Raw genomic sequence first — 57,461 nt, 5'->3', positions numbered from 1 at the left:
TCTTTACCGGATTAAATAAAGCATCTATAGCTATTTCACCAATAGGTAAATTATCCTCATAACTATTTGTGCTAAGTACATATCCTTTACCAACCTTGCAAGTTAATTCCATTTCAAGCTGCTTGTCCTTAGCTAGATCACAAATTACATGATCCGGATTCAGTATTTCTACATCATGACCTGTTTCAATCATACCGGCCGTTACAACACAAGGTCCTGTTGCTTTTAATTTCATGATACGTTTTTCTGCAACATGCATTTTTACTTCAATACCTTTAATGTTTAAAATCACTTCCGATACATCTTCTTTTACACCGGGTATAGAAGAAAATTCATGTTCTATAGCAGGGATCTTTATAGAAGTGATAGCTGCTCCTTGTAAAGAAGAAAGTAATACTCTTCTCATAGCATTACCGAGTGTTAAACCAAAACCTCTTTCTAAAGGTTCAACTACAATTTTAGCTTTATTATTGGTTTCTGGAAAATTTTCATACGCGACTTTATTCGGCTTTATTAAAGTATTCCAATTTTTACTTAACGATAACATTTAATACCTATGATTCTCTTATACTCTTCTTCTTTTTGGCGGTCTTACTCCATTATGAGCAATTGACGATACATCTAAAATTGATGTAACCACAAAATTTTGTCCGAATAAAGCTCTCATTGCTGATTCACGCTGAGCCCCCGGTCCTCCAATCCTAATAGAAATAGTTTTTAGACCATATTCTTTTGCTTTTTCCGATGCTCTATCAATTGTTACTTGAGCTGCATAAGGTGTTGCTTTTCTTGCCCCTTTAAACCCATTACCTCCTGCCGATGCAGAAGAAATAGTATTACCTTGGATATCAGTAAATGTTACTATAGTATTATTAAATGATGCGCGGATATGCACAACACCAAGAGTGATAGTTCTTTTCTTTTTCTTAACTTTAACCGTCTGATTCATTATTTATACTCTATACTTAAACTATTATTTTACAGCTTTTTTCTTTCCGGCTATCGCAATAGCTTTACCTTTTCTAGTTCGAGCATTAGAATGCGTATTCTGTCCTCTCACCGGCAACTTACGTATATGTCTAAGTCCTTGATAACATCTTATATCTTTCTTTTTCTTAATATTAAGCGTAACTTCTCGTCTTAAATCACCCTCAACTTTATACTCACTTTCAATAATATTACGTAAGCTTATTAACTCTTGATCTGTCAGTTCTTTCACTTTTTTATCTTTCGATATTTTTGCTTTATTACAAATCTCTGCTGCCATAGTAGGCCCAAGACCGTAAATGTAAGTTAAACTCACAACTAAACGTTTATTATCAGGAATATTAACACTTGCAATTCTTGCCACAAATAATCTCCAAAATTTTACTGGTAACTAAAAAATAATATAAAAATCTTTGATAAAGTCAATTTATTTTTAGTATTTTCTGTATATCAATTTCTATTTCGTGTTCATTTTTACTTCCATTAACTATATAAAAATTACCACTATTTTTATAATAATCTATTAACGGATATGTTTCTGTTTTATATACTTCAATTCTTTTTTTTATTACTTCTTCATTATCGTCTTTTCTATAATCAAATGTACTTGAACCGCAAACATCACATACATTATCAGTTTTAGGCTGCAAGAAGTAACTATTATATATTTTACCGCAATTTTTACAACTATATCTTCCTAAAATTCTTTTAATTAATAATTCATCTGAAACATCAAAATATATTATTTTAATTTTTTCTTTAATAAATGATTCAAAAAATTTTGCTTGCTCTAAATTACGCGGATATCCATCTAATATGTAGCAGTTTTTATATTCAGAGGATAATAAAAAATTTTTGATTACTTGATTCACTATTTCATTAGGGATAAGCTCCCCTTGCTTCACATAATTATTAATTAACTCTGCTGCACTAGTTGATGTTTTAATAATTGTTCTAAATATATCACCGATTGCTATATGTGGTAAATCAATTTTTTTAGCTATCTTTTTTCCTTGTGTGCCCTTTCCCGCTCCTGGAGGACCTAAAAAAATTACTATCACTATTTAAGCTCATTTTGAATTTTTTAATTTTACTTTCTTCATTAAACCTTCATACTTACTACTAAATAAGTAAGTTTGAATCTGAGTCATAGTATCAAGTACCACGTTCACTACAATTAAAAAACTCGTACCTCCTAAAGAAAGAGAGATTACATATTTATTCATTAATAGCTCCGGAATTACACATATTACACTTAAATATATCCCACCTATAACCGTAAGCCTTGTAAGTATATAATCAAAATAATCAGACGTATTTTTTCCTGGTCTTTTACCTGGAATATAAGCGCCGTATTTTCTTAAATTATTAGCAGTTTCTTCAGAATTAAATACTATTGCAGTATAAAAAAAACTAAAAAACATAATTAATGCTACATATAATAAAATATATACAGGTTTTCCATGCCCTAAGTAATAAGTAAGCATGCCCATAGTTTCTGAATTACTATTAGAAAAATTAGCAAGCGTAGCAGGAAATAGTAAAATTGAACTAGCAAATATTGGAGGTATTACACCAGAAGTATTTAACTTGAGAGGCATATGGGTTGCTTCACCTCCATAAATTTTATTTCCTACTTGTCTTTTAGGATACTGCACCAATAATTTTCTTTGGGCTTTTTCAAAAAATATAATTATAGCTATTAATACAACTACTCCAATACAAACAGCTATCGCTATTAAAGGCGATAATGCTCCTTTTCTTGATAATTCAAACATACTAATAATAGCACTAGGTACTCCCGAAATTATACCTATAAATATGATTAAAGACGTACCATTACCTATTCCACGTTGTGTAATTTGTTCTCCTAACCACATTAATAGCATCGTGCCTACAACTAAAGTAATTACGGTTGTAACTCTAAAGAAAAAACCCGCTAAAATTACTACAGGACCGGTATTTGTTACAATCGACTCTAAACTTATAGCAACTCCATAAGCCTGAAAAGAAGCCAACAGAACCGTTAAATATCTCGATAGCTGATTTACTTTTCTTTTGCCGACTTCCCCTTCTTTTTTTAAATTTTCCAAAGGTTTATATGCAACTGACATTAATTGGATAATAATTGAAGCGGTAATATATGGCATAATTGCTAAAGCAAAAATGGACATTCTACCTAGCGATCCTCCGGATAGCATATTAAACATTCCGAGTATTCCGGATTGATTCTTTGCAGCCACACTACTTAAAGCAATTGAATCTATACCAGGTATAGGTATAAAAGCCCCAAATCTACATACTATAAGAATGAGAATAGTAAAAACAATACGACTAACTAAATCATTACCGGATTTTTTAGAAAAATTCTGCCCCATATACTATAATAATTTTCCACCTACTTTTTCGATTAAATCCTTAGCTTTAGAAGAATAAGCATCTAATTTTAATGATAGAGGAGCAGCAAAATCATCACTACAAATAGATAATAATTTCACTAATTTCTTATTATTTTTATTATTCACTACTCTGGCTTCTACCAATTTTTCTTTCGTAATAGTATCATTAGCACTTAAACGCCCATCGGCTAATGCTTCTTCAATATTATAAATATTTATTATATTGTATTTTTTAGTTGAAATACAATTAAACCCTCTTTTAGGTAGTCTTTTGATCATAGGTGTTTGACCACCTTCAAAACCTTTTATTGCAACGCCGGATCTAGATTTTTGACCTTTAATTCCTCTACCGCCGGTTTTTCCTTTACCACTACCAATACCGCGTGCTATTCTTTTCTTATTTTTTTTAGCACCTATATTATTATATAATTCATTTAATTTCATTTAAAAACTCTAATTACATATTTTCTATTTTTAACAAATGCTTTACTTTTTTAACCATCCCTTTGATTGAATTAGTATTTGCAAGAATAACGCTCTTATTAATTTTGTTTAAACCAAGCCCAACTAATATCAATCTTTGATCATACTTACGACCTATAGCACTTTGAACTTGAGTAATTTTTATATTATTGATCTTATTATTCATAACTTCACCTTACTTACGCAACATTATTCATTAACTTGAATGTCAGCAGATTTTACAGATATTTCATTTACTTTTTTATCTCTTCTCATAGCAATAGATTTTGGTGATGCAAGTTTATTTAATGCATCAAATGTTGCAGAAATCATTGCGTAAACATTCGTTGAACCTATTGATTTAGCAACAATATCATGAACGCCTAAAGAGTCAAAGATTGCTCTCATAGATCCTCCAGCTATAACGCCTGTACCTGCTTTAGCTCTTCTTAAAATCACTTTAGCAGCTCCACTTTTACCGACAACGTCATGGTGAATAGTCCTATTTTGATATAACGGCACTTTCATCATTCTCTTTTTAGCGGCTTGTTTTGCCTTGCCTCGAGCTTCATTTACTTCTTTAGCTTTTCCGTGTCCTGCTCCGACTCTGCCGGCTTTATCACCGACCACTACATAAGCAGAAAAAGCAAAGCTTCTACCACCTTTTACTACTTTTGTAACTCTATTTACATCAACTAAAACTTCACTTAAAGTCTCGTCATTTTTTTTAACTTTAGACATTACTACAACCTTATAACCTAAAATTTTATTTTCTCTCTGGCTGCATCAGCTAGAGCTTTTACAACACCGTGATACTTATATCCACCTCTATCAAACACTACGTCTTTTATCCCTGCATAATCAGCTTTTTTTGCTATTTCTTCGCCTACTTTGATAGCATTTTCAATATTACAATGAGATTTTTTTAATTTTTTTATTTTCTCATCTAAAGTTGAAGCAGCAGCAATCGTTATAGACTTAGAATCATCAATAATTTGTGCATATATATGTCTACCTGACTTAAATATTGATAATCTAACTCTATTAGATGTTTTAGATATTTTATGTCTTATTCTACTTCTTCTTTTTTCAAATTTTAGCTTAGCACTATGCATATTTAACTCTTAAATTTAATTTTTCTTACCTTCTTTACGCGGTATAAATTGATTTTCAAATTTAATTCCTTTTCCTTTATAAGGCTCAGGTGGTCTCTGTTTTATAATAATTGAAGCAAATTGTCCTAATTTTTCTTTATCTGTTCCCTCAAGAATAATAATGTTTTGCTTAGACATCTCTATTTTAATATCTGAAGGTATTTCAATTTTTGTATTATGGCTTTTAGCAAGCATTAAATTTAAATATTTACCTTTTACCATCGCCCTGTAACCGACTCCGTTAATTTCGAGTTTAAGCTTAAAACCTTCTTTAACGCCGGTAACCATATTTGATATTATGCTTCTTGCAGTACCCCACATAGCACGTGCATTTTTATTTGCGGCTAAAGGTTTTACTAAAAGCTTATTTTCTGCCAATGAAATTGCTATATTACCTTTAAAAGTTTTTGATAATTCGCCTTTAGGTCCGGATATTTTTACTTCTAAATCATTTAAATCAATTTTTACACCTTCAGGTATAGTAATTGGCAATTTTCCAACACGTGACATTTTTTTACCTTAAAATACTTTACAAATTACTTCGCCGCCGACATTTTTAATATGAGCTTCTCTATCAGACATAACACCATAAGGAGTAGAAAGAATATATATACCCATATTATTATAATATCCTTTCAAATCTTTAATAGCAGAATATACTCTTTTTCCAGGCTTTGATACTCTATGAATTTCGCATATAGAAGCATCGCCATTAACAGAGTATTTTAAAGCTACCTCAGTATAACTAATGTTATTTTTTTGAGTAGTTATATAATCTTTTATATAACCTTCTTTTTGCAAAACATCTAAAATTGAAGTTTTAATTTTAGAACTAGGGAAAGAAACATTTATCAATTTGCTTTTATAAGCATTTCTAATTCTAGTTAACATATCTGCTACATTATCCGTCATTGACATATGATTTACCTATCGACTTTTTACCAACTTGACTTAACTACACCGGGAACTAAGCCTCTGCCTATTAATTCTCTCAGCTTATTCCTCGATATACCAAACTTTCTTGTAACACCTCTTGGTCTACCTGTAAGCTCACATCTATTTCTTATTCTAGTAGATGATGAATTTCTAGGTAATTGTGCAAGTGACATTACCAAAGCAAAACGCTCTTCTAATGAAATATTTTTATCATAAATTTTACTTTTTAGTGCTAAACGTTTATTATGTAAACTTTGTGATTTTTTTTTCCTACTTTCGTTCTTTTTTATAGAACTTACTTTTGCCATTATATATATCCTAAAAATTAATTATAAAAAGGTAAATTAAACCCTGATAACAAAAATTTACTTTCTTGATCTGTTTTAGCAGATGTAACGATTGTAATATCCATACCTCTTATTGTATCGATTTTATCGTAATTAATTTCAGGAAAAACTATCTGCTCTTTTAATCCAAAAGTAAAATTCCCTTTACCATCAAAACTTTTATAAGAAAAACCGCGAAATTCCTTAACACGGGGTAATGCAACAATTACTAACCTCTCTAAAAAATCATACATTCTATCTTTACGTAATGTAACCTTGCAACCTATTTTCATATTTTCACGTAACTTAAAAGTTGCAATAGATTTTCTTGCTAACGTTACAACCGGCTTCTGACCGGAAATCAAAGTAAGATCATTTACTGCATTATTAATTACTTTGGAATCGGCTGTTGCTTCCCCTACTCCCATATTTATAACAATTTTCTTAATTTGCGGTATTTCGTGTTTATTTTTATAAGAAAATTTTTTTTGTAAGTTTTCAATAATTTTTTGCTGATATAATTTTTTAAATCTTAACATTATTTACCTTCCTTACCAATAATTTCCCCTGATTTCTTTGCTACTCTAACCTTAGAACCGTCTTCTAAGAATTTAAAAGCTACCTTGGTAGGGTTACCGGTTTTTGGATCGATGTGTGCAATATTTGAGATATGTATAGGTAATTCTTTAGTTATTATCCCGCCTTCACTCATTTGATTAGATTTAGTATGCTTTTTTACTAAATTGACTCCAGAAACAATTACTTTACTGTCCTCCGGGAAAACTTTTAATATTTTACCTTTTTTTCCTTTGTGCTTTCCGGTAATAACAACAACTTCATCACCTTTTTTTACTTTTAATTTAATCATTTATAACACTTCCTCTGCAAGCGACATTATTCTAACATATTTTTTCGCTCTAAGTTCTCTTGTAACAGGACCAAAAACTCTAGTACCGATAGGTTCATCTTGTTTATTCAAAAGCACTAATGCGTTTTTATCAAATTTTATTGTACTACCGTCAGGTCTTACTACTCCAGTCTTTGTACGAACAATCACGCCTTTATAAACATCACCCTTTTTAACCTTACCACCGGGTATAGCGTCTTTAACAGATACAACTATAACATCACCCAGCTTTGCCACCATATGGTGAGAGCCACCTAAAACTTTAATACACATAACTTTTTTAGCACCGGAATTATCTGCAACTTCCAAGATGCTCTGCATTTGAATCATAAACTACTTCCAATTTTTTATACACGAGAAATAAAATAAACAATCTACCTTATAAAGTCAAAGATTAAAAAACTTTATTCCCCATTTACCACTACCCATGTTTTGGTTTTTGAGATAGGCCGACTTTCAATTATACTAACTTTATCTCCTGCTTGATATTTATTTTCTGAATCATGAGCAGCATATTTTTTAGATACTTTCACAAATTTTTTATAAATAGGATGCTTAAACTTTCTTTCTACTTTTACTGTAACCGTCTTATCAGCTTTTGAACTTATAACCACGCCTTGTAACACTCTTTTCGGCATTTTAATATTCCTCACTATTAGCTCTTTTTGTTAATTCAGTTTTAATACGTGCTATAGACTTTTTGACTAACGAAAACCTACTAGTATTTTTTAAATCACCTAAAGCTTGTTGAAATCTTAAATTAAACAATTCTTTTTTTAAAAGATTAAGGTTTATATAAAGCTCTTCTATTGTTTCAGTAGATAACTTACTTCTTAATAATTTTAAATCATTCATAACGTCTCACTATCCTTGTTCTAACAGGTAATTTTACACTTGCAAGCTCCAAAGCTCTAAGTGCAACATTTTCTTCTACCCCTTCAATTTCAAACATAATTCTTCCAGGCGAAACTCTAACTGCAAAAAATTCAGGAGAACCTTTACCTTTACCCATTCTTACTTCGGCAGGCTTTTTAGAAACGGGAACATCCGGAAAAATGCGAATCCATAATCTTCCTTGCCTTTTCATACATCTAGTAGCAGCTTTTCTTCCTGCTTCTATTTGTCTTGCAGTAACACGCCAACCATCTATAGATTTTAGACCAAATGATCCAAAAGCAAGCGTCGTACCTGCTTTTGCTTTTGAAGCAACCCTACCCTTATGAGCTTTTCTAAATTTTTGTTTTTTCGGAGCTAACATTTTAATACTTTAAATTAATTATATCTTTTATTTTCTGTATATTCACCTTTATAAATCCACACTTTAACCCCTATAACTCCATAAGTAGTTATAGCCTCAGCTGTTGAATAATCAATATCAGCTCTTAAAGTATGTAACGGCATTCTTCCTTCTATATACCATTCGGTTCTAGCAATTTCAGCACCTCCAAGTCGTCCTGAACAACTAACCCTGATACCTTGTCCACCTTGTTTAAATGAAGCCTGAATTGCTGTTTTCATGGCTTTTCTAAAAGAAACTCTTTTTTCAAGCTGTAGTGCTATAGTTTGAGCTACTATAGCAGCATCTATATTAAATTTTCTAACTTCGTGAATATTTATATAAACTTCTTTTAAAGAAGTCATTTTCTCGATAGCTTTTTTTAGCTTATCAATTTCACTACCGTTTCTACCGATAATGATATTTGGTTTTTTGGCATTAATATTAATTATAATACTTTTATTAGAAGGGCGTTCAATTAAAACTCTGCTAATTTGAGCTTGATTAAACCCCTTATTTATTAAATCCCTAATTTTTAAATCTTGTATAAAAAGAGTTTTATAATGTTTTTCTGCATATAATACGGAATCCCAACCTTTAATTAAAGTCGGTCCAACTCTAAAACCATGTGCACAAACTTTCTGCCCCATTTTAATTATCCTCTTTTTCTGTAACAGTTATATAAAGATTACTAAAAAACTTATTTATTCTAGTTGCTCTTCCTTTTGCTCTTGGCATAACTCTTTTCATTACTAAAGCCTTACCTACAGTCGCTTTAGTAATAACCAATCTATCTATATCGAGACCTAAATTATTTTCAGCATTTGCAACAGCAGATTGTAAACAATCTTTTACAACTTTTGCAATTCTTTTAGGAGAAAAAGTTAATTGTACCAATGCTTCAGATACTTTCATATTTCTAATAAAGGCTGCAACTAAATTGAGCTTCCTTGAACTTACTCTAATAGATTTAGCTTGTGCCGTAGCAAAATTTTTATTTTCCTGTACCATATAAATCTTTATTTTCTTTTGACTTTTTTATCTGCTCCATGACCGTGAAATGTTCTAGTAGGAGCAAACTCACCTAATTTTCTTCCAACCATTTCTTCATTTACAGAAACCGGAATAAATTTATTTCCATTATGAACAGAAAAGGTAAACCCTACAAAAATAGGTAAAATTGTTGATCTTCTAGACCAAGTTTTAATCATTTCAGATTTACCTGATTCCATTAATTTTTGAACTTTCTTTATTAAATAACCGTCTACAAAAGGCCCTTTCCATATTGAACGTGCCATACTAATACCTAATTAATTTAAAATCTATTTTCTTTTCTTTACGATAAATTTTGAAGTACGTTTATTTTTACGTGTCTTCTTACCCTTTGTTGGGAATCCCCAAGGAGTAACAGGATGGCGACCTCCTGAAGTTTTACCTTCACCACCGCCATGAGGGTGATCTACAGGATTCATTGCTACACCTCTAACATGCGGTCTCCAACCAAGCCATCTATTTCTACCTGCTTTGCCTAAATTAATATTTTTTTGATCCGGGTTAGATATACTACCTATAGTAGCTTTACAATCTAAAGGTACTAACCTAAATTCACCTGATCTTAATTTAATCTGAGCATATCCTGAATCTTTACCCACTAGATCTACTGAAGTACCTGCAGACCTTGCAATTTGACCGCCCTTACCAACTTTCATTTCAACATTATGTAAAGTAGTACCGATAGGAATGCATTTTAAAGGTAAACAATTGCCTATTTTTATATCAGCATCTTGACTTGATATTACTCTATCACCTACAGATAATTTTTGCGGTGCTAGAATATAAGAATATTCCCCATCTTCATATTTTATTAAAGCAATAAAAGCAGTTCTATTAGGGTCATACTCTATTCTTTCAACAATAGCAGAAATATCGATTTTATTTCTTTTAAAATCAATAATACGATATAATTTTTTGTGTCCTCCACCTCTGTGCCAAGAAGTAATTCTACCTTGATTATTTCGTCCACCGGTTTTAGATATACCTTTGGTCAAAGATTTTAAAGGTCTGCCTTTCCATAAACTAGTTTTATCAACTTGAACTAACTCTCTAAGAGAAGGAGTAATTGGATTAAAGTTTTTTAAAGCCATTTATTTAATTCCTCCGGCAAAATCGATATTATAGTCTTTTTCTAATGTAACAATAGCTTTCTTTCTATTGATTTGAGTCCCTATAATGCCTTTAAATCTTTTCTTCTTACCTTTAACGTTTAAAATATTTACTTTTTTTACTTTTACTTTAAATATTTCTTCTATAGCCTTTTTAAGGGTAAGTTTTTCAGCAAATTTATCTACATAAAAAGCGTATTTATTTTGTTCCGAAAGGATTGTAGTTTTTTCTGTAATAATAGGTTTTCTAATTAAATCGTAGTATTTATAAGAACTCATCTTAACCTCTCTTCTAAAACGCTCACTGCTTCTTGTGATAATAGGACATATTCATGTCGTATTATATCATAAACATTGGCTCCTATTTGTGGAACAATCACAGTATTATAAATATTTTTTGCAGCTAAAGAAAAATTAATATCTACTTCATTTCCGTCTATTACAAAGAAACTTTTCCCTTGAAATTTGTTTAATATATTTACAAGAGCAGAAGTTTTAGGCTTATCTAACTTTAAAGAATCTATTACTAATAATTTTCCTTCAGCACATTTTTCGGATAAAGCATGAATTAAACCAAGTTTTCGTACTTTTTTAGGTAATTTTGTTGCATGACTACGTACTCTAGGTCCATGAGCTACACCACCACCACGCATCTGTACCGATCTAAGGGAGCCTTGTCTTGCATTACCTGTACCTTTTTGCTTAAAAGGTTTTTTTGTGGTTCCTAATACTTCTGATACTGTTTTAGTTTTGTGGTTACCAGACATTGCCTTAGCTCTCTGCCAATCAATAACCTGCTTTATTATATCATCTCTGATAAATTCAACAGCAAATATATCTTCATTTAAGCTAATCTCACCAACTTCTTCATTAGCAAGACTTAATATTTTAGTCTTCATCTTGATTTAACCTTATACAGTCTTATATAAAACTTTTATATAAATAATATTGCATGGCGTTTTGTTAATTTGATAATCTTTAACCTCAACAAACATGTCTAAATATCTATTATACAGTTATTGAAATCTTTTTTATTGCATCTTTTACTGAAAGATACGAATTTTTGTGACCGGGTATACTACCCTGAATCATAATAAGCTTACGCTCTTTATCAACGGCAAATATTTTCAAATTTTGAATAGTAACTTGGTTACATCCCATATGACCGGCCATTTTTTTGCCTTTGAAAACCTTTCCTGGATCTTGTCTTTGTCCTGTAGAACCATGCGAACGATGGGATATCGAAACACCGTGAGAAGCTTCAAGACCTCTAAAATTATGTCTTTTCATACTACCGGCAAATCCTTTACCTATAGTAGTTGCCGTTATATCCACAAATTGTCCTGCCGTAAAATGGTCTACTTCTAGACTTGCTGCTATATCAATAAAATTCTCTTCAGAAATTCTAAATTCTTTTAATTTAGTTTTAGGAGATATTTTAGCATTAGCAAAAACTTGTCTCATAGATTTGGTTACTCTAGATGTTTTTTTATCTTTTATACCTATAACCAAAGCATTATATCCATGTTTTTCTAGAGTTTTATGTCCTACTACTTGACAATCATCAACTTTTACTAATGTTAAAGAAATTCTTTCGCCTTTATCATTAAAAACACTAGTCATCCCAATTTTTTGAGCAATTATACCGGTTCTCATTTATTCCCCACTCTCTAATTCAATCACTACATCAACACCTGCTGCTAAATCAACTTTACTTAAAGCATCGACAACCGCCGGATTCGGATCACCTATAACTAATAATCTTTTATGCTTTCTAATTTCAAATTGCTCTCTTGACTTCTTATGTACATGAGGAGACCTATTTACGGTAAATCTTCCAATTTTTTTAGGTAAAGGAATAGGACCATTAATGTTAGCAAACGTTCTTTTAACAGCACTAACTATCTCTTTTGTAGCTTGATCAAGACTACGGTGATCAAATGATTTTAAACGAATTTTGATTTTATTTTTCATTCAGTAAACCTAATATTTAAACAGCAAAATGTTTTTTTAGACATCTTTCCAAACTGTACTTCTAGAGGTAATTTGTACGTCAATCCGGCACTCGAATCCTCACGTCCGTTATATACGCTGCAGTTCTGCGTTCCGTACCTCCTTCAAATTCTTCTCTATAAGCCAGTTCGGGAAAATGTCTATTACCTCTTAAAATATAAATACCTATTATTAAAAAATAATAGGTATTTATAAAATCAATTAATTATTTATTTTAGTTACTACGCCGGCACCCACTGTTCTACCACCTTCACGTATAGAGAATTTCAACCCTTCCTGCATCGCAATCGGTTTAATTAATTCCACTGTAAAAGTAGCATTATCTCCAGGCATAACCATCTGCTTATCAGCAGGCAATTTTATTGTACCGGTAACATCTGTTGTTCTAAAATAGAACTGCGGACGATAGTCATTAGTAAATGGGGTATGACGTCCACCTTCTTCTTTACTAAGCACATATACTTCAGCTTCAAACTTATCATGCGGTTTTATGCTACCAGGTTTTGCGAGAACTTGTCCTCTTTCAACTTCTTCTCTTTTTGTACCGCGTAGTAATATACCGACATTATCCCCGGCTTGTCCTTCATCAAGTAATTTTCTGAACATTTCTACACCGGTACAGGTAGTTTTTTGCGTATCTTTTAGACCGACTATTTCAATTTCCTCACCTACCTTAATTATTCCTGACTCTACTCTACCAGTTACAACAGTACCTCGTCCTGAAATAGAGAATACATCTTCTATCGGCATTAAGAAAGGTTTATCCGTAGCTCTTACAGGCTGCGGTATATAGCTATCTACTGCATCCATTAGCTCATTAATAGCTTTTTCACCTTCAGGCTTTCCTTCTAAAGCTTGAAGTGCAGAACCTTTAATAATAGGTATTTCATCACCCGGGAAACCATATTTTGATAATAATTCCCTTACTTCCATCTCTACTAGTTCTAATAGATCAGGATCATCCACCATATCTATTTTATTTAAGAATACTACCATAGCAGGCACACCTACCTGTTTTGCTAGTAATATATGCTCTCTAGTTTGCGGCATAGGACCATCAGCAGCAGAAACTACTAATATTGCACCGTCCATCTGAGCGGCACCGGTTATCATGTTCTTTACATAGTCAGCGTGTCCCGGACAATCTACGTGTGCATAGTGTCTATTTTTAGTCTCATATTCTACGTGTGCAGTGGAAATAGTTATACCTCTTTCTTTTTCTTCAGGAGCAGCATCAATTTGATCATACGCTGTAGCTTGTGCTCCACCTGTCTTAGCAAGTACTATAGTTATTGCTGCCGTTAAGGAAGTTTTACCGTGATCTACGTGACCGATCGTACCTATATTAACGTGCGGTTTAGTTCGTTCAAATTTTGCTTTTGCCATATTATTACTCTCTGCAATTTTTTAGGTTTAATACAAGTTATTTTTTTATAAGTGCATTTTTTTGCTAAATTTATTTATTACCACTATCTCTGGAGCGGGTGATGGGAATCGAACCCACACAGCCAGCTTGGAAGGCTGGAACTCTACCATTGAGCTACACCCGCATTGTGGCACTATTAATAAAATAATTTCAAAGTTATTTTGTAACAGTGCTATATCAATTTTATTCAGATTTATAAATATACACAATTATGTTTTATTTTTATTTAAAAATAAAACATAATTTTAAATAAAATGATATGCTTCCCTGAACCATTTAAGTGGTGGAGGGAGAAGGATTCGAACCTTCGAACGCTTACGCGGGCAGATTTACAGTCTGCTGCCATTGACCACTCGGCCACCCCTCCTAAAGAACTTTACTGTATTAAATAGACTAATTCACTGTAAAATACAATATATAATTAGTATTAGGACTTAATAAAACTTCTTGCCGAATCATCAAATAAACAAATAGCAGCTTGCACATTTATTTAGTTGTAACTTTCTATAATAAATTGTAGTTTCTGTCAAGAACAAATTACTGACGGTTTTCAATAAGATGCAAAATAAAAAACTTGATTCTAAACATTGTTATTATATGTATGGGAAACATCCTGTATTTTCTGCTCTAAATAATCCAAAACGTCAAATTGACAATATTTTATGCACTAGGAAAATTTTTGATACAAACAAAAAATTAATAGGTACTAGATCTTATGAAATTGTTAATAACGATATTTTATCTGAATTACTGGAAAACCAAACACATCAAGGAATAGCTGCAAAAATTAGACCAATTTTTTCTTACAATTTAGAGGACATAGATATAACAAATCCAAAATGTAAAATTGCGATTCTTGATCAAATAACAGACACACAAAATATTGGAGCAATTATTCGTAGTGCCGCTGCTTTTGATATAAATGCTATAATATTACCTCAAGATAATTCTCCAAATGAAAGCGGTGGCATTGCTAAAGCGGCTTGCGGTACTTTAGAATTAATACCTATAATTAAAGTTACTAACTTACGCTCATGTATGAATTATCTTAAAAAACACGGCTTTTGGATTATAGGTCTAACAGGTTCTGCAAATGACTACTTTACCGATAAATTAATTTCCGACAAAATAGTATTGGTATTTGGCTCAGAAGATAAAGGCATACGAAGATTAGTTGCAGAAACATGTGATTATTTAGCCAAAATCCCTATTTCTCAGAGAGTAGAAAGTCTTAATGTATCAAATGCCGCTTCTATAATTTTTCATTCATTACATAAATAATATTTTTAATAAATCAAATATTGTTTTTTATTTACTTCGATATAAATATTTAGTCTACTAAAATTAAAGTCATAAACTTTTATTATATCAATTAATTTGAGAGAAAAGTCATGAAAAGGGGACCAAATGAACAAATTATCCAGAGTTTTGAAAAACAATTAGACATATTTATAAATGCACTTACAGAAAAAGAGATAACAACAGCTATATTAAACAATTTTTTTGATAAAGTGATCAATAACCTCAAGAATGAAAGATTAATTAATGATACTATATTTGATATATATCAAGGTAAAGCAGTAATTACTAAACCTATATATTCCGATTATATAGCATCTTCCGAACCTAAATATAACGAACATTGGCAAAAATTTTATAGTTTTAATCGTAATCTTATGATAGAAAGCACATTAATATTTATTGCTAAGAATCTAAAAAAAGCTTCTTTAACAGACAAATTATATTATAGCTTTGCTAAATTAGCCCAGCAATTAGACTTAAATGCAGTAAGTGATCATTTTATGAAAAAAATAGATAATTATATAACATTTAACAATTTATGAAAAATTATAGAACCGAAAGTGATTCTTTTGGAGAAATTCAAATAGAAGAAAAATTTTATTGGGGGACTCAAACTCAAAGATCTTTAGAAAATTTTAAAATAGGCAAGCAAAAAATGCCTGAAATTTTAATTCGTGCTCTTGCTATTTTAAAAAAATGTGCAGCACAGGTTAATCATGAGTTTGGTAATTTAGAAGCTAAAATCGCTATAAGTATAGATAAAGCCACGGATAGAATCTTAGAAGGCGAATTTGAGGATAATTTTCCTTTAGTAGTTTGGCAAACAGGTTCAGGAACGCAAACAAACATGAATATGAACGAGGTTATTGCCTCTATTGCCAACGAAGAATTAACAGGCAAGAAAGGCGGCAAATCTCCGGTACATCCTAACGATCATGTTAATAAAGGACAATCATCCAACGACTCTTTTCCAACCGCTATGCATATAGCAACCGTACTTGCAACTAAACAGCAACTGATACCAGCTTTGAATAATATACTTACCTCTTTGCAGGATAAGTCAAAAGATTGGGACAAAATCATAAAAATAGGACGTACCCACTTGCAGGATGCAACTCCTTTAACTCTTAAACAGGAATTCTCTGGATATATTACACAAATAGAGTATGCTTTAGAACGCATAGAAAATGCACTACAAAAAGTTTATCTACTGGCCCAAGGAGGCACGGCAGTCGGTACAGGTATGAACTCAAAAATAGGCTTTGATATAAAATTTGCCGAGAAAGTGGCAGAGTTTACTAAACAACCCTTTAAGACGGCTCCTAATAAATTTGAAAGTCTAGCTGCTCACGACGCACTAGTAGAATTTTCAGGAACTCTTAATACTATAGCAGTTAGCTTAATGAAAATAGCAAATGATATAAGACTGCTCGGCTCCGGTCCAAGATGCGGTCTTGGTGAGCTACATTTACCTGAAAATGAACCTGGTTCTTCTATTATGCCCGGTAAAGTAAACCCTACACAAGTCGAAGCTTTAACAATGGTGTGCAGTCAGGTGATGGGAAATCATGTTACGGTTACTATTGCCGGCTCAAACGGACATCTTGAACTTAACGTATTTAAACCCGTAATAATATACAATATCCTACAATCTATAGAGCTGTTATCCGATAGCGTAAATAGCTTTGTTACTCACTGTGTTAAAGGATTAGAACCCAATATAGCACGCATTAATGATTTACGTGATAAATCTCTAATGCTTGTTACAGCTCTTAATCCGCATATAGGCTATGATAATGCCGCAAAAATTGCTAAAGAAGCACATAAGCACGGGATCACTTTAAAAGAAGCAGCTAAAAAACTCAATCTTCTATCGGAAGCAGAATTTGATAAAATATTAGTACCTGAAAAAATGGTTGGTCAATCTTAGATTTTATATAAAGATATTAATTTAAATTATTAATATTACTGTATAAAATCTTATAAATAGGATAATATTAAATTAGTCTATTTATTAATGTGAAACAAAATTTATCTAATCAAATTAGCCTACTCGAAGCAAAAACTCATTTTTCTGATCTAATACAGCGTGTACAAGACGGAGAGCAAATTACCATTTGTAAGCATAATACGCCGATTGCAAAAATTATAACTCAAAAACCTAAAATGGACAATATAGTAGAGCAAATAAGAGAATTCCGCAAAGGCAAAACATTAGCTCCTTATACTATTAAAGAGCTTAGAGATGAAGGTAGAAAATGGTGAATTCTCAACCGTTTATAGCCGATTGCTCCATAACTGTCTCATGGTTCTTTTATGATGAACGTGATAAATATTCAGATTTTACATTAGCTTATTGTTATAAGTTTAGAGTGATAGTACTGCCTCTTTGGAGACTTGAAGTAACTAATGTAATATTAATAGTAGAAAACGTGCTAGAATAAAATCAGTAGAGGTTATTAAAATAATAGATTTTTAAACTCTCTCCCCCTTAATATATCAAATTTAAATTTTTCCATACATGAAATTAAACTGCAAGAGCCAACAATCTTACTGCATATGATACAACTTATTTATTAACTGACATGCATGAAGGACTTCCTATGTCCACTAACGATAAAGCATTAATCAAAGCATGTCATAATAACGGCATTCCCCTATTTATATAGTGAATTAGCTTGAATTATGGACAATTTCTATATCATCTTTTATTTTTTTAAGGGCATAGCGAATACCGTAAATGGATTAGTATTAACGGTATTCGCTATGCCCTTAAAAAAATAAAAGATGATATAGAAATTGTCCATAATTCAAGCTAATTCACTATATAAGACAATAATCCATATTTTTCATAAAAAGTTTATGGAAATTTCTAAATCTTTTATTATACTTAAACATTAATTATATAAAATAAAAGAGTATCATGGTTTTAAATATCAAAGCTCCTGAAAATATAGTATTAAAGCCGACCATTACAGTTTTCGGCGTTGGGGGTGCAGGTAGTAATGCAGTAAATAATATGATTAGTGCTAATCTGCAAGGTGCTAATTTTGTAGTAGCTAATACTGATGCACAATCGCTTGAACATTCTTTATGCACTAACAAAATACAACTCGGTGTTTCTACGACTAGAGGTCTTGGGGCAGGAGCTTCTCCTGAGGTTGGAGCACTTGCTGCTCAAGAATCAGAAAGCGAAATTCGTAGTTACCTAGAAAATAGCAATATGGTATTTATTACGGCAGGTATGGGCGGTGGTACAGGTACCGGTTCTGCACCGGTTATTGCACGCATTGCTAAAGAACTAGGCATCCTTACGGTTGGGGTAGTAACTAAACCTTTCCATTTTGAAGGCGGTCATCGTATGAAAACTGCCGATAAAGGACTTATTGAATTACAGCAATTCGTTGATACTCTAATTGTAATACCGAACCAAAATCTATTCCGTATTGCTAATGAACAAACGACGTTTGCCGATGCTTTCAAAATGGCAGATGACGTATTACATGCAGGCGTTAGAGGAGTAACGGATTTAATGATTATGCCGGGACTTATTAATCTTGATTTTGCCGATATTAAAGCAGTAATGAGCGAAATGGGTAAAGCAATGATGGGTACAGGTGAAGCTAGTGGCGAAGATAGAGCTATTAAAGCGGCAGAATCTGCAATTTCAAATCCACTGCTAGATCATAGCTCAATGTGCGGTGCAAGAGGTGTATTAATCAATATTACCGGCGGTTCCGACATGACCTTATTTGAAGTTGACAACGCTGCTAATAGAATTAGAGAAGAAGTAGATAACCTTGATGCTAATATTATTTTCGGTTCAACATTTAATCCGGAATTAAAAGGAATGATCAGAGTATCAGTTGTTGCTACCGGTATTGATGCCGATAAAGTACCGACATATAAACCCGCAATAGCTGAAACTACCAATATAGTTCCTGAGGAAACTTATAATAAAGCTATAGCACAACCTACACAAATAGAAGAAATGCCTGATTTTAACAACTACAGTACCGAAAATATTGAAATTACCGACTCTCCAATAAATCAAAATTTTATCGGAAATGAAAAAGAGCTAGGGTTACATGCCAATACTTTCAACAAATCTGAAGATGACTCACCCAAACCATCATTTTTAGGAAAAATATGGGGTTCTCTGCGTGCTTCAAATAATCAAACTTTAGAACGCAAAAACGTTGTTGTTAGTACTCTAGATCAAGATAATAAAGAGTCTGATATTCATGACATACCGGCTTTTTTAAGAAAGAAACGGGATTAGATTAGAAAATGAATATAATTTCAGAACAGCATAAAAAAAGAATTATTAGAAATAACTAAAAATTTTCCTGCAGATACTGCATCACTAATAAATTATGTAGATAAAACATTTAAATGTCACATTCATGATTTATCTTTATCGGATCAAAAAGATTTAAAGTTTTTTATAGCAAAAAGCTTTGCAAATCAAATTGATGTTTGTAAAACTAAAGAACATGCTCAAAATTTTTTACAAGAGTTACACGAGCTATTGGAAGATTTATTTGAAGAGATATTGGAAGATAAGCCTGTATATAGTTTAGACATTGACGGAGCAACATACTATGCCACATTAGATTTTACCGAATTGAATCAAAATAATATGCTGAATACAAGATTTAGCGAAACCTCCCTTGATTTTCATTTAATAGAAACGCTACCTAACTTTTCTAGTGACAAACAAAAATATAAGGCTGAACTAACCTTTACAGAATTAAAACAAAATAATTTTGCAAAAATATATTTGGAAAAACAACAATATTATTTCCTAAGATTATAAACCTTGAAGAACAAAAGTTACCATAGATATATTAAATAATTTATTATTATTTAGGTGCTTATAATAAATGTAATTTTTTTGAATCCAATAACGGATCAGAAATATATTTTAGATTACCTAATAATGAAAGGCTTGCCATGAAAGTTTTTAGTTTAAATAATCACTATATTAAAAGAAAATAAATTTGAAAATTCTATATTATTTTTAAGTACAAAAATAAACGAAAATGGTGATGTTGACTATAGTGAAGGCTTTAGTACTGATATAGCCAATGGTAAAATAAATTCTTCTTATATAACTCCTCTAAGCGAGATAATGGATTCTAATTAAAAAAATAATCATATGCCAAATAAAATTATACTATTTCTTATATCATGTTTTTTAAATACTGATTTATTAGCTGATACCGATAAGCGGTTAAAAGATATTGCACCCTATCCTACACCACTTGAAAATCAAAAGCGTTACGTAATTCATTTACCTACAGAGTCCAATGAAGAAAAGCTAAAAGTAGAATTGCAAGCAACAAAAAATGCAATGCAAGATTGTAATCGTGTTTGGTTTGGTGGTAAGCTGGAAACAAAAACTTTAGAAGGATGGGGATATAATTATTATATAATCGCTCAAGTTAGCGATCACCCTGCTAGTACAATGATGGCATGCCCAAACGTAAAAGCAACCATACAACCGGTTAGTGTATTTTTAGGCGATGAAACATTTTTAAGATATAATAGCAAACTACCTATCGTAGTATATGCTCCAAAAGATGTTGAACTACATTACGTTATTTGGCATCAAAATGATACAATCAATTCTGCAAAGTAAGAATAGGACCATACTATTCTTCAAAAAAATTTAATATACTATATGACATTTATCGCGAACAGTCGTAGACTGCGTGGCAATCCAGAAAAAATAATAAAAAATTCTGTAAATCAGAATTTTTTACTAGATTGCTTCGTCGAAACTTGCAGTTTCTTCTTGCAATGACGAAGACTAACCTATACAACAAGGTCTGTAGTCGCTCACAGTTAGCATACTAAATTACTCAAAACCTTCCTCTACAGCTTCAACTTCTTGCACTTCCGGTACAAAATGTTTAAGCATGGACTCAATGCCGTTTTTTAAGGTGATGGTGGAACTAGGACATCCAAGGCATGCACCACGAAGTGCTAATTTAACTACACCGTTTTCAAAGCCTTTATATATTATGTCGCCGCCGTCTTGTGCAACAGATGGACGCACCCTAGTTTCAATAATCTCTACGATTTGCTTCTCTATTTCCGAAAGCCCATCAAGGTTATGATTTACATTATCTGCTTTGGTGTTTTCTTCAAATACAGGAAAGCCTGAAACAAAATGATCCATAATAACCATTAAAATTTCAGGCTTTATAACTTGCCAATTACCTTCAGCTTGTTTAGTTACTGTTATAAAATCACTACCGAAAAACACCGATTTTACATTATTAATATGAAATAATGATGCTGCAAGTTTGCTTCTTCCTTTTACTTCAGCAAGCTCACTAAAAAATACCGGCTGATCACTACTTATTTCCTGCCCTGGGAAAAATGTTATTGCATCCGGATTTGGAGTATCTTCAGTTTGAATAAACATAATTAAAGCACACTAATAAATTTGTTGATTATTATAAATTGATAATACTACTTTTACAATATATTTGTATTTAGGCATTTTTGCATGGCGCTCAAAAGTATGTCATTCCTGCATCAGCAGGAATCCAATACTACCTATCCACATCATTGCGGCGAGAAGGCATTTTTATGCCGACGAAGCAATCTCATGCAATTGAAGAGAGATTGCCACGTCGCTACGCTCCTCGCAAGGCATTGTTGCAGGGACCGGTAAAGCACTCGGTGTCAAGCCACGGGATGACAGAGGTGAAATTGATCCACACAACAACGCCTCCTCGCAATGACAATTATAAATATTGTGCTAGATTCCCGCTTTTAGCTAGAAATAACATAAGGCGGCAAATATCTAATTAATATATAAGCCGGTATAAAACAAAATCCTGCTACAATAAAGAAATAAGTCCAGCCTAAATAAGTAGCTGCATAGCCTGAAATACTACCAAATAATATGGTACTAATATAAGCAATAGAAGTAATTAAAGCAATTTGGGTTATACAATATTTAGAACTACAGCATCTTAATTGGTAAGAAAAAAACGGCGACATAGTTAAGCCCTTGGTAAATTCTTGAAAAAAGACCGCTATATACAAACTTGTAATATCTCGATTATAAAAATAGAGAAATAAAAAAGATAGGCTAGATAAAGCATGATATATTAATGCTCTTTTAAACAAATAAGAATATTCATATTTTCGGCACAAAAACCCACCTATAAAACCTCCAAGGATTGTAGCACACATACCGAAAGCTTTATATCCAAGAGCTAAATCTTTCTTCGTATACCCAATATCGAGATAAAACATATTCGGCATAATTGACAGAAAATTATCTTGAAGACGATATAGAAGCATAAAACTAACAATTATTAGCCATTTAGGTTTCTTGACAAAATCATAAAAAGCATGCCAAAATCTATCAAAATCATTAATAATTATCTTATCTTTAAATTTAAGCGGATAGATTATAATTAATAGTAATGACGGTATACATAAAATTGCCATAGCACGATAAACATCTTGCCAGGATATGATAGTAGATAAATATAACGCTCCTGAACCTGCTATAAGTATACCTATTCTAAAGCCTGTAGTACAAGCTGCCTCACTTATGCCCCAATTTTTATTTGTAATCAGTAACATCTGTGATGATTGAAGTAACATATCATAAATGGACGAAAAAAATGCCACAGCTACTAAGCATAAAGCAAATGGTATAAAATGAGTGTTAGGGTTAAAATTTGTTAGAACATATACACAAAAAATACAACTAACCAAAGCAATAATTAAACAATATTTATATCCCCGCTTACTTAAAGGAGCAAAACTTACTTTTTCAAGCAAAGGACCCCATAAAAATTTAAATATATGAATAAAATTCACTAAACTCAAAAGCCCGATAGTGATTTTATCAAAACCGGATTCTCGAAGCCAAAAAGAAAGAGTTGAACCGGTAAGTAAATAAATTAAACCTCCAGGAAAAGAAATTATTAATATAAAGAAAATATTTTGAAATCGTGAAAAATTTAAACTTATGAATTTATCCTCCTTTAAAATATACGGTTGTCATTCCTGCGAAGGCATTGCTCGCATGGATATCTAATCGTCATTGCGAGCAGCCATAAGGCTGCGTGGCAATCTCATGAGATAATAATAAACTCTTGAGATTGCTTTGTAAATTACTTACGTAATGTCCTCGCAATGATATAAATGACGTAAATCTAAACTACGATACTTTCTTTCTTTTATTACCGTAGCTGTTACCATCAAAGGTTCTTTTACGGCTACTATCAAAAGCATTAAACTTTTTACCGTCACCGCCGGCTCTTTTACCGAATGATCTTTTACGATTATTTTTATCACTTCTAAACTCACTACGTGGCGTAGATTCTCCTTTATTTACTAGACGATCGATTGCACGCCATCTAATAACATCATCAGGAGAAATAAAAGACAACGCATATCCGGTAGCCCCTGCTCTACCCGTTCTACCTATCCTATGTAAATAATCTTCAGGACACATAGGTAAATCATAATTAATAACATGCTGTGTATGAGGAATATCAAGCCCACGAGCCGCTACATCAGTTGCTACCATTATTCTATGGTTTGACTTACGAAATGATAAAATTACTCTTTCACGTTGACGCTGACTTAAATCACCGTGTATAGCTTCTGCTGTATGATTTTCATATTTCAACATTTTAGCTAATTGATCGGCAGAGCGTTTAGTCTTCACAAAAATAATGACCGATCCTTCCCTATTACCAAGTTGTTTAGTTAATTCACTAAATTTTTCTTTATTAGAAACATGCATTGATTCCTGTTTTATTTCTGCAGCTGCTTTATTAGTAGCACCTACCATAATACGTACCGGATTGTTTAGATATTTTTGAGAAACAGCAATAATATGTTTTGGCATAGTAGCGGAAAACATTAAAACTTGTCTTTTTTCCGGTAAAAATTTATTGATTTCTTCTAATTGTTCTTTCATCCCCATATCAAGCATTCTATCCATTTCGTCAAGTACGGTTATGCCTATACGATCAATTTTTAGACTTCCCCTATTTAAGTGATCGATAATACGCCCCGGTGTACCGATAATCACTTTTGGATTCTTTTTTAATTGCATAAATTGTTTAGGCATCGGTTCACCGCCTATCAAAACTGCACTATTAATTTTATAGGATGTAGTTAATTTATTTAAAGTACTGTGTATTTGCGTTGCTAATTCTCTAGTCGGAACAAGAATTAAAGCAGTAGTTTTATTTTTAATAAATGAATCAATTAACGGCAATAAATAAGCAAGAGTTTTGCCTGAACCTGTTTGGCTAGAAGCGAGTATGTCCGATCCCACCATTGCAACCGGAATCGATTGCTTTTGTATTTCAGTCGGCTCAGTTATATTCATTGTCTCGAGAGCAATAATTAATTCTTCAGATAAATTAAAATTTTTCATTATATAATCCAATATAGTTTTAAATCAAAATATGCACATTATTGATTAGACCTCTTAACATAACTCATTTCTTAAAGATATATGAGACATCGACACTGCTCTCTCATCCTTACATACTTAACTATGTACGCTGCGTAGAGTAGCAGTTCTTATTCCCTTTATAAGATAAGTTATGCAAGAGATCTATTGTATAAAAAATAAGTTATAGTAAATTAAAATAACGACTTATATAATTACCCTGAATCAAAAAATATGCTTAAGCTAGATTACAAAACACCAACTAAATATATAAAACGATAATGAATAATGAAACTATTTTAGAATCTTATTCAAGCCAGAATAATATTATTAGATTTAGGGCATTTTCATGCCCTTTAGTAAAAATAATTTATTATACTTAAAATTACATAGGTTATTATAAGACAAAAACAAAATATTTACTATTTTGATAAAGATGACTAGGCTACCCTAAATTATAAACAATTTTGGATAGCTGCTTTTGGTATTATAAATTTATTTAATTCTGAGGTTAACAGCATAGGCTTTTCCTTGCTTTTCTTCAAGATCAAAAATTATATCTTGTCCTTCTTCAAGGCTATGTAAACCTGCTGCGTCTACGGCTGATTTGTGTACAAACACATCTTTGCCGCCATTTTCTTGTTCAATAAATCCAAAATTCTTTGTAGAATTATACCACTTAACTTTACCTACTATATTTGTAGCCATAAAAACCTTTATTAGATAGAAATTACTCATTTGAACTTAACACACGCTTATAATAACTAAAACTTAAATTTTACTTTAAGCCTTACTTAAATATAAAAGCCGATAAAATTCATTATGCAAAACTACCTTACCTTGCGGCATTTGTCAATAAACATGTCAATAACATGCAAGAGAAAGTATTACTTCCTGAAACTAATCTATCATATTATTACTATTTTGTCACTATTTAAGTTAATTATCTAATAAATTAATGAGTAAACTAACGATTTTAAAGGTGTTTAATAACTTTTTCATATCAGACTAATATATTAACGATAAAAGTACTTGCTTTTTCGTATTTTTTTTATTAATCTGCCCACTTAGCAAATGCAACCTTAATATCCACAGCTGCCCGCGTGATGGAATGGTAGACATAACGGACTTAAAATCCGTGGAGCGTAAGCTCTTGCCGGTTCAAGTCCGGCCGCGGGTACCATTGCCATTTTTAGGCAAATTCACCAATGTATCAAACAGCGAACGCATCATAAAGTCAAGCTTTTCAGGTTTCAATATTAAGTCCCCAAATATTAAATTTACTAAACGTCTTTTTTCGCTCACGCTGGAACTTTTAAATATCTTATAGGCACTTGAGGCTGTTGATATCAAGGAAACCTGTAGCGATAACCGAAATTAATGCGTAGCTGTGACCCGAATGTATTAATTCGCATCGCAACTAGATATTATGAGTGAAACTGATTTAGAGATTGCCACAAAAAACTAACCACCAAGCCAATGCTATTTAATATGTTTGCTTTAGCTGAACATTTGCATAAGACAATTGTCGCAATCAAGCAAATTACAATAGACGAATAGCATCACTGCTTCGCTTATTTTAGACTAAAGAAATCTAGCAAACAGAATAATTGAAAAGGCAATAAGTAAAAGCTTTGCAACGTTTTTTACTTAATAATACACACGCTTTAATAATGTTGTTTATTATATTGTACTTCAGAATTTGTAGGATCAAGTTCAATTGCTTTATTATAAGACTCAAGAACTAAATTATATTTACCTATTAAATAGAAAAAGCCGTATTTTTGAGTAAGATAGATTTATTAAATATATAATTATTGACTTATTCCCTCCCCCCTATAAATTACTTCTCGCACATGATAATTAAACTCTATAATTAATATATAAGCTAATTTTAAAGAGTTAACATATAAAGAAGAAGAAATTTTAACCTCTGAGTCTTATATTGATGAAGAGGAAGAAAAGAAATTAAAAGCTCAAAATGCAAGGAAAGAGCTTAAGTTAATACTAATAACTCCTGGAATAGTTTTGACTAGTTTTTTAACTTTCTGTTATTTCTTTTTTAACTATATAGATGAAAAAGCAGCAGAATATAAACTACAGCAAGAAGCAGAAGCAAAAAAGTTAGATAAAGCTGAATGATGCAAGCTATAATATTTCAGCAATTCTCAAATAATCTTGAGGGGCAAGATTTTCAGCACGATAATTATCATTGATTTTCAACTGAGTTAATACTTCATGTATATTAGGTATAAGATTTTTCAGTGATGATTTGATCATTTTCCGTCGTCCTGCAAAAGCAAGCTTTGTTATTTGCTCAACTTTATTTATCAGAGCAATAGACGGCGGATTTTCTAAAGGTATTAGTTTAACTATCGCAGAATATACTTTAGGAGGTGGATAGAAAGCAGTTGGCGCTACGTCAAAGCACTTTTCCACTTTAGCTATTAGCTGACATATTACCGATAATCTGCCATATGCTTTAGTTGAGGGTATAGCACAAATACGTTCTACTACTTCCTTTTGTAACATTAGCGTCATACTAGTAATTAGCCGTGCTTCTTTCAGCCATCTAATCACTAACTCAGTACCTATATGGTACGGTAAATTAGAGATTATAGTTACTTTATAGTCAATTGATTTAGACTCGCCTATATCGTTCGCTCTCCTATTAGTTATAGGCTTCGCTTCTCGCTTCTTGTATGCAAATCCAACTGAATTGACTGTATCATAGCTTAAATAGGTTAAATTTATTTCAAGAGCATCTTGTTTAATAATATTTAGATTAGGATAATATTCTTTAATCTCATTAAGGAGCGGTAGGCATCTCTCATCTGTTTCTATAACAGTTAAGGATTCAGGATTTTTCTGCAATATTGACCTAGTTAACCCTCCTGTGCCGGGCCCTATTTCTAATACTCGGCTATTTTCTGCCAGGTTACTTGCACGTACGATTTTATCACATAGACTACTGTCAAAAATAAAATTTTGTCCGTGCTTTTTAAGAGGATTAACTTGATGTAAAGCTGCGTGTTTTGCAATTGAAGGAAGCATAGGGTATGTCATTCCCGTGAAAACGGGAATCCAGTAAAACATATAAAAACTTGTTTTTATATGTTTGTTTTTATCAAATATAATTCTGTATTAATAATCAAGGTTATTTTTCTGGATTCTCGCCTACACGGGAATAACATAGAATAACACACACTAAGACGGCAGCATTATTTTTATAGCTGCTTTCTTACGCATATTTTCAAACATTTTTTGTGCTTTTTGCGAAATCTTTTTATTGGTTAGGAAATTTACTACATAATTATTTTCATCTTCATTAACATTTAAGATTTTTTTGCTGCACACTAATGTTATTTCAAATTTGTTATTTACTTCAAAAACATTACTTGCTTTATCAGGAGTTAAGTCCTTTACAATAGTTTGTTTGACGCCTTCTATCTTGCTAAGCTTATCGGTAATAATTTGCATAGTAGCAAAATTATCATAAAGCGATTTTTTAACATCCGCACATTTTTTTAGTCGATTTTTCAAATTATTCATCTGCGTAAACGCTTTATTGCCACCATCTTTAGATGTAAATACTTGCATTGAAATTTCTACGTCTTTTTGATCGCTAGATAAAATTGCAACATCTATTTCTTTATTACTTACTTGTACCGATCTTGATAGACTTGATAAAATATTCATTTTAATCAACTCGGATTTAATTTGGGAAATAAAACTATCAGGATTAACTGATCTGCTTTTTAGATACTGAAGAAGAGAACCGTGAGGCATTTTATTACGATCTTCAATAGACTGAATAGCGTTATCTATCTCTTCTTGCGGAATTTCTCTATCTCCTGCATATTGAAAAAGCAAAGATTCGTCAATTAAGCTCTTAAGTGCTAAGTCACTTAGCTGCTTATCTTGAGCAGGCGTTAGACTTTCAACATTATTTAGTGCCATAATCATTTTTTTTCTAGCACGGAACTCATTAAGAGTAATAGGTTCATCATTTACGGATGCTACTATATTCGGTAATGATGCTTGTGCTACATTAAAAGTAAAAAAAACGGTAATGATTAATAATAATTTTCTCATGTGATACTCTGAATAAGTGACCAGTAAGTAGACGAAGTTTTATTTGGAAAAGAGCAAGGAGTCTATAAGTCAAGGAGCGGAGCGTACATATTTAGTACGTGAGCACCGCAGAACTTATAAGACGACATAGCCAATTTTTCAAATAAAACGAGTATACTCACATGTTTAAAACTTTTAAACCGATAGAAATAGTCGGCGAAGAGGTAGTCTTTTTGATTCCTCTACTTCCATCGGCTAGATAATCGGAATAAATCTTTGCAGTAATTCTAACACAATCTTTAGCATATGTCATCCTAATAGTTCGAGTAAGTAAATTTGGAGATCGTCTAGAGAGATCAATGCGTACACCAAAGCCTATAGTCCAATTTTCCGCTAGCTGATAATTTATGTCTCCATAAAATTGTCGTACTCTATTATTTGAAACCTTTATACTTTCTACAGAATAATATTTGTTAAGATTGGTAAGCTGAATAAAACTACCTAGAAAGTTAATCTTCTCATAGTTAAAATTTCCTCCCACTTCATCTCTAATAGGTCTGAAATATCTATCTTTCCGAAAGCTATAAAACACTTCTAAATTATTAGAAAGATTACCTAGTATCTGCCCTACATTTTCCCTATCATCAGCCGGCAAATCTATACTATATCTTGTATTACGGGAGTGTCCTAAAAATAATTTTAAATAATTTTCTTCTTTAGCAATACTAGTATTTAAGCCATAACTTAATCTATTACTGAAATCATGGCAATCAATACCACTATAACGATTGGATAAAAAGATATTTTTTTCGGATAATTCATATTTAGCAGGATCAATTATAACAAATTTTTTATCTTTCTTAGATAGTTTACGTCCCATAGTAAAAGAAACTACCGGCTCAATAAGTAAATTTATTGTTTTTGTTATATTGCCTACTAACGGATAACGCCATAAAGTTTGCAATTCCGGTATATTCCTTTGAAATGATTTACTTTCTCTCGGCTTATCTACATCAGCCCATCTAGCAAGATAAAAATCGCCTCTATCTTTAGCAGCAAAATCAAAAATTTGTCCTGAAGCAGTCAGCACATTATGTATAAAGGATAGTTGCAAAGAGGTTCTAGCAACTTGTTTTCCTATTCTTTCTTTGTACATTAACGTATTATTTTCAACAACGATATGGCTGTTGTCATTATCATTCAAATTTATCACGTTTTTTGTATTGATTTTTGGTAATACTATAGGATCGGTATATTTACGATCATTAATACCTAAGCCTTGAAAACTTAATCCTTCCGCCGAAAAATAATCAGCCTCATGAATTTTATTTAAGAATATTTTAGAAGTTAAATATGAAGCGTAGTTATTATAATAATTTTTTAAATAAGCTTTATCCGATGTACGCTCCACCCTGAAACCGTAATCATAAACTTTATCGGTACTAATAAAATTACCACTTGCTATATAATGATAAGAAGACACTTTTTTATTTTTCACTACACTTCCATCTTTTTCTAGAAAATACGGTAATTTACCGTAACTAACTTGAAAATTCATATTATCGGTATCATTCAGGCGATAACGTGCTTCTAGCTCATAAGTTTGATATTTACTAAAAATTCTTGGAGTGAGCGTAAAATCCATATTAGGTTTTGCACGTAGATATAAGGGGATGCCAAACCCTTTATTTTTGACGTCAGGTACCAATAATCCAGAAGTTGCAGGGGCCGTATGAGTCGGATGAAAAAAATACGGTAAGTAACAAATCGGTACACCGTATACTTCAAAAAACACGTTTTTATAAACTACTCTATGCTCTGCGGAATGAACATAAGTATCCTTAGCAGCAATTTGCCAAATAGGGTTTCTATTACAAGTAACATCACAAGGGGTAAACTCGGCATGGTGCAGCTTAAGATTATTTTCATCTATTCTTTCGGCAAGTTTAGCAATTAAAAGATTATTATCACCGGAAAGCAAAATGAATTCCGATATGATACCTTTCTTAAATTCATCTTTTAAAACCGCTTTGTCTCCCTCTATTATCCGATTTTGTTTATCCTTAATTCGGATATTACCTTCCGCCCATAAAATATCGTTTTCTATATCATAAAGTAAATTATCTGCCGTTAATAAATACTCATCCATGATAATTCTTATATTACCTTTAGCATACATCAAATCCTGATTTTCATTATACTCTACGAAGTCAGCTATAATATTGCTTATTTTAATATTTTGACCATTCTTAGAAAGAGCGGCAAAACTTACCAAAGAAAATATTATGATAATAAGCAAACATATTATTCGCAGTAGCATTTATATTAATAAATATATTTTAATTAGTAAAAAATAATAGCAAGCTATTAGCAATATATCAAATAATAAAAAATTTTGCTTGCTCTTTTGTAGTACAAGGTTATTCTATGGAGATGATAACCATCATTGCGAGGAGATGCATAGCATCGACGTGGCCATCTCATGAAGTAGGATAAACTTCCTGAGATTGCTTCGTCAAAACTTATAGTTTCTCCTCGTAATGACGAATAATGTGTTACCCTCAGCGCAAAAAACCAAGTACTAATAAAATGCTAGACAATTTCATTGCGCATCAAGCAACCAAAGAGTTTTCAGTTAGTGAGATTTCTAATAAAATCAAAGAGCTATTAGAAAATAATTTTGGCTATATTAAGGTAAAAGGCGAAATTTCAGGCTTAAAAATAGCAACCTCAGGTCATGCTTATTTTAACTTAAAAGAAAATACCGCCATTTTAGCCTGTACTTGCTGGCGTCCTATTCTTACTAAAATCAAATTTCCTTTAAATGACGGCATAGAAGTAGTAATTAGCGGTAAACTCTCAAGTTATGCAGGTAATTCACGTTATCAATTATCGGTAGATAATTTGCAACCCACAGGACTTGGAGCTATGCTGCAAATTCTAAATGAGCGTAAAGCAAGGCTCGAGAAAGAAGGCTTATTTAATAAAATACGTATTCCTATACCCTTTTTACCTGATAAAATAGGCGTTATCACTTCAATAACCGGTGCTGTTATTAAAGATATTATTCATCGTATTCGCGAACGTTTTCCGACTCGGATAATAATATGGCCGGTTAGCGTACAAGGCAAAAATTCTGGCAATGAAATTGCTGAAGCAATTGAAGGATTTAACAATTTAGAAGAGGTAAATAAACCACGTGTTATAATCGTTGCTAGAGGTGGCGGTTCTATAGAAGATCTTTGGTCATTTAACGATGAGATATTAGTACGTGCTGCTTATAACTCAAAAATTCCTATTATTTCCGCAGTAGGTCATGAAGTGGATTATACTTTAATAGATTTAGCAGCCGATAAAAGAGCTCCAACACCGACTGCTGCCGCAGAATTTGCTGTACCGGTACGATCTATTTTAAATAATACGCTACAATCTTATGAAAGAATATTATTGAATAATACTAGCCGGTTAATGAAATATCACGAACAAAATATAGTAAATTACGATAAAATACACAGATATCTCTCTCACTATATAAATAATAGGCAGCAATTACTGGACGAAACCGGTTTTAATTTACTAGATGCTTTACCGTGCTTTATTGAACTACAAGAAACAAAGATTAAATCTTTTTCTAAAAAAAGAGTTAACCCTGCTAAAATAATCAATTACAAAACATTAGAATTAACACATCAAACAGCTTATCTATCAAAATCGGCAAATAATACTTTGAAAAACTTTGAGTATAAATTAGAATTAAATAGTACGTTACTTGCAAGCCTTGATTATCACAACGTATTAAAACGAGGTTTTGCTATAGTTAAAGGAGAAACTGGTAATTTTTTATCTTCTAAAATTACTGCTGCGAATGAAAAAATTTTTAATATTAAATTTTCTGACGGTGAAATTAAAGTAGTTCGTGCTTAAAGGCTTTGGTTTTTATCGTCATTGCGAACAGCCGTAAGCTACGTGGCAATCTCATGAAATAATGATAAGCTCCTGAGATTGCTTCATCGCATTACTGCGTAATTCTTCTCGCAATGACTACTCGGATATCCACGCAACAACAACTGTTCGCAATGACGATAAAATATTGCTACGGAATGACATTTTAATTCTAAAAAAATACAGACCATGAAAAGTTTAAAGCTTTTTATTTTTATACTTCTCATTTCTAAAAATTTGTATGCTTTAAGCATAGGCATGAACGAACAACAAGTAATTTTAGAATGCGAAGGGACAGCTGATAAAAAAACTTTGATAAATGCATGATATGTAAATGAGCCTTATCAATCATTAATTGCTGCTTCAAACGGTCATACTACCGTTTCCGGTATGGATATAGAATTAATGAACGCTATTGCTGCAAAAATTAGGTATCAATATTGAGTACAATCAAGATAGCTGGTATCAAGATCAATTAGATATTCAAAGCGGCAATGCCGACGGAGCTACTTATACTACTGAGAGGAGTTGCAATGGTTATTATTCACAAAATTGAGCCTCTAAGTTTTTGGGGACCGTTTTTTGCTTTCATTACAGCTAATTGCGGTGCAATATTACGAGATTTTATTATGAAAGAAAATGCAATTAAGAGGATACCAAGAGGAGTTAGTATTGAAATCACTGTATTTATGAGTTATAGCTTTTAGCATATTATTAGATATGTACAGTAGTAATCCAAATTATCATACAAATATTCAATGAATATAGTAATTGCCGGAGCATTTATTACTAGTCTCTTAGTTTATCATTTTGGTTTTCTTGAGTGGCGATTCCGTAATGCAAAATTAGAAGATATAGAAAAACAAACATGAAGATAGCTACTTGGAATATTAATTCCATAAAAACAAGACTTAATTTATTGCGTCATTTTTTATCTAAAGAAAATCCGGATATTTTATTATTGCAAGAAATAAAATGTGAAACCGCAAAATTTCCTTTTGATGCATTATCCGATCTACCTTATAATTCTTATGTTCACGGACAAAAATCATATAACGGCGTTGCTATAATTTCAAAGTTTCCTGCCGATGAAATAATTAAGGATTTTCCGAATAATGACTGCAGTGATCAAGCAAGATTCTTAGAAATAAAATTATCATTACCTATAGGGTTTTGTAATATAATCTCGCTCTATGCTCCTAACGGTTCATTTGTCGGTAGCGATAAATTTGTAGCAAAACTAGCATTTTATGATAATTTTATCAATTATCTATCAACTAAAAAATCTTTTGACGAAAAAACTATCATAGGCGGTGATTTCAATATTGCACCGTTCGATATAGACGTATATTCACCTAAGCTACTGGCTGAAACTACTTGTTTTACTGAGGTTGAACAAAAAAAATTACGCACTATTCTAAATTCCGGATTTGAGGATTTATACAGATTAATGCATCCGAGTAAGCAAGAATTTTCATGGTGGGATTATAGAGCCGGATGTTTTGAACAAAATAAAGGTATGAGGATTGATATGATTCTTGGTTGTAATAATACTATTGACTATTTAGAAAATTGCTATATGGATTATAATTTAAGGACTCAAGAAAAACCTTCAGATCATATACCGGTAATTGCGAGTTTTAAGGGATAGTCAATGTGGAATGTTGCTATCTTAGCCGTATGTCATTCCCGCGTATGCGGGAGTCCAAAAAAATAGCTTTAATATTGATATAGGAGTTACATAATTTGATAAAATAACCATATAAAAACAAGTTTTTATATGATTTTAATGGATTCCCGCCTACACAGGAATTACATAGACCACTTTTTAAAAATAAATATATGTCTCCAAAATTCATGACATTTTACGAAAAATATATGATGATTGTCGGTACAATCGGCAATTTTATGTTCTATGTACAGGCTCATAAGATTTTCACCTGCCAATCTTCGGCTTCTGTTTCTATGCCCGCCTTTACTATAAGTGCTATTGCTCTTTGTAGTTGGCTTATATACGGCATATTAATAAAAAATACACCTATTATAATAGCAAATATAGTAGGTGTTATCGGGGCATTATTAGTTCTCTTAACCATAATAATATATTAATAATGACTAAGAAAATCATTACTTTAGTTGGTCGTCCGAATGTAGGCAAATCAACGCTTTTCAATAGATTAAGCATACGTAAAAAAGCTATCGTGCACAATTTGCCAGGCGTCACTAGAGATAGAAAATATACAGACGGCAAAATCGGCTCTTTTGAATTTTTGTTAATTGATACCCCAGGACTTGACGAGAATCCTAATAGTATTGGAGAGAGGTTAATGGAGCAGACTACTAAAGCAATTTTAGAGGCAGATTTAATTTGCTTTATGGTTGACAGTAGAAGCGGAATATTACCTGATGATAAGCTACTTAGTAGTTTTGTTAGAAAATATAATAAGCCGGCTATATTGGTAGTTAATAAATGCGAGAAAGCTTTTGATTTTGATAAAGAGTACTACAAATTAGGGTTTGATAGTATGATAGCTATCTCTGCCGAGCATGGCACAGGCTTAATTGATTTATATGACGAAATTATTGCCAAGTTACCTGAAGAAGAATCAATCGAAACAAATATAGCCGATCCAATTAAAGGAGATTGTTTGCAGATAGTAGTTAGTGGCAGACCTAACGCCGGAAAATCTACTTTTATAAACGCTCTTATTAATGATGAAAGATTATTAACCGGTCCTGAAGCCGGTATTACTCGTGAATCAATTGAAATTGATTGGCAATATAAAAATAATCATATTAAATTGATTGATACGGCGGGACTCCGCAAGAAATCTACTATTACAGAGTCTTTAGAAAAATTATCGGCATCGGATACTATTAACAGTATTAAATTTGCTAATACCGTAATCTTAATGATTGATGCTTTAGCTCCTTTAAAACAGCAAGATTTAAATATTGCAAGCCATGTGGTAAATGAAGGAAGAAGTATAGTTATAGTAGTGAATAAATGGGATTTAGTTAAAGAATCCGAAAAAGAAGCATTTCAGGAAGAATTTTATTATCAGATAAATACTCATCTGCCTCAGGTTAAAGGTATCCCCGTTCTATTCATTTCAGCAATAAATAAACACAATATTGAACAAGTGCTAGATGCTTGTCTTAAAATTTATAAAATTTGGAATAAGAAAATAACTACTAGCAAATTAAATGAATGGCTTAATTTTACTACGGAAGCACATCTGCTGCCTTTACAAAAAGGCGGCAGAAGAGTGCGTGTAAAATATATAACTCAAACAAAAACCCGCCCTCCTACTTTCAAGCTATTCTCCAATAATCCAGAAAAGATTACCGATAGCTATACTAGGTATTTAGTAAACAATATGCGTGAGGCTTTTGACATGCCGGGCGTTCCTATTAGATTCATTTACGTAAAAACTAAAAACCCGTATGTGTAGTTTAAAATTAATTAATAACAGTTTAGTTATTAGCACCGAAAAATCTGAATTAGATATATTACTAGATAATATTACTGATTCTAATTGTCATCATGAATTTATTAAGTAATGATAAGACTAAAGGTAATGAAATATGGTAACTTATATACTTTAACCAAGCTGTAAATTAGATAAGTTCGCTATTCCAACTACACTTATTTTTTCTGTTTTTTTATATGTATTATTCCCGGCGGTAACAATATATAAATGTTCTAACTGCAAATCGGCAAGAACGGTATGCATTGATTTAGTAATACTCGGAGCATCAGCATTTTTTACTTCAAAGCCGTATTTCTTACCATTCTTAATAATTAATAAATCTAATTCTGCTCCTGTTTGCGTGCGCCAAAAAAATACTCTGCATCCGTTTTAAATTTACGTATTAACTCCTCTATTACAAATCCTTCAAATGAAAGACCGCGTTTTGGATGAACATACCAATCATGTTCGTGAATCCCTAATAATGCATGTAGTATTCCGCTATCTCGTATATAGACTTTTGGTGCTTTCACTTGATGTTTTGAGATATTTTCATACCAAGGTTTTAATAACCAAATCATAAAAGTTTGCTCTAATATTTCAGTATAACGTTTGATAATCATATCCGTTAAACCGAGCGACCTTCCAAGCTCATTATAATTTAATAATTGCCATGATTATGAGCAAGCATCATCCATAACTGCCTCATTACATGTGCATTAAGAGATATTCCTAAACTAGGCAAATCACGCTCGATAAAACTAGTGATGTAGCTATTACGCCATCCAAGACTTTGGACATAATTTTTTTCTAAATATGATTTAGGAAAACCACCTCTTAACCATAACTCCCTAAAATCATTTATCTCTATTAAATTGAACGGAGTAAGCTCCGTATATTCAATACGGCCGGCTAATGATTCTGAAGATTGTCGCAATAATTCTCCAGAAGCACTACCTAATATTAAAAATTTTTTGTTTGAACAGTCAGCAAGAACTCTTAAATAAGGAAAAATTTCAGGTTGTCTTTGAATTTCATCAATTACTATTAAACCGTTTAAAGGCTCAAGAGTTGTTTTAAGATTCTTAAATTGATCTAAGTGAGCTGGATCCTCAAGGTCAAAAAAGTAGCTCTTTTCATCTTCTTTAAGCTGTTTAATATAAGCGTGAGCTAAAAAGTAGTTTTACCATATTGCCTTGGACCGAGAATGGAACAAATAGGGAATATCTCAAGGGCACCTGTGATATGTGTTAAATAATAATTTCTTTCTATCATCCTTGTAATTTCATAATGACACTTTGAATTTACAATATAATTTTAAGCAAATAATAGCAAGATGTTTCTAGGTCCTCTACCGGATTTTCCTATCTCTCTTTGTCTTTCTTCTAATACCTTACTTGTATGCGGTCCTACCGCTTCTTTATCTTTACTAAATTTACTTTTTCCTAAATTAACTATAGTTTCTGCTACTACTCCTAGCACTTTTGGATCTGATAATCATTTTAACGCCAGCAATAATAATTTTACCGTATTCATGTTTGCTAAATTTATCGGCAATTTGAATTAATTCAGGTACATGTTTACCGGCTATCTTTACTAATTTTTCACCGTCTAATTTTAATTTTTGACCCTTAGGTGTTTTATTTTAAAACTCATCTACAACCGGTCCTAAACTACTTGCATGTTTTGTTAATAGTTCAGGAAGGTCTTTTTCAATTATTTTGCTTATTTCCGGATTATGGTTTTTAATTTGTATCAAAGGACTAATCAATTCCTTTATCTCTTTTACCTTTTCTTCTTTTGATTTCTCTTCCTTTGGAAATGGCTTAATTAACTGAAATTTTTGTATTATATCAGCAACTTTATCGCTATCGGGAAGAGCGAGACTTGCAAGTTTAGTAATTGACGGCAGAGCATCTTTTAAAAAAGGCGTAGATGCATCTCATGCCTTATGTATAAACTCCGTGATCTTTCCCTTGTGATTCTATTCTTTCCGTGACTTTAGGATGTTTTAAAACATCTAATATATCCTGTTTATTACTATCTAAATATCGCGGTAATTTTTTTCTAAAACAGGAGATAAATTATCAATAATTTTTTTGGCATTTTCAACTAACTCTACTATTTGAGGTTTTTTGCCTTTTAATAACTCTTTTTTAGTTTCAGTATCTAACCCTTCCATATTTAGGTTAATTTTAGTCCAACGCTGATTTTCTTTAAGCTGACTATAAGCTTTTATAGCTGAAGGAGTACTTTCAATTAATTTTTCGCTAAAATTTACAAGTAGTGCTACTGTATTTGCAATTAATTCAGGTTTAGCGATTTTTTGTGCTTTATTATTGATTATATTTTCCGTAATTTGAACTACCTCCTGATTATCAGGATTTTTTAAAATTGTACTAAATCGTGATTAAGAAGGGGTTTACTTTGTCTGAAGTAATAATGTCATGTATATTTTTAATATAGCACATTGAGATGACGCGTTTTTTTGTTTAATATTCTTATATATTTCTTGTACTTTTGGGTTTAAATCGCTTTCTAGTGCTTTAGATATTAAATCTACTACTAGTGTAGATAATTCTCTGATAAATTTAGGACTTATTTTGTCTAATACATTTATTTTTTCTGTTTCGGAAGTTTGAAAGTTTTTTGTTATTTTGCTAAGCCTCTTATTTAAAATAGGCGTGAGAAGATATGGGATAACTTTAGACTGTAAAAGAGTTTCTTTTGAACTATTGGATATAGTTTCGGAATGTAAAACAGAAGCACATTTTTTTATAAGCGATGCTGCATCTGCTATCATCTTGCAACCATCTTCAATAGAACCTACACTATTGGTAGCACTTCTCGCTTTTCTGAGGTTATTAAGCTCCAATGCAAGATCAGGTAAAACTTGAAGTCTCCCAGGTAAACTGCAATGCACTAGGAACATTCCCGACTGCTTGGATAACACTTTGTATTATACCTAAATTATCTTTATTAAGATCTAGATATCGTTTATTTAACTCATCATATTTTTTGTTACCTGTGTCAGCTCCAAGAGCTAGATATCCAACTTGAACCCACGAAAGGTTTTTATATTCTTCATCAAGCTGTTGCCTTATATTATCAATGGATTCCTGCTCTTGCTCTTGGCTTTTAGAAATTTAAATACCTTTATATAATTTAAAGGTTTATAAAATTTTACTTTTTAATTTTTGTTAATTTTAAAAGTCATGGTTATCTTGCAATGGTTTTTACTATAATTTTTCATTTACCGGTAAATCCATACTAACCTCTCTACACAATAAAACAATATTCTCCATTACCTGAGGATCTATATCCGGGTTGTTATACTCTTTATTTTTCTGAATCCAGTTGTAATAGTAAGGGTCAGGCCATAATTCCATGATTTTCGGTAAAGATTTTTTCTGTATAGTACCGACATTATACTCGAGTTTTAAAACTTCAGCCGGCATTCACCCTACATCACCGATAAAATATATTGCTGAGAAATGCAAAATCGATTTAATATTATTATCGGGATCTATATGGATTTATAATATTCACGTTGTACATCATTAAGCAATTTCGCTACTATAAGTGGTTTATCAAGATATTTTTCTACTAAAGCTATATTTTCTAAGTTTTCGGGGCATTGAACAATTTTATCTAAAGCCGTTAATTTTTCAAACTCTTCCTCTCCTATTTTTTCTTTTAGGTCTCTTTTATATTTTTGTTCTTTATCTGAAGGAAATACTAATTTATCATTTTTACAATCAACCAAAAAAGGAGTAGTAATAGGATATTTAATAAATAAATCTTTTAGTTTCATAATAATAAATTTCTTAATATATAAGGCTATAATATTAATCATTTTTATATTTCAAATAATATCCTCTAGACTATCTAGGTCATGCTTTACCAATCGTAACAACTTCGCTTCAGGGCTTAGATTTTTCACGGCCCATTTTTTAATCCAAGGTTCGGCGAGCTGCCACATATTAACATTACCGTCTAACTGTCTGCCTATCCCTTCCACCATTATTAAAGTCTTTTGCAATAGCAACAACTCCGGTTGTACTTCCATGCCGAAATCTTCCGTGATTTTAAATAAATGTGCAAGCAGCTTACCTATGGAAATATTTTTTATGGGCGTCCCTACTATAGGCTCGGTAACTGCTCTACAACTTTGAGCGAATAAAGCTAAATCGGTATTTGATGGGATGTAGCCGGCTCTTAAATGTACTTTAGCAACTAATTTATAATCACGCCTTAAAAAGCCAAATAAACTTTCGGCAACGGCTAAACGATCTTTTTCTTTAAGTCTGCCCATAATACCGAAATCAAGTAAAATTATCTTACCTTGCTTATTCACTAAAATATTCCCTGCATGTAAATCAGCATGAAAAAATCCGTCTCTATAGGCTTGATTGAAAAACATTACGGCAAAATCCTGAGATATTTTTGCAGGCTCTAACCCCATTTCCTTTAGTAGCAAAGTATCATATATAGAAGCGCCGTCTAACCACTCGGTGGTTAGTATATTTTCTGATGTTAAATCCCAATATATTTTAGGGATTATCACATTAATATCATTTCGCATATTATCCGTAAGCTCAGAAGCTGCTGCCGCCTCTAAACGTAAATCAAGCTCAAATTTCATAGTTTCATGAAATTTATCGACTACTTTAATCGGTTTGAGCCTTTTTGCTTTAGAAAATTTTGAGATAATTTTTGCAAGAAAATATAGCAGCTTAATATCTCTGTTATATTTTTTATGAATACCCGGACGCAAAATTTTTACCGCAACATATTCACCGGTTATAAGTTGTGCTTTATGTACCTGCGAAATTGATGCGGCAGCGATGGGGGTATCGTCGAGGTGTAAGAAAGGGAGGGCGTCATTGCAAGCAGCCGTAGGCTGCGTGGCAATCTTTTGTTTGCTTGCTGAGATTGCTTCGTCGACATAAATGTCTCCTCGCAATGACGTTATCAACCTTCTAGCCACCCCACCATCAAACGGAGGTAGCTTATCTTGCAGTAACCTTAAATAACCTGCTATCTCTGCTCCTACTAAATCGGCTCTTGTCGAAAGAGTTTGTCCAAATTTTATATAAATAGGTCCAAGATCACTTAAACAATCTATTAAGCGTTTGCCGTAATCTTCCCGTGATTTTTTTATTAACGAGACCGGAGCAAAAAATAAGGCTAATATATAACCGATAAACCTAAAATATTTAGGGCTTCTTGAATCAATTAAGATTTGCTTTTTACTGATGATACGAAAAATACGTATTAAATTAAAAAAATTACTTATCATCTATTATATACTCCGAAGTAAAATAAAGAGTAGTATACGAAGATCAACTTCAAGAAGAGCAAGGAGTTCACAAGTCGAGGAGCGGAGCCGTATACTTGAGTACCACAGATCTTGTAGAACGACGTAGCCAATTTTTGAAGTTCATCGAGTATACGCACTGTGGATAGCAACTATCCCGCCACTTAGATTTTTATAACCGACTTCCTCAAAACCAGCGTCTTTAATCATTATTCTAAACTCGTCTTGTGAGGGGAATAAAGCTATACTTTCGACCAAATATTCATATGCCTCTTTATTACCCGCTATCATTTGACCAATACTCGGTATAATATTAAATGAGTAGAATTTATAGAAATCTTTTATGTACCCTTCCTTTACTTTTGAAAACTCAAGACATATAAACTTGCCCATTGGCTTTAAAACTCTACATGCTTCCTTTAAAGCCTTATTTATATCAGGTACGTTTCTAATACCGAATGCTATAGTATAATAATCAAAACTATCATCCGGAAACGGTAGTTCTTCAGCACTGGCTACAGTAAATTGAAGATTTTGAAATAAATTCAGATCTATTGCTTTTTTCTTAGCTTGCTTTAACATTTCTTCATTAATATCACTTAAAGTTAAAGAGATATTATTAACTCTATCTCTTGCTTTTTTAGCAAGTTTTAAAGCAATATCACCGCTACCGCTAGCAACATCTAATATATGAGAGTTAAGATTTGGAATTTGCCTAATAAATTCATCTTTCCATAAGCGATGTAATCCCAAACTCATTAAGTCATTCATTAAATCATACTTATCAGCGACATTAGAAAAAACGTTATTTACTAAACCTTGTTTTTTAGTGTAGTCTACTTTTTTAAAGCCAAAATTTGTTTGGTTCATAGTTTTTTATTATAAATATTAGTATCAAATGCCGGAACTTCCTGAAGTAGAAACTCTTAAAAACTCTCTAAAAGATAAGCTAATCGGGCTTATTATAGAAAATGTAGAGTTAAAAAGAGATAATTTACGTTATAAGCTATCCACGCTTTTAGCTACAGAAATCTTAAATACTAATATACTGGATGTTAGGCGTCGTGCAAAATATTTAATTATAGATTTTAATAATGATTATTCTTTAATAGTTCATCTAGGCATGAGCGGTAGATTTACTCTGCAATCTGCTAATTATAAAACTCAAAAACACGATCATGTGATTTTTGATTTAAGTAACGGCGAAAAGTTAATTTTCAACGATACTAGACGATTCGGTATGATTTATAGTTTTAAGACTGATCTCTTAGAAAAAGAATTTTTTAATGATTTAGGCATAGAGCCTTTTTCTGATTTATTGAAGTTAGAATATCTAAAAGATAAGCTACAAACTAAAAAAATACCAATAAAAAACTTGATTATGGATAATAGAGTTATAGTCGGAGTCGGTAATATCTATGCTTCCGAAAGTCTTCATTTAGCTAGAATTCATCCGGATAAATCAGGTAGCGATTTAAGGGATGATGAAATAGAAAATTTAATTAAATCGATTAGAGATGTGTTAACTAAAGCTATAACTGCCGGCGGTACTACTCTTAAAGATTTTGTAAACGGCGATAACAAACCTGGTTATTTTACTCAGCAACTTAAGGTTTACGGTAGAGAGGGACAAAGTTGTTTAAGCTGCTCTAGCACTATTATCAAGACAAAGCATTCAGGCAGAAGTACTTTTTATTGTAAAACTTGCCAATATAGTTAATTGACTTGACATATTTTTTAAAACTATTTATAAAGCTCTTTATTATTTATTCAGTTAATAGCTGTAAAATATATATGAAAGTAGACTCCTTGCATAACCTATCTTATAAAGAGGAGTTTGAAGGAGGCACGAAACGCAACACCGCAGCATACAAAAAGGTACATGAGGATGCGAGTATTGGATCGACATATATCGCAGATACTTCAAAAGTTGGGAGTCAAATAAGTGGTGAGCCTGTACAGCGTATAAAAATACGTGAGCACAGGCAAATCCCAAAATTTAACTTACCAAATCTTGAAGTATCAAAGGTATACAAATTACCTTTAGAAGGAGGTTATGCAAGGAGTCTAATAAAGCCGGTGATTATGGTAGGAGGTAACAGTAAAAGACTATGGCCTTTGTCATCTAAGGATAAACCGAAACAGATATTGAGTGATCTAACTTTACTTCAGCAAACATTAAACTGAAATAAATTTTTAGGACAACCTACTATTATTATTTCCAAAAAATATGAATCAATCACTAAAGAACAAACAACAGAAATAGATGTAGAAATAGCATTAATTACTGAGCCTTTACAAAAAAATACTGCCGTTTGTGCCATTATTACGGCATTATCGGCTACAGCACAAGGATTTGATATTGTAGTGTTACTACCTTCAAACCATCATATAGCGGATGATATAAATTATCTTAATACCATAAATAAAGCTTTACATTATGTTAATGAATTCGGCATTTGCACTATGGGTATTCCTATAAATGTTATAAGTGCCAAGTATGGCTATATAAACACAGGATTATCAATTGCAGAAAATGTTTATCTAGTTGATCATTTCATTGAAAAACCTATATTAGAGCAAGCAAACATTTTCAAAGTAATGAATGTTTTTGGAATTCAGGAATTTGTGTATACGATGTTAACTTCTTCTTAAACTTAGCAATGAACCTTCAACCTGATTTATTCTGTATTGCAGAAAAAGCATTTAATACTGCCGTAAAAAATGAGAATAGTTTGGCCATAGACAATGAGGCTTATAATGAAATCGCAGCAATTTCTATAGGCAATGCCATAATGGAATATACGGGAATGGTCATGATAAAAGCCGATTTTGCTTGGAACAATCTTGGTACTTGGCATTCCTTATTACAGGTCAAACACCGGAATATAAACGATAATTATTGCGAGGGGAACGTAGTAACAAGCAATACTACAAACTCTTTCATTAGTTCTAATAATAAATTAACTACCGTAGTAGGTCTTGACAATGTCATAATTATCGATACTATGAAAACGGTCTTTTGGTTGCCGATAAATCAAAAATGAATGATCTAGAGAAAGCTACAATCCTATTTACTGCTCTTTTTAATGGAAAATCTGATTCATCACCGAATTATGAAATATATGAAAAAGCTTTTCTAAATAATATTTTATCTTCTGAAGAAATAAAATTAGAAACTATGAAGGGAAATAACGAAGCTTGTTATATTCTTGCTAAAACTTACGAAATAATTAATCGTAACCCCCAAGATGAATATAACTCTATGTTATTAACATTGATTGGAAGTAAATTAGGAAATACAGAATGTACACAGCTTGTTTATTCATATCCTATTTTATTCTATAGGACAGCTTAATATCACTTTTGATGATGCTATATTATTAACTGCTTACTCCGATACTTTAAATACTTCAATGTTAGAAGACTCAAATTATAATAATATGTATAACCTTGGTTGAACACCACTAATATTCAAGGCTATTGACATAGCGTTATTGCTTATATATCCTATTTTTATGAGTTTAAACCTCATCATCCAAATATAGCTAATCTTATACACTTCAAAAATCTGTAAGTTATAGGAACAACTTAGTAATAAAGCGGTTCATTTTAGTTGAGTTACAACATGGAAAATACTACAGAAAAACAAATAATAATATCTGAAGTCAAAAATGATGAAGACATAGATGAAGAAGAGAAAAGGTTAAAAGCAGAAGATTCACGAAAGCAACTTAAAGCAATACTAATAACATTTGGTATTATTTTGACCGGTTTTTTAACTTTTACTTATTTCTTTTTTAATTACATCGAAGAAAAAGCGGCAGAATACAAACAACAACAAGAAATTCAAAAAACTAACAAGAGTTGAATATTAGATTACCACACTTCTCCTTTAATTATGATCTTGTTGTATGGCTACGATGTCATTCCAGCAAGGTATTGTTGTGTAGATCCCACCCCGTCATTGCAAGCGACTGAAAGGAGCGTGACAATCCAGAAAAAATAACACAAAAATGCTGTAAATCAGCATTTTTTACTGAATTGCTGCGTCAATTACTTACGTAATTTCCTCGCAATGACGAAAAAAACAATCCACGCAGGCAATGCCCGCTCGTAATGACTATTTTTAAGTTTAGATTGCTTAAAATTAGTTTTATCAAAATCATAGATAAAATCTTTGATCATAGGCACTATAAAATGTTTAAATTTTCTTCCGCTAAATACCCCGTAATGCCCTGCCCCTTTTTGTAAATGGTATCTTGGCATTGATTCAGGTATATTTGAACAAAGTTTTAAAGCAGCTTTTGTTTGCCCTACCGCTGCAATATCATCTAATTCCCCTTCAATACCGAGTAAAGCACATTTAGTAATATGTTTTAAATCGATCGGATGCTTCTCAGAAACTAATTTACCTCTTGCTAACGAAAATTGTTAGAATACTTCATCTATAGTTTGTAAGTAAAACTCTGCCGGCATATCCATACCTGCTAAATACTCATCATAAAATTAATAGTATGATCGGCTTTTTTATAGTCAGCATTTAATAAACTTTGCCATAATTCTAAATGTGAATCTATATGACGAAATAAGTTTAAACTCATAAAGCCGGCAAGTTGGAAGAAGCCGGGATATAATTTTCTACCATGTCCGGGATAGTTTGACAGCACCTGCATTGTAACAATTTGGCAGAACCATTCTAAACTTTTACTTTGAGCGAATTCATTAACTACCGTGGGATTTTTTCTAGCATCTATAGGGCCGCCCATCAAAATCATCGAACTCGGCACATTTGGACTATTACTCTCCGACATTAAGCTAATGGCGGCAAGCAGTGGAACAGTAGGTTGGCAAACTGCCATAGTATGAACATTCGGTCCTATAAAATTGACAAACTCCATTACGTAATCAATATAATCATCCATATCAAAATGCCCTGCTTCAAGCGGCACATCACTGGCTTCCGTCCAATCTGTAATATGAATATCGGTATACAGTAATAATGCTTGTACTGTTGTTCTAAGTAAAGTAGCGTGATGTCCCGCTATGGGTGCTACTATTAATAATTGAGGTAATTCTTTTTTAAAACCTATTTTCTGAAAATGCCTTAGTTCACAAAAAGACTTTTTTAGTATCACTTTTTCATTAATGTTATAGGCTTTTTATCTCATGTTAATATGCTTCTTTTAGAATTTTTATACCTAAATGCATTGGAGCAATTTGTGCTCTAAGCCCCTCTAATATATAATATGTATAATTAGTACTTAAATCACAGTTAATCATAATTTATCCACAAATTTAAAAATAATTAATATAAATAAATCTAGTTTAACACTAAAAATTCTCAGTACATTAATTTTAGGACTCACGGCTTAAATTTTTATAAATGCGTGATAATAATGGTCTATATATAAATATGTTTATTTTTTCTTCTTATTTTGCTTAGGAATTTTATTTACGTAGTCATTTAATATTAAACCAAGTACTATCATTTACTTTCTGTTTTTTATAGAATGTATCAATATTATTTATATAATTTTCAAAATCTTTATTCTCTTCTGCTAACCTATTAGCCATATTCCAATCTATTTCCGGTCTTTCTCTAGCAGGAATTGATATTTTACTATCTTCAGGATTTTCTATATCTACTAAAATAAATCCTATACCATGCCTAGTATCATTTTATCTACTTTCAATTAAATCAGCAGCAACTAAATAACCATAATGTGCCCATGAGAAATTTGATAAAGCCTGAAAAAAAGATTCTCGTAAATTACTACGATTGATAATTTTTTTTGCTTAAAAAGACCAAAGCCTTGCTTGTTTTCATGCATAATATTTAGCACAATCTTTAATTAGTAAACTCCTCTTTTCATTAAGAACTTCCATACCTACTCAATCTGGGGTAACCATTTATTATTACCTTTAGTTCCTTATTTATTTAAAGAAAAATTATGCTTAATAGGCATATTATGAATCTTCAATTTGTTTTAAAGATATAATGCCAGTGCATCACATACTTGCACTGCGGTTATTTTATCTTCTTTATTTGCATTTATTTTAGGTTCTGTGGCTTGTTCATTATTGACATAGTAATCAGGGTTTTGTGAATTAACACTTTAGCTTAGGTTTTAGCTCTATTCTAATATTAGGTTCTTGTCTTCGTTCAGCAGAAAGCTTACTACTGCTAATTTCACCTGCATCAATTCCTATAATCTCCTTATCTTTTTCTTCTTGAGTCTTGCTTCGTCAATGTGATTTTCTATAAGCCATTCAGTTATGCCATAAGAAGTAAATTTCTGATCTTCATGTACTTTTAAAAAACCAATGATGGTATTTTTGCGATTAAATTCCATATCAAATATACTAATAATTGAAATGCTATAAAATATACATGTTATTTTAAAAATTTCAACTTTAAATTATCAAACTTGATGTTTTTATAAAGTATTATTTATATATTTTTCAAATTTAGAAAATAATGTTTTGAAGTTATGAGTAGTAACATTTGCTACTTCTTTTGATGTTATATTTTTGAGTTCGGCAACTTTTTCAGCGACATACCTAACAAATGCCGGTTCGTTTTGTTTGCCTCGCATAGGCGTAGGAGCTAAGTAAGGAGTGTCGGTTTCTATTAATAATCTATCAAGCGGTATATATTTGACTATTTCTTGTAAATCAGTAGCATTCTTGAAAGTTATAATCCCTGACATTGAAATATATAAACCGATATCTAGCATTTTTGCCGCTAGATTTTTTGAAGAGGTAAAGCAATGTATTAAACCTGGAAATGTGCTGTTACGCATTTCTGAGGTTAAAATGTCAATAGTATCTTCGTCTGCTTCTCTTGTATGAACAATAACAGGCAGGCGTGTACTAGACGCCGCATGTATATGTGCTACAAACAAATCTTTTTGTAATTTTTGATCGTAAGGCTGATGATAATAATCAAGCCCCGTTTCACCGATTCCGATAATTTTCGGATGCTGGGTTAGCATAATAATTGCCTCAGCATCTGAGTTCGGGAAGACGTAGTCTTGACGTAGCAATCTTGTCCAAACTTCCTGAGATTGCCACAGCACTTGCAGTGCTTCGCAATGACTAATAAAAGAATTCACTTCACACGGATGCACCCCAACACTCGCAAAAACATTTTCATATTTTGCAGCTATCTCTAAAATAATAGGTAAATCTTCAATTTTAGTGCAGATAGTTTGCATATACTGCACATTATTTTCCAATGCTCTTTGGATGACAGAATCTAAAAGCACTGCGTCATACCATGGTTTGACTACGGTATCTAGAAAACAACTCATATTAGTTGTTTTAATACCCTCACTAGATCCCGCGATGCGATCGCGGGATGACAAGTTACTACGTAAATTAAGATGACAATGTGAATCTATTAACATATTATACTCTTAGTAGGTGTGTCATACTGCGGTCTCGCCACGGTATGACACACTATTCAAATTTTGGAAATATTATGGTAGGTTCTAAAATATTGCTACCCGCTGTTAAAGTATAATCACGTATTAAATGCTTAAATAGACGTTCTTCTTTATTTACCCCTAACTGATCAAGCATTTTATTTGCTGAACTCGGTATAAACGGCAGAAGCATTATCGCAATATAGCGTAAAACTTCTAGTAAAGCGTATAACACTTCTAACGTTTTATCTGGATCGTTTTTTTTCAAATTCCAGGGTGCTTCGCTATCAATATAGATATTTGCCTCTTCGGCCAAATTAATAATATTTTCAAGAATTTTATTAATCTCTGTTTTGTCCATCAATAAAATATTCTGCTCGACAAATTTACTTGCGGTTTTTAAAATCGGTAGCTCATATATTTTATCTATAACACCTTGCGTAAGCAAAGGCACTTTGGCGTCATTATTCTTATAAACAAAAGATGTAGTACGCTGTAATAAATTACCTATTTTGTTTGACAACTCGCTATTAATACGGGTAATTAAATTACTACGAGCAAAATTGCCGTCCGCACCAAAAGTTACTTCACGCATCAGAAAATACCTAACTTGATCAACACCGAATTCATCAATTAACTTAATCGGATCAATGGTATTACCAAGAGATTTAGAGATTTTCTGCCCCTCATTCGTCCACCAGCCATGAGCCATAATTGTTTTCGGCAGCGGAACTTCTGCAGCCATTAAGAAAGCAGGCCAATAGACGGCATGAAAACGCAAGATATCTTTACCGACTACATGTAAATCAGCCGGCCAAAACTTACCATAATTACTTTGTTCATCAAGATAACCGAGTGCTGAAATATAATTAGTCAGTGCATCAAGCCAAACATAAATTACATGTTTTTCATTATTTGGCACTTTTATTCCCCAATTAAAAGTAGTACGCGATACCGATAAATCTTTCAAACCTGATTTAACAAAGCTAATTACTTCGTTACGCCTTGATATAGGTCTGATAAAATCAGGGTTTGCTTCATAAAACTCAAGCAATTTATCCTGCCATTTTGAAAGATTAAAGAAATAGCTAGGCTCTTTCACCCATTCAACTGGAGCACCCGTCGGTGCTAAACCGTCCCTCGTAAGTTCCGACTCATCAAAAAAAGCCTCATCTCGCACTGCATACCACCCTTCATAAAAACCTTCATAAATAGTGCCGTTATCTAGTAATTTCTGCCAAAAAACAGCTACAACTTCTTTATGCCTGTGTTCCGTTGTTCTGATAAAATCATCATTGGAAATATGCATAGCAGTCATCAGATGACGAAAACTCTCTGATGTTTGATCGGTAAATTTTTGTGGGTCAATATTTTTATTAATAGCTGCTTTTTCTACTTTTTGCCCATGTTCGTCAGTACCTGTTAAAAACATTACATCGAAACCTCGAAGTCGCATGAAACGAGCGATTACGTCACTTGCAACGCTAGTATAAGCATGACCGATATGGGGAATATCGTTAACGTAATATATAGGGGTAGTAATGTAGTAAGTATTGTTCATAAATGCTTTTTTATTAACTCATGTACTTCAAGTGGACTTAAATCTGAAGCTTTAATTGTTTTGATTCTCTCAGGAAATCTATTACTTAATTCTTTAAAGCAATAATAGATTTTTTTATAAAAATCTATACCTCTTATGTCAAATTTATTGTTCATATTTCGTGAATTGACTCTCTTAATAGCAGTATCCGGCTCTACGTCAATAAAAAACGTAATATCCGGCATAAGAGAAGGCATTAAAGTTTTGTGCAGATTATAAACTAAATCTATGCCGTTTTCTAGCTCTAATCCTTGATAACATGCAGTTGATTCAACAAACCTATCACATATTACAATATGTCCCTCTTGTAGAGCTGGTATAATTTTCCGTGCCATATGATCATAACGTGCTGCCATAGCTTGTAATAGCTCGGACATGGGTAGTAATTCTTCATGTACTAGAATTTCACGCATTTTTTCGGCTACAATAGTACCACCGACTTCACGAGTTAAAATAACGGGAGTATTTTGAGAGTGTAAATATTCATAGAGCATTTGAGATTGAGTAGATTTGCCTATCCCTTCCCCTCCCTCAAATGTAATAAACTTTCCTTTTTTCAAATTATTCATTCATTACAATTACTTTAAGCTATAACTTTATAATCATATCTCTTAAAAAAATATTTACAAGGAAGATTACATACTTATATACTCCTACAAAACGAAGAGCTGTTATACGAAGATCAACTTGGGAAAGAGTAATCGGTCTGTAAGCCGAGGACTTACAAAGACATTGTCACCAATGTTCCAAATTCATCGAGTATAATCCATTATAAATTTTAAATTATTAATATATGAATAATTCATTAAGTAAAAGGGATTTTTCGATCCTAATCGGTAATGCGATGGATCATTTCGATACTGCACTTTATGGGTTTCTTGCTCCGCTACTTGCTGGTATTTTTTTTCCGAATCATGATAAAGGCGTTGCTTTAATACTTACCTATAGTGTTCTTGCTGCGTCTTTATTTACACGTCCCATAGGCTCTTATTTTTTTGGCGTAATTGCTAAAAAATACGGCGGTGTTTTTGCTTTATCTTACTCTTTAATCGGCGTTGCTTTAACAACTAGCCTAATCGGTTTAATACCTTCACATGCTCAAATAGGCTGGCTTGCACCGCTATTATTAGTGTTGCTTAGAACATTGCAAGGAGTATATTCCGAGGGTGAATGTGCCATTGCTAAATTATTTATTTTAGAGAATAAAGAAGCAAAAAAAGCGTTTAAAGCTTCTTACCTTTATCAAACATCTACTATGGTCGGTATTATTCTTGCTTCATTTATCAGTACTATAGTTTTAAATGTAGAGTATAATACATATTGGCGTTTATGTTTCATATTTGGCGGGCTTACAGCACTGATAGGTTATTTTTTAAGAAAGCGCGAGGATATTGTAGTCAAGCCCTCATTGTCATCCCGCGGCTTGACCACGGGATCCAATAAAAAAGATAAAATTACTTTACGTAATTTTTGGATACTGTGGTCAAGTCACGGTATGACACCTGGGTCCTCTCCTCGCAATGATATAGTATCATCACTATTACAAGACTTAACTACAATTTGGAACTGTAAACTAAGTATCTTACGCATTAGTTTTGCCATAGGTTTCTCATATATGACTTATATAGTGCCTTTCGTCTTTATGAATAGTTTTATTCCGCTTATCACTGATATATCACTCGAAATAATGATGAAATTTAATACTGAATTTCTGATTTTTGATATGATTATGATTCCGATAATAGGGCATCTAACAAAAAAGCTACATTACCTTAAAATACTAAACTGTACTCTTATTTTAATGAGTTTAAGCATAATTCCTTTATGGCTCTGCTTGAATAATGCATCTATATGGTATGTTAATTTTGTACGTATTTGGATTATAATACTCGGTGTCGGGTTCTTGGCACCTTTGAACTGCTGGCTAAATGATTTATTTAAAACTGCCGATAAATATATGTTAGTCGGTATCGGCAGTAGTATAGGTGCTTCATTAATCGGACGTCTTACTCCGTCAATCTGCCTAATGCTATGGTATGTAACCGGCAACTCTTTATCAATTGCGGTTTATATAACCGCAATATCGATGGTCACTTTATGGGCTGTTAGAGGAGTTGTTACACGGATCAATGTCATTCCTGCTTTCGCAGGAATGACATCAAGAACATTATCTAATCCCGAACAAGACTGTTATTAGGAAAAGAATTTAATAAAACACCATACTCAAAACTAATCCGATATAATTATTAGCTCTGAATCTTGTCGTACAATTGGCAGGATTTTCAATATCAAGAGTTGCTACTTGCAATATCAGTAAAATTAAAGCAGCTAAAATAGGTAAATAGTCGATATTATGATTAGCCATTTTTGTTGCTAGAATAAATAACAATATAAAACCTATATAACATATATAAAGCCAAAGCTTAAAATGCTTGTTCTCTAAATATATACTTAACGATTTCACTCCTATTTTCTTATCATCTTTTATATCCATATATCCGTAAATCGTATCATAACCGATGGCCCAAAAACAGCATGCTAAATACATAATAATCGCTGCTATATCAAGTGTATCCTGAACTGCCGCATAAGCTATTAAGGCCCCTAGCTTAAAGGTAAATCCCAAAAAGATTTGCGGGAAATACGTAATACGTTTCATTAACGGGTATAGGCTAATCATTATTACCGCAAAAAAACCTGTATATATGGCTGTTTTGTTTAAAAGTAGCAAAATACAAAGTGAGATAACGCTAAGCATAAAGAGTATCAAAATAGCATAAGAAACAGATAAAGCCTTGCTAGCTAAAGGTCGCTCTTTAGTCCTTGCAACATGCTTATCAAATTTTCTATCAAATATATCGTTAATAATACACCCGCTACTTCTAGCTGTTATACTACCTAAAATAAATAATGGTAATAAATGTATTAACTCCGTTCTTGAGGGGTTTGCAAGCAGTAACCCAAATAAAGCAGGAAAAAAAACCAGCAAATAAGCTACCAGCTTATCTGCACGCATTAATTTTAAAGTAAGCAAAAGTTTGTTCAGGATTAGCATATTAAACCTTAAATTTAAATAAATATGGATATTATAGATAATTTAAGATAAAATACACCACGAAATAAAGCTACTAGATTTTTATGGCTAAAAAATTAAAACATGATTCATTAGTAAAAATAATAATGAACGACCCGGTAGCAGCACAAGAATTTTTGGAATATTATTTACCCGATGATTTTAAGAGTTTAGTAGATTTATCAAAAATAACGGTAGAACAAGAAAGCTATATTGAGGAATCTTTAAATAAGAAATATAGTAATATAACATATAAAATTAGCACCAATAATAAAGAAGAAGCATTTGTTTATGTATTAGTAGAAGCCCAATCAACAATTGATTATTGGACGGCTTTGCGGTTATGGAAATATACACTATTATTATGTGAAAGACATAAGCAAGGAAAGGATAAATTACCGCTAGTTTATAATTTAGTTATTTACAACGGTAAAGAAATTTATAATGCTCCAAGAAATCTGTGGAGTTTATTTACTGATAGTGTGATGGTAAAGAAATGAATGGCGGGAGATTATCAATTAGTAGATTTGCAAGCTATGACAGATGATGAAATCGTCAAGAAAAAACATTTAGGTATGCTAGAATATATGATGCAGCATATCCATATGCAGGATATGATAAAACTATGGGAGAAGTTTTTAACAGAGTTTAAGCATATTATAATATTGGATAAAGAAAAAGGTTATATTTTACCTAAGATCGTTCTTATGGTATACTAACACAAAATTATCAAAACAAAAACAACCGGAATTAGTAGAAGTATTGGATACACATCTATTACCGCAAGATAAGGATACTATTATGAAAACTATCGCTGATACATATAGAGATGCAGGAAAGGTGCAGGGTATTGAGATAGGCAAAGCTTAGGGCAAACATAATAAGGCAGTAAATTATAGCGAAGGAAATGTTCAGTCAGGGCTTTAAAATTCCTGTTATTGCCAAAATTACAGGTCTTCAAGAAACTTTTGTTCGCTCAATTGTAAATAAGTCATTAATCATGCAAGCACCACTTGCACAAATCCTAAATATCCATATCCTCCCAAAGAAAAGCATCTATTGTCATAATCACATATAACCTTTATAATAATATTCTTGAATCAACTACAAAATCTATGAAAGAATTTCCAAAAAATTATAATTTTACCGAAAATGAAAAAAAGTGGCAGCAAATTTGGCAAGAGAAACAAATTTATGCTTATAATCCAAACGTTGCAAAAGAAGAAACCTATGTAATCGATACTCCGCCTCCGACAGTTTCAGGGCAGTTACATATCGGTCATGTTTATAGCTATACGCAAACCGACTTTATTGTACGTTTTCAGCGTATGATGGGTAAAAATATCTTTTATCCTATGGGTTTTGACGATAACGGGCTACCGACCGAGAGACTTGTTGAAAAGCAGAAACAGATCAAAGCTTATAATATGGATCGATCTGAATTTATAAAAATTTGCGAAGAGGTAGTAGAAAATGAAGAAGAAAAGTTTAGAAGTCTATTTAACCAAATAGCTTTATCGGTTGATTGGAGTTTAGAGTACCAAACTATTAGTCCGTTATCACGAAAAATATCACAAATGTCTTTTCTTGATTTAGTACAAAAAGAGGAAATTTATCGTGCTAATCAACCGATTTTATGGGATCCGGTAGATGGTACAGCTCTTGCCCAAGCCGATATTGAGGATAAGGAAAAAACCTCTTTCATGAATTATATTACATTTAAAACCGAGCAAGAAGACCCGCTTACTATAGCCACTACCAGACCTGAGTTATTACCGGCTTGCGTAGCCGTATTTTATCACCCTGACGATGAACGTTATAAGCATCTAGCAGGTAAATCAGCTATAACCCCACTTTTTAATGAGCAAGTTCCACTGCTTGCTGACCCTTTAGTACAACAAGATAAAGGTACGGGACTGGTAATGTGCTGTACGTTTGGTGATCAAACGGATATTACTTGGTGGAAGACGCATAATCTACCTTTAAAAACTATTATCACTAAAAAAGGTACAATAGACTTCCAACATGAAACTTCTATAGATGGGTTGAAAATTAAAGAAGCTCAAACAAAAATAATAGATATTTTAAAAGAACAAGAGTTGCTTATTAAACAAGAAGACATCACTCATACCGTTAAATGTGCCGAAAGGTCAGGTGCTCCTCTTGAGATACTAACTGTACCGCAATGGTTCGTTAAAACTATATCACATAAAGAAGAATTGCTTAAAAGAGCGAATGAGTTAAATTGGCATCCTAAAAATATGAAGATTCGTTTAGAGAATTGGATTAATGCCATTAGCTGGGATTGGTGTATAAGTAGGCAGCGTTATTTTGGTGTGCCTTTCCCTGTTTGGTACTCTAAAAGAGTAGGTGAGGAAGGAAAAATCTTATATGCCGATGTTACGCAGCTGCCTATCGATCCGTTAAAAGATTTACCTATGGGTTATAGTAAAGAGGAAGTAGAACCTGATTATGACGTAATGGATACTTGGGCAACAAGTTCCGTTTCGCCTCAACTTTCTACTCATGGGATTTCTGACGATTTCGCTGTTAATAAAGATAGGCACGATAAATTATTTCCGATGGATTTAAGACCTCAAGCACATGAAATTATCAGAACTTGGGCATTCTATACTATTTTAAAAGCTCATTTACACCAAAATACTTTGCCGTGGGAAAACATCATGGTAAGCGGTTGGTGTTTAGCTGAAGATCGAAGTAAAATGTCAAAATCTAAGGACAATGTTTTAGTTCCTGAAAAACTGCTAGAACAATATGGTTCCGACGTGATACGTTATTGGTCGGCAAATTCAAAGCTAGGTGCTGATACCGCCTATTCTGAAGACGTTATGAAAAACGGCAAAAGGCTTGTTAACAAGCTATGGAATGCCGCTAAATTTGTTTTTATACATTTTGATAAACTGAAAGGTGAAGATAAAAAAGCGAGTTTACTCGATATTAAAGAAAAAATCACTAACGAGTTTGATAAATGGATGGTTAATAAGCTAGTGGAATTAGTTAAGCTAGCTACAAATGAGTTACAAAACTACGAATATGCAAATGCTATGCATCTGACGGAAAAATTCTTTTGGGTGATATTTTGTGATAATTATTTAGAAATAAGCAAAACAAGAAGCTATGATGAGGAACACAAAAATCCACAAGGACAATATAGTAGCATATTAACTTTATATCATGTTATGCAAACGTTACTGAAACTATTTGCACCTTTCATGCCGCATATTACCGAAGAATTATACCAAATATTATATAGTGAAAATTCTATTCATGTTAAAGGTAGCTGGGTTAATTACAGTGACTTAAATTATGAAATCAATGCAAAAGGAGCAGAAGGGCTGCTTGAAATAATAGATATCGTCAGAAAATTCAAAGCTGAGAAGCATCTATCTATAAAAGCTCCAATAAAATTGCTTGAAGTTAGCGGTATAGTATTATCTGCAGAATTAGCAGAAGATTTAAAAAACGTCACATCGGCAGAAGAAATACAATTTGAGATGAAAGATGATAAAATTAAAGTCAATATTATCCTTTAAAAATATTATAGGTTTAATATTAATTATATTTGCCGGTATATTTTTTTATGCTTATATATTAGAACATGACTGGCGATATGTAACCTTAAGTGATGAACAAGTGAAAAAATACAGGATTAGTGAGAAAAAAGCTATTGCCCTTTATCAGTTAATGAAAGACACTCATGAGCTACTTGGTAAGAATAATATTAATTATT

The 57,461-nt window shown here is 32.2% G+C and carries 67 protein-coding genes, 3 tRNA genes and 8 pseudogenes (1 of these 78 running past the window's edge); 26 read left to right on the top strand and 52 right to left on the bottom strand.

The features are described from left to right. The 30 genes and pseudogenes from GCO76_RS07820 to GCO76_RS07675 form a co-directional block, all read right to left on the bottom strand. Nucleotides 1-547, bottom strand: the 5' portion of a protein-coding gene (locus GCO76_RS07820) for a DNA-directed RNA polymerase subunit alpha (protein ID WP_014273682.1). It extends 476 nt beyond the left edge of the window; only the first 547 of its 1,023 coding nucleotides appear in the window; the start codon lies at nt 545-547; its stop codon lies off the left edge, out of view. An 18-nt stretch (nt 548-565) separates the two neighbouring features. Further along, a complete protein-coding gene (rpsK, locus tag GCO76_RS07815; protein WP_410956772.1) occupies nt 566-949 on the bottom strand; it encodes a 30S ribosomal protein S11 in 384 nt (127 codons plus the stop codon). A 24-nt stretch (nt 950-973) separates the two neighbouring features. Continuing rightward, nucleotides 974-1,351 (bottom strand): 30S ribosomal protein S13, encoded by a 378-nt coding sequence (gene rpsM / locus GCO76_RS07810; protein WP_008580923.1) that lies wholly within the window; start codon nt 1,349-1,351, stop codon nt 974-976. Between the two features lie 58 nt (nt 1,352-1,409). After that, nucleotides 1,410-2,048 carry an adenylate kinase gene (locus tag GCO76_RS07805; protein ID WP_410956771.1) on the bottom strand — a complete coding sequence of 213 codons (639 nt, stop codon included), beginning with the start codon at nt 2,046-2,048 and terminating at the stop codon, nt 1,410-1,412. A 9-nt stretch (nt 2,049-2,057) separates the two neighbouring features. Then, nucleotides 2,058-3,365, bottom strand: coding sequence for a preprotein translocase subunit SecY (gene secY / locus GCO76_RS07800; protein WP_410956770.1), 1,308 nt, complete (start codon nt 3,363-3,365; stop codon nt 2,058-2,060). 3 nt (nt 3,366-3,368) lie between these two features. Beyond that, nucleotides 3,369-3,830, bottom strand: coding sequence for a 50S ribosomal protein L15 (gene rplO / locus GCO76_RS07795; RefSeq protein ID WP_014014623.1), 462 nt, complete (start codon nt 3,828-3,830; stop codon nt 3,369-3,371). Between the two features lie 13 nt (nt 3,831-3,843). Then, complete coding sequence (gene rpmD, locus GCO76_RS07790) at nt 3,844-4,035, bottom strand: 50S ribosomal protein L30 (RefSeq protein WP_014014624.1); 192 nt, start codon at nt 4,033-4,035, stop codon at nt 3,844-3,846. Between the two features lie 23 nt (nt 4,036-4,058). After that, on the bottom strand, nt 4,059-4,589 hold the full coding sequence (gene rpsE, locus GCO76_RS07785; protein WP_014014625.1) for a 30S ribosomal protein S5: 531 nt from the start codon (nt 4,587-4,589) through the stop codon (nt 4,059-4,061). A gap of 17 nt (nt 4,590-4,606) precedes the next feature. Beyond that, on the bottom strand, nt 4,607-4,963 hold the full coding sequence (rplR, locus tag GCO76_RS07780; RefSeq protein ID WP_410956769.1) for a 50S ribosomal protein L18: 357 nt from the start codon (nt 4,961-4,963) through the stop codon (nt 4,607-4,609). Nucleotides 4,964-4,978: 15 nt separating this feature from the next. Next, a complete protein-coding gene (gene rplF, locus GCO76_RS07775; RefSeq protein ID WP_410956768.1) occupies nt 4,979-5,512 on the bottom strand; it encodes a 50S ribosomal protein L6 in 534 nt (177 codons plus the stop codon). A gap of 9 nt (nt 5,513-5,521) precedes the next feature. Continuing rightward, on the bottom strand, nt 5,522-5,920 hold the full coding sequence (gene rpsH / locus GCO76_RS07770; protein WP_010977581.1) for a 30S ribosomal protein S8: 399 nt from the start codon (nt 5,918-5,920) through the stop codon (nt 5,522-5,524). Between the two features lie 20 nt (nt 5,921-5,940). After that, entirely contained in the window at nt 5,941-6,246 is a 306-nt protein-coding gene (gene rpsN, locus GCO76_RS07765; protein WP_014014628.1) for a 30S ribosomal protein S14, read from the bottom strand. A 17-nt stretch (nt 6,247-6,263) separates the two neighbouring features. Then, complete coding sequence (rplE, locus tag GCO76_RS07760) at nt 6,264-6,803, bottom strand: 50S ribosomal protein L5 (RefSeq protein WP_410956767.1); 540 nt, start codon at nt 6,801-6,803, stop codon at nt 6,264-6,266. Next, entirely contained in the window at nt 6,803-7,132 is a 330-nt protein-coding gene (rplX, locus tag GCO76_RS07755) for a 50S ribosomal protein L24 (RefSeq protein WP_014408917.1), read from the bottom strand. Before rplX ends, rplE begins: the two co-directional genes overlap by 1 nt. After that, nucleotides 7,133-7,501: a 50S ribosomal protein L14 gene (rplN, locus tag GCO76_RS07750; protein ID WP_014014630.1), complete on the bottom strand. Its 369-nt coding sequence runs from the start codon at nt 7,499-7,501 to the stop codon at nt 7,133-7,135. Between the two features lie 74 nt (nt 7,502-7,575). Further along, complete coding sequence (gene rpsQ, locus GCO76_RS07745; RefSeq protein WP_410956766.1) at nt 7,576-7,809, bottom strand: 30S ribosomal protein S17; 234 nt, start codon at nt 7,807-7,809, stop codon at nt 7,576-7,578. 1 nt (nt 7,810) lies between these two features. Next, nucleotides 7,811-8,026, bottom strand: coding sequence for a 50S ribosomal protein L29 (gene rpmC / locus GCO76_RS07740; RefSeq protein ID WP_410956765.1), 216 nt, complete (start codon nt 8,024-8,026; stop codon nt 7,811-7,813). Next, entirely contained in the window at nt 8,019-8,429 is a 411-nt protein-coding gene (gene rplP, locus GCO76_RS07735) for a 50S ribosomal protein L16 (RefSeq protein WP_014014631.1), read from the bottom strand. The genes rpmC and rplP overlap by 8 nt, the downstream gene beginning before the upstream one ends. Before the next feature lie 14 nt (nt 8,430-8,443). Then, on the bottom strand, nt 8,444-9,097 hold the full coding sequence (gene rpsC / locus GCO76_RS07730; protein ID WP_014014632.1) for a 30S ribosomal protein S3: 654 nt from the start codon (nt 9,095-9,097) through the stop codon (nt 8,444-8,446). Between the two features lies 1 nt (nt 9,098). Next, a complete protein-coding gene (rplV, locus tag GCO76_RS07725; RefSeq protein WP_004997796.1) occupies nt 9,099-9,458 on the bottom strand; it encodes a 50S ribosomal protein L22 in 360 nt (119 codons plus the stop codon). Between the two features lie 8 nt (nt 9,459-9,466). Further along, a complete protein-coding gene (gene rpsS / locus GCO76_RS07720; protein WP_008580964.1) occupies nt 9,467-9,745 on the bottom strand; it encodes a 30S ribosomal protein S19 in 279 nt (92 codons plus the stop codon). A 24-nt stretch (nt 9,746-9,769) separates the two neighbouring features. After that, complete coding sequence (gene rplB, locus GCO76_RS07715; protein ID WP_004997791.1) at nt 9,770-10,591, bottom strand: 50S ribosomal protein L2; 822 nt, start codon at nt 10,589-10,591, stop codon at nt 9,770-9,772. Beyond that, nucleotides 10,592-10,888: a 50S ribosomal protein L23 gene (gene rplW / locus GCO76_RS07710; RefSeq protein WP_410956764.1), complete on the bottom strand. Its 297-nt coding sequence runs from the start codon at nt 10,886-10,888 to the stop codon at nt 10,592-10,594. It lies immediately after the preceding gene. Next, the gene (gene rplD / locus GCO76_RS07705; RefSeq protein WP_004997785.1) at nt 10,885-11,508 is read right to left on the bottom strand and encodes a 50S ribosomal protein L4; all 624 of its coding nucleotides are present in this window, start codon (nt 11,506-11,508) and stop codon (nt 10,885-10,887) included. The genes rplW and rplD overlap by 4 nt, the downstream gene beginning before the upstream one ends. A 109-nt stretch (nt 11,509-11,617) precedes the next feature. Continuing rightward, nucleotides 11,618-12,265 (bottom strand): 50S ribosomal protein L3, encoded by a 648-nt coding sequence (rplC, locus tag GCO76_RS07700; RefSeq protein ID WP_410956763.1) that lies wholly within the window; start codon nt 12,263-12,265, stop codon nt 11,618-11,620. Next, entirely contained in the window at nt 12,266-12,583 is a 318-nt protein-coding gene (gene rpsJ / locus GCO76_RS07695) for a 30S ribosomal protein S10 (protein ID WP_010977588.1), read from the bottom strand. A 38-nt stretch (nt 12,584-12,621) separates the two neighbouring features. Then, a pseudogene (locus tag GCO76_RS07690) lies at nt 12,622-12,764 on the bottom strand (palindromic element RPE1 domain-containing protein); the annotation flags it as partial. 59 nt (nt 12,765-12,823) lie between these two features. Further along, entirely contained in the window at nt 12,824-14,008 is a 1,185-nt protein-coding gene (gene tuf / locus GCO76_RS07685) for an elongation factor Tu (protein WP_004997779.1), read from the bottom strand. A gap of 90 nt (nt 14,009-14,098) precedes the next feature. Next, a tRNA-Gly gene (locus tag GCO76_RS07680) sits at nt 14,099-14,172 on the bottom strand. 157 nt (nt 14,173-14,329) lie between these two features. Then, nucleotides 14,330-14,415: transfer RNA gene (locus GCO76_RS07675), tRNA-Tyr, on the bottom strand. A gap of 191 nt (nt 14,416-14,606) precedes the next feature. On the opposite strand from GCO76_RS07675, the gene rlmB reads away from it, so the two are divergent. From rlmB to eco, 8 genes and pseudogenes are all read left to right on the top strand, one after another. Further along, nucleotides 14,607-15,329: a 23S rRNA (guanosine(2251)-2'-O)-methyltransferase RlmB gene (rlmB, locus tag GCO76_RS07670; RefSeq protein WP_410956762.1), complete on the top strand. Its 723-nt coding sequence runs from the start codon at nt 14,607-14,609 to the stop codon at nt 15,327-15,329. A gap of 110 nt (nt 15,330-15,439) precedes the next feature. Then, nucleotides 15,440-15,892: a hypothetical protein gene (locus GCO76_RS07665; protein ID WP_410956761.1), complete on the top strand. Its 453-nt coding sequence runs from the start codon at nt 15,440-15,442 to the stop codon at nt 15,890-15,892. After that, nucleotides 15,889-17,280: a class II fumarate hydratase gene (fumC, locus tag GCO76_RS07660; protein WP_410956760.1), complete on the top strand. Its 1,392-nt coding sequence runs from the start codon at nt 15,889-15,891 to the stop codon at nt 17,278-17,280. The genes GCO76_RS07665 and fumC overlap by 4 nt, the downstream gene beginning before the upstream one ends. A gap of 89 nt (nt 17,281-17,369) precedes the next feature. Next, complete coding sequence (locus GCO76_RS07655) at nt 17,370-17,615, top strand: type II toxin-antitoxin system Phd/YefM family antitoxin (RefSeq protein ID WP_410956759.1); 246 nt, start codon at nt 17,370-17,372, stop codon at nt 17,613-17,615. Then, nucleotides 17,609-17,930: pseudogene (locus tag GCO76_RS07650) on the top strand (type II toxin-antitoxin system VapC family toxin). The gene GCO76_RS07655 and the pseudogene GCO76_RS07650 overlap by 7 nt, the downstream one beginning before the upstream one ends. 343 nt (nt 17,931-18,273) lie before the next feature. Continuing rightward, on the top strand, nt 18,274-19,632 hold the full coding sequence (ftsZ, locus tag GCO76_RS07645; protein WP_410956758.1) for a cell division protein FtsZ: 1,359 nt from the start codon (nt 18,274-18,276) through the stop codon (nt 19,630-19,632). A 249-nt stretch (nt 19,633-19,881) separates the two neighbouring features. After that, on the top strand, nt 19,882-20,169 hold the full coding sequence (locus tag GCO76_RS07640) for a hypothetical protein (protein ID WP_410956757.1): 288 nt from the start codon (nt 19,882-19,884) through the stop codon (nt 20,167-20,169). A gap of 342 nt (nt 20,170-20,511) precedes the next feature. After that, nucleotides 20,512-20,994 (top strand): serine protease inhibitor ecotin, encoded by a 483-nt coding sequence (eco, locus tag GCO76_RS07635; protein ID WP_410956756.1) that lies wholly within the window; start codon nt 20,512-20,514, stop codon nt 20,992-20,994. 219 nt (nt 20,995-21,213) lie between these two features. Here eco and GCO76_RS07630 read toward each other — a convergent pair whose 3' ends face one another. Continuing rightward, nucleotides 21,214-21,786: a NifU family protein gene (locus GCO76_RS07630; protein ID WP_410956755.1), complete on the bottom strand. Its 573-nt coding sequence runs from the start codon at nt 21,784-21,786 to the stop codon at nt 21,214-21,216. A gap of 167 nt (nt 21,787-21,953) precedes the next feature. Here GCO76_RS07630 and GCO76_RS07625 point away from each other — a divergent pair, with 167 nt between their 5' ends. Continuing rightward, a complete protein-coding gene (locus GCO76_RS07625) occupies nt 21,954-22,178 on the top strand; it encodes a hypothetical protein (protein WP_410956754.1) in 225 nt (74 codons plus the stop codon). On the opposite strand, the gene GCO76_RS07620 is transcribed toward GCO76_RS07625, so the two are convergent. The 3 genes from GCO76_RS07620 to GCO76_RS07610 form a co-directional block, all read right to left on the bottom strand. Further along, entirely contained in the window at nt 22,140-23,357 is a 1,218-nt protein-coding gene (locus tag GCO76_RS07620; protein WP_410956775.1) for an MFS transporter, read from the bottom strand. The genes GCO76_RS07625 and GCO76_RS07620 overlap by 39 nt on opposite strands. A 190-nt stretch (nt 23,358-23,547) precedes the next feature. After that, on the bottom strand, nt 23,548-24,780 hold the full coding sequence (locus GCO76_RS07615; RefSeq protein ID WP_410956753.1) for a DEAD/DEAH box helicase: 1,233 nt from the start codon (nt 24,778-24,780) through the stop codon (nt 23,548-23,550). Nucleotides 24,781-25,293: 513 nt separating this feature from the next. Then, nucleotides 25,294-25,506, bottom strand: coding sequence for a cold-shock protein (locus GCO76_RS07610; protein ID WP_266264603.1), 213 nt, complete (start codon nt 25,504-25,506; stop codon nt 25,294-25,296). Nucleotides 25,507-25,895: 389 nt separating this feature from the next. Between GCO76_RS07610 and GCO76_RS07605 the strand changes: the two genes are divergently transcribed. Next, a tRNA-Leu gene (locus GCO76_RS07605) sits at nt 25,896-25,981 on the top strand. Nucleotides 25,982-26,465: 484 nt separating this feature from the next. On the opposite strand, the gene GCO76_RS07600 is transcribed toward GCO76_RS07605, so the two are convergent. Beyond that, nucleotides 26,466-26,561: a tetratricopeptide repeat protein gene (locus GCO76_RS07600; RefSeq protein WP_410956774.1), complete on the bottom strand. Its 96-nt coding sequence runs from the start codon at nt 26,559-26,561 to the stop codon at nt 26,466-26,468. 160 nt (nt 26,562-26,721) lie between these two features. Here GCO76_RS07600 and GCO76_RS07595 point away from each other — a divergent pair, with 160 nt between their 5' ends. Then, nucleotides 26,722-26,940: an RP671a family tick cell line-upregulated protein gene (locus tag GCO76_RS07595; RefSeq protein ID WP_082068648.1), complete on the top strand. Its 219-nt coding sequence runs from the start codon at nt 26,722-26,724 to the stop codon at nt 26,938-26,940. A gap of 6 nt (nt 26,941-26,946) precedes the next feature. On the opposite strand, the gene rsmA is transcribed toward GCO76_RS07595, so the two are convergent. From rsmA to GCO76_RS07580, 3 genes are all read right to left on the bottom strand, one after another. After that, a complete protein-coding gene (gene rsmA / locus GCO76_RS07590; RefSeq protein ID WP_410956752.1) occupies nt 26,947-27,852 on the bottom strand; it encodes a 16S rRNA (adenine(1518)-N(6)/adenine(1519)-N(6))-dimethyltransferase RsmA in 906 nt (301 codons plus the stop codon). Between the two features lie 153 nt (nt 27,853-28,005). Then, nucleotides 28,006-28,893 carry a SurA N-terminal domain-containing protein gene (locus GCO76_RS07585; protein ID WP_103897598.1) on the bottom strand — a complete coding sequence of 296 codons (888 nt, stop codon included), beginning with the start codon at nt 28,891-28,893 and terminating at the stop codon, nt 28,006-28,008. Nucleotides 28,894-29,050: 157 nt separating this feature from the next. Further along, nucleotides 29,051-31,192, bottom strand: a complete 2,142-nt coding sequence (locus tag GCO76_RS07580; RefSeq protein ID WP_410956751.1) for an LPS-assembly protein LptD — start codon at nt 31,190-31,192, stop codon at nt 29,051-29,053. Here GCO76_RS07580 and GCO76_RS07575 point away from each other — a divergent pair. The 6 genes and pseudogenes from GCO76_RS07575 (at nt 31,158) to der (ending at nt 36,269) form a co-directional block, all read left to right on the top strand. Beyond that, nucleotides 31,158-31,368, top strand: a pseudogene (locus GCO76_RS07575) (hypothetical protein). The gene GCO76_RS07580 and the pseudogene GCO76_RS07575 overlap by 35 nt on opposite strands. 93 nt (nt 31,369-31,461) lie before the next feature. Continuing rightward, nucleotides 31,462-32,796: an exodeoxyribonuclease VII large subunit gene (gene xseA / locus GCO76_RS07570; protein WP_410956750.1), complete on the top strand. Its 1,335-nt coding sequence runs from the start codon at nt 31,462-31,464 to the stop codon at nt 32,794-32,796. A gap of 551 nt (nt 32,797-33,347) precedes the next feature. Beyond that, entirely contained in the window at nt 33,348-33,521 is a 174-nt protein-coding gene (locus tag GCO76_RS07565) for a hypothetical protein (RefSeq protein WP_410956749.1), read from the top strand. A 161-nt stretch (nt 33,522-33,682) separates the two neighbouring features. Continuing rightward, on the top strand, nt 33,683-34,465 hold the full coding sequence (gene xth / locus GCO76_RS07560; RefSeq protein ID WP_103897594.1) for an exodeoxyribonuclease III: 783 nt from the start codon (nt 33,683-33,685) through the stop codon (nt 34,463-34,465). A 191-nt stretch (nt 34,466-34,656) separates the two neighbouring features. Then, nucleotides 34,657-34,923 carry a SemiSWEET family sugar transporter gene (locus GCO76_RS07555; RefSeq protein ID WP_014014659.1) on the top strand — a complete coding sequence of 89 codons (267 nt, stop codon included), beginning with the start codon at nt 34,657-34,659 and terminating at the stop codon, nt 34,921-34,923. A 2-nt stretch (nt 34,924-34,925) separates the two neighbouring features. Next, the gene (der, locus tag GCO76_RS07550; RefSeq protein WP_410956748.1) at nt 34,926-36,269 is read left to right on the top strand and encodes a ribosome biogenesis GTPase Der; all 1,344 of its coding nucleotides are present in this window, start codon (nt 34,926-34,928) and stop codon (nt 36,267-36,269) included. 150 nt (nt 36,270-36,419) lie between these two features. Here der and GCO76_RS07545 read toward each other — a convergent pair. The 8 genes and pseudogenes from GCO76_RS07545 to ubiE all read right to left on the bottom strand — a co-directional run bounded on the left by GCO76_RS07545 (nt 36,420) and on the right by ubiE (nt 42,477). Beyond that, nucleotides 36,420-37,562, bottom strand: a pseudogene (locus GCO76_RS07545) (ATP-binding protein). Between the two features lie 42 nt (nt 37,563-37,604). After that, nucleotides 37,605-37,769 carry a hypothetical protein gene (locus GCO76_RS07540; RefSeq protein ID WP_410956747.1) on the bottom strand — a complete coding sequence of 55 codons (165 nt, stop codon included), beginning with the start codon at nt 37,767-37,769 and terminating at the stop codon, nt 37,605-37,607. Between the two features lie 562 nt (nt 37,770-38,331). Continuing rightward, nucleotides 38,332-38,469, bottom strand: coding sequence for a hypothetical protein (locus tag GCO76_RS07535; RefSeq protein WP_410956746.1), 138 nt, complete (start codon nt 38,467-38,469; stop codon nt 38,332-38,334). Between the two features lie 240 nt (nt 38,470-38,709). Then, nucleotides 38,710-39,210, bottom strand: a complete 501-nt coding sequence (locus GCO76_RS07530; protein WP_410956745.1) for a hypothetical protein — start codon at nt 39,208-39,210, stop codon at nt 38,710-38,712. A gap of 316 nt (nt 39,211-39,526) precedes the next feature. Continuing rightward, nucleotides 39,527-39,745, bottom strand: coding sequence for a hypothetical protein (locus tag GCO76_RS07525; RefSeq protein ID WP_410956744.1), 219 nt, complete (start codon nt 39,743-39,745; stop codon nt 39,527-39,529). Nucleotides 39,746-39,813: 68 nt separating this feature from the next. Further along, the gene (locus tag GCO76_RS07520) at nt 39,814-40,143 is read right to left on the bottom strand and encodes a hypothetical protein (protein ID WP_410956743.1); all 330 of its coding nucleotides are present in this window, start codon (nt 40,141-40,143) and stop codon (nt 39,814-39,816) included. Between the two features lie 9 nt (nt 40,144-40,152). Beyond that, complete coding sequence (ubiB, locus tag GCO76_RS07515; RefSeq protein ID WP_410956742.1) at nt 40,153-41,589, bottom strand: 2-polyprenylphenol 6-hydroxylase; 1,437 nt, start codon at nt 41,587-41,589, stop codon at nt 40,153-40,155. A gap of 141 nt (nt 41,590-41,730) precedes the next feature. Further along, nucleotides 41,731-42,477: a bifunctional demethylmenaquinone methyltransferase/2-methoxy-6-polyprenyl-1,4-benzoquinol methylase UbiE gene (ubiE, locus tag GCO76_RS07510; protein ID WP_103897589.1), complete on the bottom strand. Its 747-nt coding sequence runs from the start codon at nt 42,475-42,477 to the stop codon at nt 41,731-41,733. 28 nt (nt 42,478-42,505) lie between these two features. Between ubiE and mutM the strand changes: the two genes are divergently transcribed. The 5 genes and pseudogenes from mutM to GCO76_RS07485 all read left to right on the top strand — a co-directional run bounded on the left by mutM (nt 42,506) and on the right by GCO76_RS07485 (nt 45,478). After that, nucleotides 42,506-43,327, top strand: a complete 822-nt coding sequence (mutM, locus tag GCO76_RS07505; RefSeq protein WP_410956741.1) for a bifunctional DNA-formamidopyrimidine glycosylase/DNA-(apurinic or apyrimidinic site) lyase — start codon at nt 42,506-42,508, stop codon at nt 43,325-43,327. Nucleotides 43,328-43,401: 74 nt separating this feature from the next. Next, nucleotides 43,402-44,262: pseudogene (locus GCO76_RS07500) on the top strand (sugar phosphate nucleotidyltransferase). Nucleotides 44,263-44,270: 8 nt separating this feature from the next. Further along, nucleotides 44,271-44,654 (top strand): hypothetical protein, encoded by a 384-nt coding sequence (locus GCO76_RS07495; RefSeq protein ID WP_410956740.1) that lies wholly within the window; start codon nt 44,271-44,273, stop codon nt 44,652-44,654. Then, nucleotides 44,651-44,965, top strand: coding sequence for a hypothetical protein (locus GCO76_RS07490; protein ID WP_410956739.1), 315 nt, complete (start codon nt 44,651-44,653; stop codon nt 44,963-44,965). Before GCO76_RS07495 ends, GCO76_RS07490 begins: the two co-directional genes overlap by 4 nt. A 270-nt stretch (nt 44,966-45,235) precedes the next feature. Beyond that, on the top strand, nt 45,236-45,478 hold the full coding sequence (locus GCO76_RS07485) for an RP671a family tick cell line-upregulated protein (protein ID WP_410956738.1): 243 nt from the start codon (nt 45,236-45,238) through the stop codon (nt 45,476-45,478). Between the two features lie 257 nt (nt 45,479-45,735). Here GCO76_RS07485 and phaZ read toward each other — a convergent pair. The 5 genes and pseudogenes from phaZ to tmk all read right to left on the bottom strand — a co-directional run. Then, a pseudogene (gene phaZ / locus GCO76_RS07480) lies at nt 45,736-46,890 on the bottom strand (polyhydroxyalkanoate depolymerase); the annotation flags it as partial. 926 nt (nt 46,891-47,816) lie between these two features. Next, the gene (locus GCO76_RS07475) at nt 47,817-47,963 is read right to left on the bottom strand and encodes a hypothetical protein (protein ID WP_410956737.1); all 147 of its coding nucleotides are present in this window, start codon (nt 47,961-47,963) and stop codon (nt 47,817-47,819) included. Nucleotides 47,964-48,047: 84 nt separating this feature from the next. Then, the gene (locus GCO76_RS07470; RefSeq protein ID WP_410956736.1) at nt 48,048-49,019 is read right to left on the bottom strand and encodes a TatD family hydrolase; all 972 of its coding nucleotides are present in this window, start codon (nt 49,017-49,019) and stop codon (nt 48,048-48,050) included. Between the two features lie 52 nt (nt 49,020-49,071). Further along, nucleotides 49,072-50,598: a methionine--tRNA ligase gene (gene metG / locus GCO76_RS07465; RefSeq protein ID WP_410956735.1), complete on the bottom strand. Its 1,527-nt coding sequence runs from the start codon at nt 50,596-50,598 to the stop codon at nt 49,072-49,074. Further along, entirely contained in the window at nt 50,595-51,206 is a 612-nt protein-coding gene (tmk, locus tag GCO76_RS07460) for a dTMP kinase (protein ID WP_410956734.1), read from the bottom strand. Before tmk ends, metG begins: the two co-directional genes overlap by 4 nt. Nucleotides 51,207-51,430: 224 nt before the next feature. Here tmk and GCO76_RS07455 point away from each other — a divergent pair, with 224 nt between their 5' ends. Then, complete coding sequence (locus GCO76_RS07455; protein ID WP_410956733.1) at nt 51,431-52,834, top strand: MFS transporter; 1,404 nt, start codon at nt 51,431-51,433, stop codon at nt 52,832-52,834. Nucleotides 52,835-52,843: 9 nt separating this feature from the next. On the opposite strand, the gene ubiA is transcribed toward GCO76_RS07455, so the two are convergent. Further along, nucleotides 52,844-53,692, bottom strand: a complete 849-nt coding sequence (ubiA, locus tag GCO76_RS07450) for a 4-hydroxybenzoate octaprenyltransferase (RefSeq protein WP_410956732.1) — start codon at nt 53,690-53,692, stop codon at nt 52,844-52,846. An 83-nt stretch (nt 53,693-53,775) separates the two neighbouring features. Between ubiA and GCO76_RS07445 the strand changes: the two are divergent. The 3 genes and pseudogenes from GCO76_RS07445 to GCO76_RS07435 all read left to right on the top strand — a co-directional run. Further along, a pseudogene (locus GCO76_RS07445) lies at nt 53,776-54,788 on the top strand (Rpn family recombination-promoting nuclease/putative transposase). Nucleotides 54,789-54,825: 37 nt separating this feature from the next. Continuing rightward, nucleotides 54,826-57,264 (top strand): valine--tRNA ligase, encoded by a 2,439-nt coding sequence (locus GCO76_RS07440; RefSeq protein ID WP_410956731.1) that lies wholly within the window; start codon nt 54,826-54,828, stop codon nt 57,262-57,264. Next, a pseudogene (locus tag GCO76_RS07435) lies at nt 57,233-57,461 on the top strand (LicD family protein); the annotation flags it as partial. The gene GCO76_RS07440 and the pseudogene GCO76_RS07435, both read left to right, overlap by 32 nt.

It is taken from the genome of Rickettsia koreansis (genome assembly GCF_046532895.1).
In the GTDB taxonomy this organism is placed as follows: Bacteria; Pseudomonadota; Alphaproteobacteria; order Rickettsiales; family Rickettsiaceae; genus Rickettsia; species Rickettsia rickettsii.
This window is presented reverse-complemented; position numbering and strand designations above follow the sequence as displayed.

Coding starts and splice junctions, on each gene's coding strand:
- rpsK (WP_410956772.1), bottom strand. CDS start 949: ATGAATCAGACGGTTAAAGTTAAGAAAAAGAAAAGAACTATCACTCTT.
- secY (WP_410956770.1), bottom strand. CDS start 3,365: ATGGGGCAGAATTTTTCTAAAAAATCCGGTAATGATTTAGTTAGTCGT.
- rplO (WP_014014623.1), bottom strand. CDS start 3,830: ATGAAATTAAATGAATTATATAATAATATAGGTGCTAAAAAAAATAAG.
- rpmD (WP_014014624.1), bottom strand. CDS start 4,035: ATGAATAATAAGATCAATAATATAAAAATTACTCAAGTTCAAAGTGCT.
- rpsE (WP_014014625.1), bottom strand. CDS start 4,589: ATGTCTAAAGTTAAAAAAAATGACGAGACTTTAAGTGAAGTTTTAGTT.
- rplR (WP_410956769.1), bottom strand. CDS start 4,963: ATGCATAGTGCTAAGCTAAAATTTGAAAAAAGAAGAAGTAGAATAAGA.
- rplF (WP_410956768.1), bottom strand. CDS start 5,512: ATGTCACGTGTTGGAAAATTGCCAATTACTATACCTGAAGGTGTAAAA.
- rpsH (WP_010977581.1), bottom strand. CDS start 5,920: ATGTCAATGACGGATAATGTAGCAGATATGTTAACTAGAATTAGAAAT.
- rpsN (WP_014014628.1), bottom strand. CDS start 6,246: ATGGCAAAAGTAAGTTCTATAAAAAAGAACGAAAGTAGGAAAAAAAAA.
- rplE (WP_410956767.1), bottom strand. CDS start 6,803: ATGTTAAGATTTAAAAAATTATATCAGCAAAAAATTATTGAAAACTTA.
- rplX (WP_014408917.1), bottom strand. CDS start 7,132: ATGATTAAATTAAAAGTAAAAAAAGGTGATGAAGTTGTTGTTATTACC.
- rplN (WP_014014630.1), bottom strand. CDS start 7,501: ATGATTCAAATGCAGAGCATCTTGGAAGTTGCAGATAATTCCGGTGCT.
- rpsQ (WP_410956766.1), bottom strand. CDS start 7,809: ATGCCGAAAAGAGTGTTACAAGGCGTGGTTATAAGTTCAAAAGCTGAT.
- rpmC (WP_410956765.1), bottom strand. CDS start 8,026: ATGAATGATTTAAAATTATTAAGAAGTAAGTTATCTACTGAAACAATA.
- rplP (WP_014014631.1), bottom strand. CDS start 8,429: ATGTTAGCTCCGAAAAAACAAAAATTTAGAAAAGCTCATAAGGGTAGG.
- rpsC (WP_014014632.1), bottom strand. CDS start 9,097: ATGGGGCAGAAAGTTTGTGCACATGGTTTTAGAGTTGGACCGACTTTA.
- rplV (WP_004997796.1), bottom strand. CDS start 9,458: ATGGTACAGGAAAATAAAAATTTTGCTACGGCACAAGCTAAATCTATT.
- rpsS (WP_008580964.1), bottom strand. CDS start 9,745: ATGGCACGTTCAATATGGAAAGGGCCTTTTGTAGACGGTTATTTAATA.
- rplB (WP_004997791.1), bottom strand. CDS start 10,591: ATGGCTTTAAAAAACTTTAATCCAATTACTCCTTCTCTTAGAGAGTTA.
- rplW (WP_410956764.1), bottom strand. CDS start 10,888: ATGAGTTCTTATAAATACTACGATTTAATTAGAAAACCTATTATTACA.
- rplD (WP_004997785.1), bottom strand. CDS start 11,508: ATGAAGACTAAAATATTAAGTCTTGCTAATGAAGAAGTTGGTGAGATT.
- rplC (WP_410956763.1), bottom strand. CDS start 12,265: ATGAGAACCGGTATAATTGCTCAAAAAATTGGGATGACTAGTGTTTTT.
- rpsJ (WP_010977588.1), bottom strand. CDS start 12,583: ATGAAAAATAAAATCAAAATTCGTTTAAAATCATTTGATCACCGTAGT.
- tuf (WP_004997779.1), bottom strand. CDS start 14,008: ATGGCAAAAGCAAAATTTGAACGAACTAAACCGCACGTTAATATAGGT.
- rlmB (WP_410956762.1), top strand. CDS start 14,607: ATGCAAAATAAAAAACTTGATTCTAAACATTGTTATTATATGTATGGG.
- GCO76_RS07665 (WP_410956761.1), top strand. CDS start 15,440: ATGAAAAGGGGACCAAATGAACAAATTATCCAGAGTTTTGAAAAACAA.
- fumC (WP_410956760.1), top strand. CDS start 15,889: ATGAAAAATTATAGAACCGAAAGTGATTCTTTTGGAGAAATTCAAATA.
- ftsZ (WP_410956758.1), top strand. CDS start 18,274: ATGGTTTTAAATATCAAAGCTCCTGAAAATATAGTATTAAAGCCGACC.
- eco (WP_410956756.1), top strand. CDS start 20,512: ATGCCAAATAAAATTATACTATTTCTTATATCATGTTTTTTAAATACT.
- GCO76_RS07630 (WP_410956755.1), bottom strand. CDS start 21,786: ATGTTTATTCAAACTGAAGATACTCCAAATCCGGATGCAATAACATTT.
- GCO76_RS07625 (WP_410956754.1), top strand. CDS start 21,954: ATGCCGACGAAGCAATCTCATGCAATTGAAGAGAGATTGCCACGTCGC.
- GCO76_RS07615 (WP_410956753.1), bottom strand. CDS start 24,780: ATGAAAAATTTTAATTTATCTGAAGAATTAATTATTGCTCTCGAGACA.
- GCO76_RS07610 (WP_266264603.1), bottom strand. CDS start 25,506: ATGGCTACAAATATAGTAGGTAAAGTTAAGTGGTATAATTCTACAAAG.
- rsmA (WP_410956752.1), bottom strand. CDS start 27,852: ATGCTTCCTTCAATTGCAAAACACGCAGCTTTACATCAAGTTAATCCT.
- GCO76_RS07585 (WP_103897598.1), bottom strand. CDS start 28,893: ATGAGAAAATTATTATTAATCATTACCGTTTTTTTTACTTTTAATGTA.
- GCO76_RS07580 (WP_410956751.1), bottom strand. CDS start 31,192: ATGCTACTGCGAATAATATGTTTGCTTATTATCATAATATTTTCTTTG.
- xseA (WP_410956750.1), top strand. CDS start 31,462: ATGCTAGACAATTTCATTGCGCATCAAGCAACCAAAGAGTTTTCAGTT.
- GCO76_RS07565 (WP_410956749.1), top strand. CDS start 33,348: ATGGTTATTATTCACAAAATTGAGCCTCTAAGTTTTTGGGGACCGTTT.
- xth (WP_103897594.1), top strand. CDS start 33,683: ATGAAGATAGCTACTTGGAATATTAATTCCATAAAAACAAGACTTAAT.
- GCO76_RS07555 (WP_014014659.1), top strand. CDS start 34,657: ATGTCTCCAAAATTCATGACATTTTACGAAAAATATATGATGATTGTC.
- der (WP_410956748.1), top strand. CDS start 34,926: ATGACTAAGAAAATCATTACTTTAGTTGGTCGTCCGAATGTAGGCAAA.
- GCO76_RS07535 (WP_410956746.1), bottom strand. CDS start 38,469: ATGGAAGGGTTAGATACTGAAACTAAAAAAGAGTTATTAAAAGGCAAA.
- GCO76_RS07525 (WP_410956744.1), bottom strand. CDS start 39,745: ATGCCGGCTGAAGTTTTAAAACTCGAGTATAATGTCGGTACTATACAG.
- GCO76_RS07520 (WP_410956743.1), bottom strand. CDS start 40,143: ATGATTAATATTATAGCCTTATATATTAAGAAATTTATTATTATGAAA.
- ubiB (WP_410956742.1), bottom strand. CDS start 41,589: ATGATAAGTAATTTTTTTAATTTAATACGTATTTTTCGTATCATCAGT.
- ubiE (WP_103897589.1), bottom strand. CDS start 42,477: ATGAACCAAACAAATTTTGGCTTTAAAAAAGTAGACTACACTAAAAAA.
- mutM (WP_410956741.1), top strand. CDS start 42,506: ATGCCGGAACTTCCTGAAGTAGAAACTCTTAAAAACTCTCTAAAAGAT.
- GCO76_RS07495 (WP_410956740.1), top strand. CDS start 44,271: ATGAACCTTCAACCTGATTTATTCTGTATTGCAGAAAAAGCATTTAAT.
- GCO76_RS07490 (WP_410956739.1), top strand. CDS start 44,651: ATGAATGATCTAGAGAAAGCTACAATCCTATTTACTGCTCTTTTTAAT.
- GCO76_RS07485 (WP_410956738.1), top strand. CDS start 45,236: ATGGAAAATACTACAGAAAAACAAATAATAATATCTGAAGTCAAAAAT.
- GCO76_RS07475 (WP_410956737.1), bottom strand. CDS start 47,963: ATGGAATTTAATCGCAAAAATACCATCATTGGTTTTTTAAAAGTACAT.
- GCO76_RS07470 (WP_410956736.1), bottom strand. CDS start 49,019: ATGTTAATAGATTCACATTGTCATCTTAATTTACGTAGTAACTTGTCA.
- metG (WP_410956735.1), bottom strand. CDS start 50,598: ATGAACAATACTTACTACATTACTACCCCTATATATTACGTTAACGAT.
- tmk (WP_410956734.1), bottom strand. CDS start 51,206: ATGAATAATTTGAAAAAAGGAAAGTTTATTACATTTGAGGGAGGGGAA.
- GCO76_RS07455 (WP_410956733.1), top strand. CDS start 51,431: ATGAATAATTCATTAAGTAAAAGGGATTTTTCGATCCTAATCGGTAAT.
- ubiA (WP_410956732.1), bottom strand. CDS start 53,692: ATGCTAATCCTGAACAAACTTTTGCTTACTTTAAAATTAATGCGTGCA.
- GCO76_RS07440 (WP_410956731.1), top strand. CDS start 54,826: ATGAAAGAATTTCCAAAAAATTATAATTTTACCGAAAATGAAAAAAAG.